Genomic DNA, 56,877 nt, shown 5'->3' on the forward strand with positions numbered 1-56,877 from the left:
TGAGGAACTCCCTATTTTGTTGGCCCTTGCGATTTTTCTGTCGCGAGTTGTACCAACTCCTCAACTTTAACGCATTCGTTGCCAATTTTCGAGTATTTTCAGCGATTTGGCGTAGCTGTGACGAATTTGCGCTTCACTGTAGCGGTGGGTGCTACCGGCCGGGCAAGCTTGGCGCGCCAGGCAGCCCAGTGCGCATGCCGAGCCGGGGCGCAAGCGTTCATTGCTGCAGGCTTCAAGCTGAAAGTGTTCGCCGGTGGCGCCGGCCGGGCAGGCGCTGATGCAGGGGCGGGCGATACAGTCCAGGCATGGGCTGGTGTTTTCCGGTTTGTTGCGGTCGACCGGTGTGGTCGGGGAAAAAGCGGTGTCGCTCAGCACGACGGCACGGTAGGCAAACCAACTGCCCCACTGACGGTCAACGCCGATCATGAAGGGGGATGGGTGATGCCAGCCGGCCAGCTTGCCCAGTGCTTGCAGGCCGATCATGGCCGGGCCGGGGTAGAGGATGCGGTAGTGGTTTTCCGGTAAAAACTCGGCAAAACAGCGGTCGACCGCAGCACTGGTGTAATCGTCGATCGGATCTTCCCCGCCTTGCCCGGCGGTCTGCACACATTCCCATAGCCGGCGGCCGGCGTGGCCGAGCAGGATTAATTGCTGTTCGCCGGCTTGTCGGTTCAGCGGTGCCAGCGTTTCTGCCGGCAGTGCATCAAGCGTGAAAACATGTTGCCGGTTGAGCCCGGCCGACGAGAAAAAATCACCGGGAAACGCCTGCCTCTGGTTCATTGGCGTTGGGCAATCCAGGTCAGCAGTGCATCAATCGCCACACCGCCTTGCTGGGCGCGCGGGTCATTGATCAGAAAGCTCAGGGCGTAGCGTCGGCCACGGGCATCCAGTGCATAACCGGCGGCACTGCGTACACCGTTCAGCGTGCCGGTCTTGATGTGAGCGCGGCCGGTGACCGGCGAGCCGTTAAGCCGCTTTTTCATCGTCCCGTCGATGCCGACCAGCGGCATGCTGGCGATGAATTCCGGCATGAGCGGGTTTTGCCAGGCGTCGAGCAGCAGACGGTTCAGGCTGCCGGCACTGATTCTTTCGCTGCGCGACAGGCCTGAACCATTGTCGATGACCAGCTCGGGGAAACGCAGGCCGCGTCCGCTCAGCCAATCGTTAATGCGTTGTCCGGCGCGTTCGGTATTGGCGGGAAAATTGCCACCTGTCCGGAGGGCTTCCGGCGGGTTTTCCTTGGCTGGGGCCGTGACTTCCTGCGGCGGCTGGCTGAGCGTCAGGAAGACTTGGCGGGCCATCACGTTGTTGCTGAATTTGTTGATGTCGCGCACGGCATCGGCCAGCGGGGGAGATTCGTGGCTGGCCAGCAGTTGTGCCGCCGGTGGTGTTGCTCCGTCGCGTACCCGGCCGCTCAGGCGCCCGCCCAGTTCTTGCCACAGGCTGAGGATCAAGCCTTTGTCGTGCGCTTCGGCGGACAATGGCGACAGGCTGAGCGCCCGTTCGCCGCATTGCACGGCATAAGTGCCGGTAATTTCGAGTCGTTGCCGCCCGCCATCCGGCAGCAGCGCCAGGTTGATACGATCCTTCCAGTCGCTGCCGCAGACCGTCCCTGTACTACGCAGGCGGTTGTCTATGTACAGATCGGCACTCGGCGTTTCGAGCAGGATGCGGGGCTGGCCTTCCTGCGCCTGCAGGGTGAAACGCAGTGCCTGGAAATTGATCAACAGACCGTTCGGGCCAATGTTGTAGGGGCGCAGCGGTTTGTTGTCGAAAGCGGCCGGATCGAAGGCTGTCGGGGCAAATGCACTGCGGTCGAGCACGATGTCGCCAGCAATCCGTTCGATGCCGCGCACGCGCAATTGGCGGAGCAGGGAGGACAGATGCTCAATGGCAAACTTCGGATCGCCGCTGCCCTTGAGGTACAAATTCCCCGCTAAAACACCGTTGACCGCAACATTGTCGGCCAGTGCGCTGGTTTGCCAGACGTAAGCCGGGCCGAGCAGGTCAAGTGCAGCATAGGTGGTGACCAGTTTCATCACCGACGCCGGATTCATCGCCTGCCGGCTGTTGTGTTCAATCAGCGGCGCTCCGCTATCGACTGCCTGAACGACGATGCCGACATTTTGCAGCGGGATCTGTGCCGCGTGCAGGGCCAGTACGACGGGGGGCGGCAGTTGTGCAAGCACGTCTGCTGCCCCGATGAGGGGCAGCAGACTCAGCGCCAGCCGGACGAGATGGTATGCGGCAAACCGGCGCATCGGGCGCTGTTGTTTAACGTTGATAGAGGACGAATCCAGAGATCAGCGTTTCGAGTTGCTTCGAGGTCTGCAGCAAATCGTTGGCCGCCTGGCGAGCTTCCCGTGCCGAGTTGGTGTTTTGCTCGATCAGATCGGTGATCTGCTGCATGCTGATGGCCACTTCCTCGCTGGCGATACCCTGTTGGCGTGCAGCGTCGGAAATCTGCCCGGCCATCAGCGAGACTTGTCCGGACGACTGGGTGATGCCTTCCAGTCCGGCCACGCTGTCACGCAGCTTGCCGATACCGTTCTCCACTTCCTGGGCCGCGAGATCCATGCTGGCTACGGCTTGCGCGGTGACCGACTGGATTTCATTGACTGTCTTGTTGATATCAGAGGTCGAGGTCGTGGTCCGTTCAGCCAGTTTGCGCACTTCATCCGCCACGACGGCGAAGCCACGACCCTGTTCGCCGGCGCGGGCAGCTTCGATGGCGGCATTGAGTGCCAGCAGGTTGGTCTGGCTGGCAATGTCGGCAATCACGCTAGTGATGTCGCCGATCTTGGCAATCGAGCGGTTGAGCTGGTCGATCGTGTTGTTCGAGGTGGTGACCGCCTCGACCACGCGGTTCGTTGCTTCCATGCTCTGACTGATATTGGTGTTGCTCTGGTTTACCTGGGATTGCGAGTCGCGGGCTGCGCTGGCGGTGTCGTGCGCGTTGGCCGCCACTTCCTGCACAGATTGGCTGAACTCTTCGGTTGCTGCGGCGACCCCTTCGACGCTGGCCTGCTGCTGCTCGGACTGTGCGGCGACCTGGCTCATCTGCGATTCCAGCAGCTTGCTGCGCGAATCGATGGCCTTGGAGGCGGCATTGATTTCGTCGAGCATGGCCTTCAGCGTGCCTTGCATGACACCGAGGTTGCACAGCAGGATGCCGGTTTCGTCGCGTCCTGCAATGTCGATTTCGTCGGTCAGGTTGCCTTCGGCAATCCGGTCAAACAAGGCGACCGCCTTGCGGATCGGTCCGACAATTGCCGAGACCAGCATTGCGCCGCCGGCCAGGGTGAGCAGGATGGCCAGTGCGAGCAGTCCGATGCTCAGGTTGCGGATGTCCGAAAAGTGCGTTTCGGCTTCTTCATAACGCACATTGGCACTATCGGAAAGTTCCTGGATCAATGCCATGCCATCGCGCTGCATTTCTGCGTACAGCGGGTTGATGTTTTTCAGCAGCGTTACATTGGCATCCAGGAAAAGCCCCTGTTTCAGCAACTCGCGTGCCGCATTGACGCCTTCACGGGAGAAGCGCTCACGCGTCTGGCTGAATTTGTCGAGCAGGGTTTTCTGCTTTTCGGACAATGGTGCAGTCTTCAGTTTTTCCAGCAGGTCGTTGATTTCAGAGCGGTTCTTCAGGGTCGCATCGATATGCATGTCGAGCGGATGATCGTGCAATTTGGCGAACTGACTGGCCGGGTCATGCTGCAGTGCCAGCATGATTTGCGAACGGTTGTCGGTCAGTAACGCCATCATCCGGTTGACGGTGTTGGACGGCAACAGATTGTCGCGATACATCGCATTCAACTGTGCGTTGGTGCTGCTCTGTCCGTTCAGGCCGACCACGCCGACGATAGCCATGAGCGTCAGCAGAGCGCCCATGGTGGCCCAGATACGGGTGCGCAGGGACAAGGATTTCCGTCCGGTGCCCGGCAGACTGCCCTTTTGCCCGGCGGCTGCGTAAGCGGCTTCGGCCATCGAGCGCTTGGCGCCAGCAGCGGGGGTGCGCACCGACATGTAGCCAGTGATCTGCCCATCTTTTTTGAGCGGTACGACAAAGGCCTCAACCCAGTAGTAGTCACCGTTCTTGCAACGATTTTTGACCAGACCACGCCATGGCAGTCCGGATTTTACGGTCGCCCACAAATCCTTGAATGCTGCCTCGGGCATGTCAGGATGGCGTACCAGATTGTGGTTTTTGCCGACGAGTTCGTCCCGGCTGAAGCCGCTGATCTCGACGAAGGCATCATTGGCATAGGTGATGATGCCTTTCAGGTCAGTTCGGGAAACCAGGTAGGTGTTGGAAGGGAAATGGACTTCTCGCTGGGTGACGGGCTGATTGTTTTTCATTTTTTTCCGAAGGGCTGCCGGTAAAGTCACTGCTGATTGTTGATTGAAAAGATTGCATCCATAAAACCTGTCAACACTATTCTAAAAGTCATATCAGGTAAACATATAAGGGGGGGTGTTTCGCGCGCGCTGTTTTTCCGGATGGCATGGGTTTGTGGGCTAGGTTTATGTGTGCCCATAAAAAATCCCCGCGCAGTTTTGAACTGGCGGGGATGGATCATGCTGTTTATGAAGTCTGGATGATCTGGCGGGAGTGCTGCCTTGCCTGGAGGGGCTTAGCGTTCGCGCTCGTACACGATGTCGGCCCGACGGTTTTCGGCCCATGCCGCTTCGTCGCGGCCCCTAACCTTGGGACGGCTGTTGCCCCAGCTCTTGAGTCCGATTTGTGCGGGATCGGCGCCGTTGCCAATCAGGGTGGCACGGATGCTTTGCGCCCGCTTGAGGCCCAGTTGTTTGTTGTAGTTGGCACTGCCACGTTCGTCGGCATGGCCTTCGATGCGCATCCGTGCCGCTGGGGTACGCGCCAGGTAGCGGGCATGTGCCATCAGGACCTGGTCATAGTCGGCTTTCAGGTCAGTCTGGTTCAGGCTGAAATAAAGACTGCGCTGGGTACGCAAGTCTTCCGTGTTTGCCGGGGGCTGGGGTGTCTCCGATTCGACTGGCTTGACGACCTGGCTGGTGGGGGTTTGCAGTTCGGGCGGAACGGGTTGGCCGAGAAGTCCGGGGTGAACCTTGAGGCTGCCACTTTGGCTGATCTGGCTGGCTGGTTGGACGACAGTAGTCGTGCAGGCGCTGAGCAGTGAAGCAAGCAAGAGAGGGACGGTCAGGGAGGCACGCATAGGTTCGCAGCGACAACGAAAGGAAACAATAATAGCTGCTCCGCGTGCTTCCAGCCAGTTTTGCCTTGTCGGGATCTTTGCGTCGCACCGGAAAGCCGTTTGGGCGGCAATGATATAATCGCCCCCCGCATCCTGTACCTGGCGCTTCACAGTGATCTTCACCCTCGGTATCAACCATCATTCTGCCCCGCTCGCGATTCGCGAGCGTGTCGCTTTCGGTGCCGACAAATTGCGTCATGCCCTGTCCGAATTGGCAAGCTCACAGGTGGTGCGCGAAGTGGCGATCCTGTCAACTTGCAACCGGACGGAAATTTACTGTGTCGCCGAGTCGACGCAGCGTGTGATCGATTGGCTGAGTGCCTATCATCAGGTTGAACACGCCGACCTGTTGCCTTTCCTCTATGTCCATGATCAGCCGGCGGCGATTCAGCATGCTTTCCGGGTGGCCAGCGGCCTCGATTCAATGGTTATCGGTGAGCCGCAGATTCTCGGGCAGGTCAAGGATGCCGTCAGGGCCGCTGAGGAAATCGGCACCTTGGGTACGCAACTGCACAAACTGTTTCAGCGGGCCTTTGCGGTCGCCAAGGAAGTCCGCAGCACGACGGCAATCGGCGCCAATATCGTGTCGATGGCCGCGGCTGGCGTGCATCTGGCTGAACGCATTTTCGAGTCGGTGGCTGGACAACGCATACTGTTCATCGGTGCTGGCGAGATGATTGAGCTTTGTGCCGCCCATTTTTGTGCCGACAAGCCGAAACAGGTCACCGTCGCCAATCGCACCATTGAGCGTGGCCGCCTGCTGGCCGAGCGTTATGGCGGTGCTGCCATTCGTCTTGATGATCTGGCCGATTATCTGCCACAGCACGATATCGTCGTGTCGTGTACTGCCAGTCCGCTGCCGATTATCGGTTTGGGCATGGCCGAACGGGCCATCAAGGCACGCCGGCATCGGCCCATTTTCATTGTTGACCTGGCTGTGCCGCGCGATGTGGAAGAAGAAGTGGGTGAGCTCGATGACGTCTTCCTGTACACAGTGGACGATCTGGCGCAAATCGTTGAAAGCGGCATGGAGTCGCGGCAAGCGGCCGTAGTCGAAGCCGAGGACATCATTGGCGCTCGGGTCCGGGATTTTCTCGGCTGGCTGCAGGCGCGTGACAGTGTGCCAGTCATCCGCTCGTTGCGTGACTCGGCCGAGCGCATGCGTCGGCACGAACTGGAGCATGCGCTGAAAATGTTGTCCAAGGGCGAGGCGGCAGACAAGGTTATCGAGCAGCTCTCCTTGCGGCTGACCAACAAGCTGCTGCATGCGCCGACCCAGTCACTCAATCAGGCTGAAGGTGCTGAACGTGGTGAACTGCAGCTCGCTGCTGCCCGTCTGTTTCACCTGCATTCGAACGACTGACGAGCCTCGCGGTTTTCCGCCTCAGTCCGCTTTGACTGCCTGTATTACCCGGTTACGTCCGTTGCGCTTGGCTTCAAGCAAGGCGTCGTCGGCGGCCTGAATCAACGTCGATGTCGTCTGGTAATCGGGCAGGGCTGCGATGCCGCAACTGAAGGTGGCATGCAATGCGCCGTGGGCATGCGCATGTGGCAAGGCCCCGAAGTCTTCGCGAATCTGGTTGAGCAGGCTGATGGCTCTTTCCAGGTTCAGGTTGGGCAAGGCGATGATGAACTCTTCTCCGCCGTAGCGGCCGATCAGGTCACTGCTGCGCAAGCGGCCCCGCAGTAGCCAGGCCAGGCTGCGGATGACCTGATCGCCGACCGGATGACCATAGTTGTCATTGATCAGTTTGAAACGATCGATATCGAGCATTGCCACCACCAGTTTTCCTGTGGCAGAAACGCTGTGCAGCATGGTCTTGAGTTGGCTTTTCGATGTGGCATGGTTGAGCAGGCCGGTCAGGCTGTCGTGGCGGCCGGCGTAGAGCATTTCACGATAGCGTTCGATCTTGGTCTTGACGACCGATGCCAGGATGATCGGGTTGACCGGTTTGGTCAGGAATTGGTCGCCGCCCAGACGCAGGGCTTCAACCTGCTGCACGATATCGGTTTCGCTGGACAGGTAGATGACAGGCAGTGCCTGGAACTCTGGAATCTGGCGTAGCGCACTGGTCACCTCGACTCCGGTGCAGAAGGGCATGTACATGTCCATCAGAATGGCGTCGGGACGGTAATCGGCAGCCGTTTCGAGCAGTTTGCGCGGGTCGTTGATGGCCATGCTGTCAATGCCGTGCTGGGAGAGCGAGCGGCGAATATGGGCAATCGCTGTTGCCGAGTCTTCAACGACCAGCACACGGTGTACGTCCTGTTCGCCGGTTTCGGCCAGGTCGAGTATGCGCGACAGGACATCGCCGGCGGTGTTAGTGGCCGGAATGCAGGCATCGGCACCGGCGCGCTGGCGCAGCACAATGCTTTCCAGATTCAAGGGTACTGCCAGGCAATAGATGTAGCTGGTCGGGAAGCAATTGCGCAGCTTGCCGATTTGTTCGACGGTGTTGTCCGCGTGGGGTTCGGCGCTTGCTTCGTCCGGAATGAAAACGATAGCAAGTGGCGGCTCGCCATTGCCGGGTGGGCTGGCTTCATGCCGAGTATCTGCGGTGAAACCGAAGAAACGCAATTGTTCGGCCAGTGAGATGGACCACGGATGTCCGTGCTGCGAGATGATCAATACCCGACGTGGGCGCTGCCAGTTTTCCTGCGGGTTCTCCGGTGTGTCGCAGATGCGGCGGGCCGGTGTGGCGGGCGCTTCCTGACGGTGCAGTTCAGTCAGGATGACGCCCAGTTGCTGCGCGATGGCTTTGCTGTGTTCGGGAGCGACCGGATGGGTCGATTCGTCGCCGAACAGGCTTAGCGCCAGATTTTCCAGCTCCTGGCAGGCGCGAACCAGACCGGCCAGATGCAGGCGCTTCAGTTGTTCGCTCAGCCCGTTAAGCGACAGGGCGAACTCGACAAAAACCTCGAAGTCGCCGCACTTGAGATAGTTTTCCCAGCGCTGCGCCAGAGTTTGGGCCAGTTGCGGGATGGTGTGGGAAAAGGAAGGCATCGTGACTCGAAAAAATTTGCCCGATTATGCGTTTGGAAACATTTTGTGGCAATCACCTTCGGTCGCCGATGAATGGTGATCTCGGGTACCATAACGCCCCTTCGAACCATTTGGCCGCTTGGCTATCTTCCATGAAATCGAGCATTCGCCAAAAACTGGATCTGCTGGTCGATCGTCTCGACGAAATTGACCGCATGTTGTCGGCACCAAGTACGGCTGGCGACATGGAGCAGTTTCGCAAGCTGTCGCGCGAACGGGCCGAAGTCGAGCCGGTGGTGGCGCAGTTCAATGCCTTTCGGCAGGCCGAAAACGACATTGCTGAAGCCGAGGCGATGCTGGCCGATCCGGACATGCGTGAGTTTGCCGAAGAAGAAATGGCCGCGGCCAAGAGCCGGCTGCCGGCCCTCGAGGTCGAATTGCAGCGCCTCTTGCTGCCGAAAGATCCGAACGACGAACGCAGCGTGATCCTGGAAATCCGTGCCGGCACCGGTGGCGATGAGTCGGCCTTGTTCGCCGGCGACCTGTTCCGCATGTATTCGCGCTTTGCCGAGCGCCAGCGCTGGCAGGTCGAAGTCATGTCGGCCAGTGAATCCGAGCTTGGCGGTTATCGTGAAATCATTTGCCGCATCGCCGGTTACGGCGCCTATTCGCGGCTCAAGTTCGAATCCGGCGGACATCGCGTGCAGCGCGTACCGGAAACCGAAACGCAGGGGCGCATTCATACTTCGGCGTGCACCGTGGCGATCATGCCGGAAGTCGATGAAGTCGAAGACGTCAATCTGAATCCGGCCGACCTGCGCATCGACACCTTCCGCGCTTCCGGCGCCGGCGGTCAACACATCAACAAGACCGATTCTGCGGTGCGCATCACTCACTTGCCGACCGGCATTGTTGCCGAATGCCAGGATGGTCGCTCGCAGCATGCCAACAAGGCTTCCGCCATGAAAGTGCTGGCGGCGCGCATCAAGGACGTCCAGGTGCGCGCGCAGCAGGCGCATATTTCGAGTACGCGCAAAAGTCTGATCGGCTCCGGCGACCGCTCCGAGCGCATCCGCACCTACAATTTTCCGCAGGGCCGGATTACCGATCACCGCATCAACCTGACGCTGTACAAAATTGCCGCGATCCTGGATGGCGACATGGAAGAATTGCTCGGCGCGCTGGCGGCCGAACATCAGGCCGATCTGCTGGCGGAACTGGCCGAGCAGAACTGAGCCAGCGGGGGGTGTTTCCTGCCGATCAGTCGGCCGGGTGACAAGATTTGGTGGCCTGGCTGACGTGCAGGATATTCAGCCGGCGCACGCTACCGTCAGGGAAATCCCAGTTCGTACCATTTCCCGCGCTCAGACCGAACAGGGCGGTGCCTACCGGGGTGAAAACGGATACCCGGTCGCTTGCCATGTCGGCTTCTTCCGGGCTGACAATCTCGATCTCGCGGATTTGGCCGGTGTTTTCATCCTGATAACGGACGCGCGATCCCAGTGTAACGACGGCGGGATCGACTGATTCTGCTGGGACAACAATAGAGAGTTCCAGTTCAGCCTGCAGTTCGGCGGGCGGGCGCAGGGCCATCAGGCGGACAAAATCCTGTTTGCTGACGATAAGTTCCAAAGTTTCTGTTTCCTTGCTTTTGAATGGGGATTGAAGATTGCGATGCTAGGGCTTGTGGCGGGGCTTGATAAGTCCCGTGCTTTGAACAAGACTGTTTCTTTTTGGGTAACAGTCGGAGGCCGGCATGCATGACATCAGGGATATGCTGTTTTTCGCGCAGGTCGTCAAAGCGAAGAGTTTTTCCGAGGCGGCCCGCCGGCTGGAGATTTCCAAGTCGCGGATCAGCAAGTCGGTGGCCCGGCTGGAAGCGGCGCTAGGCGTGCGCCTGCTGCACCGGAGCACGCGGCGGCTCAGCCTGACGGAAATCGGCGAGGCGTATTTCGAGCATTGCGACCGCATCCTCGACGAGCTGGCGCTGGCCGATCAGACGATCAACCGGCTGCACCTGGAGCCACGCGGCACGCTGAAAATCAGTGCTTCGGTGGCCTTCGGCACCTTGCACGTCGCGCCGGCGTTGCCGGATTTCATGGCCCAACACAGCGATTTGGCGGTCGACATGAGCATCAGCGACCGGCTGATCGATCTGGTCGAAGACGGTTTCGACGTCGCCCTGCGGATTGCGCCCGAGGCCGCGCCCAATCTGGTGGCCCGGCAGTTGGCGCCGATCCGGCGAAAAATCTGCGCCAGTCCGGCCTATCTGGCCCGTTGCGGCATCCCGCGGACACCGGAAGAACTGGCCGCGCACAATTGCCTGGATTACAGCCACATGAATGCCCAGGGTTTCTGGCACCTGACCGGGCCGCATGGCGCCGTCTCTGTCGCCGTTTCCGGCAGCCTGCGCATCAATGACGACGAAGCCTTGTCGCAGGCGGTGCTGGGCGGGCTGGGGCTGGCTTTGCTGCCCACCTTCATTGTCGGGCGCGAGTTGCAGGCCGGACGCTTGATCGAGGTGTTGCCCGGCTATGTGCCGGTCGACCGTTTTCTCTACGCTGTGCATCTGCCCAATCGCCACTTGCCGCTCAAAGTCAGGGTCTTCATCGATTTCCTGCTGGCGCGATTTGGCGCCAATCCGTATTGGGACCGCCTGGCCGCTTAGTCCTGGCGCTCTGCCTTATACTGCCGGGCGTTTTGTTCCGAAAGTTGAAAATGACGCTGTTTGAAGCGTTGACCGCAGCACGCGAGAAAATTGACCGGCTCGATGCCCGTCTGCTGCTGCAATACGCCACCGGCTGCACGCACGCAGATTTGCTGGCGCGGCCGGAAACCCCGGTGCCGGCCCCGGCTGATGCGCAGTTTGCCGAATGGGTGGCGCGCCGGGCGGCAGGTGAGCCGCTGGCTTATCTGGTCGGTGAAAGCGAATTTCGCGGCCAGGTCTTCCAGGTATCGCCCGATGTATTGATTCCGCGCCCGGAAACCGAAGTGCTGATCGATCTTGCGGTCGACCGGCTGAAAACCTTGAAAACCGCCCGCGTGCTCGATCTCGGCACCGGCTCCGGCATCGTTGCCATTTCGCTGGCGCTCGAATGCCCGCAGGCGCAGCTGGTTGCGGTCGACCTGTCGCCCGGCGCAATTTCCGTGGCGCGCAACAACGCCGGTCGGTTGGGCGCCAAGGTCGAGTTTCGCACCGGCGACTGGTTCGCCCCGGTGGCCGGCGAACGCTTCGACTTGATCGTTTCCAATCCGCCCTATGTGGCTGACGGCGACCCGCATCTGGCGCTCGACGGCCTGCCTTTCGAGCCGCAAATGGCGCTCAGCGATCTGGAAAAAGGCGGCGACGGTCTGGCCTGCATCCGGCGCATTGTGGCCGCTGCGCCGGCCCATCTGAATCCCGGCGGCTGGTTGCTGTTCGAGCATGGCTACGATCAAGGCCCTGCCAGCCGGAACTTATTAAGCGCCGCCGCGTTCCAAGCGGCATTCACTCACCCCGACCTGGCCGGCATCGATCGCGTGTCCGGCGCTCATCTGTAAATCTGGAGAAAGTATGTCCGACGTTCAGCAACGCATCCACGCCACCGTGACCGGCAACCCGGTTGTTCTTTACATGAAGGGTGATGCCCGTTTCCCGCAGTGCGGCTTCTCCGCTGCCGTTGTCCAGGTACTCAAAGCCTGTGGCGTTGACGACTTTGTCACGGTCAACGTGCTGGCCGACGAAGCAATCCGCAACGGCGTCAAGGAATACGCCAACTGGCCGACCATTCCGCAGCTCTACATCAAGGGCGAATTCATCGGCGGCTGCGATATCGTCAAGGAGATGTACCAGACCGGCGAACTGCAGCAACTGCTGGAAGGTATCGTGCCGGCCTGATCGTCAGGTAGCGCTAACGACAAGCCCGCCGATTGGCGGGCTTTGTTTTGGGCAAACTGGCCCAGCCTCAGTTCTTTGCCAGTGGGCGGTAATCGATGCCGCTGATCTTGAAAAAGTCATCCAGGCTACGTACCGAACCGAGGCCATACACGCCCGGCGTCTTGCCCCTGATCAGGGCGAGCAGACGCTCGTCGGCGCGTTTCTTCAGGGCGACCCATTTGGTCTGGCGTTGCGCTTCGTAATCGGGGTGCCAGTGATGCGAGACGTAGGAATTGTCGCGTTGCTTGTACAGGTGATAAAGCGGAATGGCGTTTTGCTTCGGATGAAAAATCGTCCAGCCACGGGTGTAAGCGCGCAGCGCCAGATTCTGCTCTTCACCGTGAAAATACATGAACGGATCGTAGGGGATTTCTTCGACAAAGCGCCCCAAGGTAAAGAGAAATCCCGCGCCGATATGGAAACCTTCGGCGTAGTCGGCACCGAACAGATGTTCGACCCGGAAACGCAAGGTCGCGCAGGTCTCGCTGATTTCGGTTTCCGGATTTTTTTTCAGCAGATAGATCGTTTCTGACGGCGGTAGCGTGGGGTAAGGCTGGTTTTCCGCATTGAATTCAAAGGGCGGGGGATAAGTGGTCAGGATCGGTTTTTCCACCTGTTTATTCAGAAAGCTCAGGCTGTCCAGCAAGCGCGTGTCCCAACCCGGCGTAAAAAACGTGTGCGAGTCGATCTGCAGCAGATGGGTTTCATCCTGATAAAGGGAAAAAGCAATGTTTCTGGCCCAACTGACACCGCGCGAGTCGATCGGGTTGATCTGCAGGTAACGCACATTCGGCCAATAGGATTTTTTGACCAGCCACTGTCGATTGTCGTCAAGCGACTGATCGACGATGCCGACCGTGATTTCGCCGGCGTGATCAGCCTGGCCAAACAAGCTATCCAAGGTGAATTCGAGGAGCGGTTCGCAAAAAGCGGCGACGCTGACAAAGATACTCATTGGGCTTCTCTGGGATGGCGGAATTTGAGAAGCGCTAGTTTAAACAAAACCGTTCTGGTTGGGCCTGTCGAAGCCCTCGGGTGCTCAAGGATGGTGCTTCGACAAGTATTGGCCGAACGGTATGAACAAGGCGTTTTTGCCCGGCCTGGTTCAGATTTCGCTGACCGAGAATTCGATGTTCGGGCCGTCGGCAACCACTTCCTTGACGGCGCAGTGCGCAATGCTGTCGATGACGGCAGCCTTTTGTTCCGCCGTGAATTCGGCCGGGAAACGGATCTCCGTTTTGAATTTGGCCAGGGTCAGCGGACCGCCGGGGCCGGCGAAGGGCTTGCAGTTGATTTCAATGCCGGCGGCCGAAATGCCCAAGGGTTTGCAGGCTTTTTTCGCGTAGACCGCAGCACAGGCGGCGAGTGAGGCATAAAAGGCTTCCAGCGGATTCATCAGCGAGCCATCGAGCGCGTAGTTGGCTTCGTATTTGCTGCTGCTGACTTTGATAAGCGGAGTGCTGTCGACGACGGTTGAGTACATGCTGATTTTCCTTGGTATCGATGTTCTGGTGACAAAGCGGCAAGTCCGCCTTGGGTTTTGCTATGTCTAAATATAATAAACTGCTAATGTTTGTGCTGCAAAAAAACCGCCGAAATTTCCGGCGGTTTTTTTGCGATGGCTTTTTCAGGCCAGCCGTTGGCGGGCGCGAACGATGGCCGCCTTGACCTGTTCCGGTGCGGTGCCACCGATGTGATTGCGTGAAGCGAGCGAGCCTTCTACGGTCAACACGGCAAAAACGTCGTTTTCGATCAGTGGCGAAAATGCTTTCAGTTCTTCCAGTGTCAGTTGCGGCAGGTCGACACCCTTGAGTTCGGCGGCCTTGACGGCAAGCCCGACGGCTTCGTGCGCATCGCGGAAGGGCAGGCCCTTCTTGGTCAGGTAGTCGGCGAGGTCGGTGGCGGTGGCGAAGCCCTGGGTCAGCGCGGCCTGCATGTTCTCGGCGCGCACGGTGATGCCACCGGCCATGTCGGCGAAGATGCGCAGCGTGTCGGTGACGGTGTCGACGGCATCGAACAGCGGTTCCTTGTCTTCCTGGTTGTCCTTGTTGTAGGCCAGCGGCTGCGACTTCATCAGGGTCAGCAGCGACATCAGCTGGCCATAGACGCGGCCGGTCTTGCCGCGAGCCAGTTCCGGCACGTCCGGGTTCTTCTTCTGCGGCATGATCGACGAGCCGGTGCAGAAGCGGTCGGCAATCTGGATGAAGCCGACGCGCGGGCTCATCCACATCACCAGTTCTTCGGACAAACGGCTGATGTGCATCATCAGCAGCGCGCAGGCCGAGGTGAATTCGATGGCGAAATCGCGATCCGACACGGCATCGAGCGAGTTCTCGCAGACGCCTTCGAAGCCGAGTTGTTCGGCAACGAACTGGCGATCAATCGGGTAGGTGGTGCCGGCCAGCGCAGCGGAACCCAGCGGCAGGCGGGCGACACGTTTGCGGCAGTCGGCGAAGCGCTCGCTGTCGCGGCCGAACATTTCGAAATAGGCCAGCATGTGGTGGCCGAAAGTCACCGGCTGGGCCACCTGCAGGTGGGTGAAGCCGGGCATTGCGGTCGACGCCTCTTTTTCGGCCAAATCGACCAGTGCGCTGCGGAAAGCTTTGAGCAACATCTGGATGTCGTCGATGGCATCACGCAGGTAGAGGCGGATGTCGGTCGCGACCTGGTCGTTGCGCGAGCGGCCGGTGTGCAGGCGTTTGCCGGCATCGCCGACCAGCGCGGTGAGGCGCTTCTCGATGTTCAGGTGCACGTCTTCCAGATCGAGCGACCATTCAAACTTGCCGGACTCGATTTCCTCGGTGACGATGGCCATGCCGCGTTCGATGTCGGCCAGGTCGGCGGCGGCGATGATGCCCTGCTTGGCCAGCATGCGGGCGTGCGCCAGCGAGCCGCGAATGTCCTGGCGCCACATGCGCTGGTCGAAGTCGACCGAAGCGGTGTAGCGTTTGACGAGATCGGAAACCGGCTCGGAGAAACGGCCGGCCCAGGTGTATTGATTGGCGTTGGAAGTCATGACTTGGGTCTAAAATGAGGCGGTTAAGCGACGAATTTCGAAGAAACCCGCACAAAGATGGCAAGTATACGGCACTTTCCGGCGACGCACCCGCTACCTGACTGGCGCAATTTTGGCGTCATGCTGCGCGTGCTGCTTGGCGTCAATGCGCTGGCCGCGCTGGCGGCTTTGCTGCTGGCCAACGATCTGCCTGGCTGGAAGGCGCATTACATCGATCTGGCTTCGCTGGTCGAACCCCTGTTGCTGTTCGGTCTTGGTGTCCTGGCCTTGTTGCGCAATCTGTTATGGCGCTTGCCTTTGCGGCTTGGTCAAATGTGCGTGCTGGTTATTTTTGGCGCACTGGCGCAGCTGTTGCTGCAGGGCGCCTGGTCGCTGAATCTCTTTGAAGCGGCCAGTCCGTGGCGCTTCCTCTTGCTGACTTGGGCCACAACCGGTTTGCTGCTTGGCTATTTCGAATTGCGCTCACGGGCTTTTTCGCCGGCGCAAGCCGAAGCCCGCCTGGCCGCCTTGAATGCCCGTATCCGGCCGCATTTCCTGTTCAATTCGCTGAATGCCGTGTTGTCGTTGATCCGTGCCCGGCCATCCCAGGCCGAGGCAGCACTGGAGTCCTTGTCCGACTTGTTTCGTGCGGCCATGCGCGATCCGGCCGAACTGGTCAGTCTGGCCGATGAAATCGATCTGGGCCGGCAGTATCTTGAGTTGGAATACCTGCGTCTGGGCGAGCGTCTTGCGGTCGACTGGCAAATCGACAATATTCCGCTCGATCTGCCGATTCCGCCGCTGATGCTGCAACCGCTGCTGGAAAATGCGGTTTATCACGGTATCGAACCGGCGCCGGTCGGCGGGACGATCGTCATTGCCATCGACCAGCGCGCTGATGAGTTGCATATCCGGATTGCCAATCCCGTCCTCAGCAACTCTACGGGGGCCGGCATGCACGCCGCTGGCAACCACATGGCACTGGCCAATATCCGGGAGCGTCTGGCACTCTATTACGATCTGGAGGCCCGCCTTGAAACCGAGGTGGCGGAAAACCGTTACGAAGTTCGCATTGTGCTGCCATGTCGACGCAAATCCCCTTGAACATCCTGTTGGTTGATGACGAGCCGTTGGCCCGTGAGCGATTGCGTTCGCTGCTCGGCGATATTGCCGGGCAGTGCCCCAGTAGCGTGGTCGGAGAAGCCGCTAACGGCGTGCAGGCACTCGACATCCTGCGTGAGCAAACAGTTGATGTAGTGTTGTGCGATATCCGGATGCCGGTGATGGATGGCATTGAACTGGCCGCGCATATCGGGCGCCTGAGCCCTCCACCGGCTGTCATTTTTACCACGGCCTATGACAACTATGCAGTCCAGGCCTTTGATCTCAATGCGCTGGATTACCTGCTGAAACCGGTACGCGCCCAGCGCCTGCTTGTGGCCTTGCAGAAAATGCCGGGGCACCATCCTGATCCTGCGTTGCTCAATGACATTGGCCAGGCAGTACGTGGCAGCGGAAGGCGTCATGTGTCCTGCCATGAGCGCGGTCGCTTGCTGCTGGTGCCGGTGGATGACGTGCTCTATTTCAAGGCCGATCTCAAATATGTCACCGCCCGTACGGTCGACCGTGAGTATTTGCTTGATGAATCCTTGTTGCATCTGGAAAGCGAGTTTTCTGCTGCTTTCCTGCGCCTGCATCGTGCCGTGCTGGTGGCGCGTTCGGCGCTGATCGGTCTGGAGCGGGTCGTTGGCGACGATGCCGAGGCCTATGGTTGGGCTTTGCTGCGTGGCGTGCCGGAAAGGTTGCCGGTTAGCCGGCGGCAATGGGGCGTCGTCAAAGCCCTGCTCCAGGGCAGTTGATCAGGCCAGGCGGCCGAGCGCCCGGGTTTCCGTCAGCCAGTCTGGAATGGCCTCCAGCGGCATGGGGCGGCCAAAGAAATAGCCTTGGGCAATATTGCAGCCCAGTTCGCTGAGCAATTCAGCGGTAGCCTCGTCCTCGATACCTTCGCCGATGGTCGTCATGCCCAGCGAGCGGGCAAGATTGATCGCCATTTGCACGATCTCGCGGCGCCGACTGTCGTGCGTTGCATCGCGGATAAAGGCCTGGTCAATCTTCAGGCAGGAAATGGGCAGCGTGCTGAGGTATTCGAAGCTGGCATAACCCGTGCCGAAATCGTCCAGTGCAATCCCGATACCCCGCGTCGTCAGTTTTTCCAGGCAGGCGCTGGCAGTTGGGACATCATCGATCAGCGTCGTTTCGATCAGTTCGAGCTGCAGCTGCCCGGGCGGGATATCGGCGGTTTTCAGTAATTGATCTATCGTTTCGGCCAGTTCGCCATTGGCCAGTTCCGGGGCCGACAGGTTGATGCTGATGAACGGTATTGCCGTTTGGCGCTGGTCGCAGTGCTGGCGCAGCGTCGGCCAGTCGCCGATGGCGCGGCTTAGTACCCAAAGTCCGAGGGCACGGATCATGCCGGTTTTTTCGGCCAGCGCAATCAGCTTGGTCGGCATGATGCTGCCCAATATCGGGTGATACCAGCGAATCAGCGCTTCGAAGCCGAGCAGTCGACGGTCCGGCAGGCTGAGCAACGGTTGGTAGGCCAGCGTCAGTTGGCCGTTTTTCATTGCCTGGCCGAGGTCTTGGGCCAGCATCAGCGTCAGGTTGGTGGCCGCGCCATCGCCTTCCTGGCAGCAGATCTGTGTGCTGATTTGCGGCGGCGTATCGTCGTTGCGCGACCAGAAGCGCTCCAGTAGCGGTGTCAGCAGGTGGCCGGCCGGGGGGGCGGTATCGCTGCGATGCCGGAAGCGCTCGAGCAGTAATGTCAGCAGGTGCCGAATGACCGGGTCGGTCCGCTTCAGTAATTCATGGACGTGACTGCGATCAATGCGCAGAAGGACGGTCTGTTCTCGCGTGCGAACGGTGGCCGTGCGCGGTAATTGGTCGAGCAGCGCGATTTCGCCAAAAATCTCGCCCGCTTTGATGATGGCGATGGCGCGTCCGTTTCGGGCGAGCACTTCGATAGAGCCACTTTCAACCAGATAGGCGCAGTCACCTGGTTCGCCGATATGAAAAATCACATGGCCGGCCGGATGATTTTCGCGTGACAGATCGCGTGGCAGATTGTCCTGCATCAGTCCGTACTCTAGGGGAAGGGGAACAGGCCGCCACAATAGCATGGCCTGCTCCCTTCGTGCTTAGCCGAGTGCGCGGGTCACCACTTCCAGCACATCGCGCGACAGGCCGGCGTGATCGCGGATGCATTCAAGCGCGGCGCGGGCGTGCGCCTGCCGGCCAGCATCGAATTTCGTCCAGCGGTCGAAGCAGCGCGCCAGCCGCGAAGCGACCTGCGGGTTGCGGTCGTGCAGGACGATCACCTGGTCGGCGATGAAGGCGTAACCGCTGCCATCGGCCGCGTTGAAGCGCACGAGATTGGCCCCGAAGGCACGGATCAGCGCATAGATCTTGTTCGGATTGCCGATGTCGAAAGCCGGGTGGGCGGTCAGCGCCTTGACCGTGGCCAGCGTGTCCGGACGGCGGCTGGTCGATTGCGCTTGCAGCCATTTGTCGACCACCAGCGCTTCGTCCTTCCATTGCGCGTAGAAGTCGGCGAGCGCCGTTTCGCGCTGCGGGCAGTCGGCGGCATTGACGTTGGCCAGCGCGGCGAGGGCGGCGAACTGGTCGGTCATGTTGTCGGCCGTCCTGAACTGTTGCAGAGCCAATTGGCGCACCGCCAGGGTGTCGAGTTCGAGCAGGTAGGACAGGCACAGGTTGCGCAGCGCGCGGCGGCCGGCTTGCTCGCTGTTCGGCGCGTAGGTTTCTTTTACGGTCAACCCGGCATACAGGCCGGAAAACTCGCCTTCGAGTTGTTCGGCCAGATGCCGGCGCAGAGCGTTGCGCGCGGTGTGCAGCGCATCGGGATCGACCACCGGCATTAGTTCGGCCAGCGTCGCTTCGCCGGGCAGGGTCAGCGCTTCGGCGACGAAGGCGGCGCCGCGCTGGCTTTGCGTTTGCAGCAGCCGGCGTGCGGCATCGACGAAGCTGCTTGGCCAGACCGGTTCCTGAGCGGCGGCGATGGCCGCGGCAGCGCCGAGGATCAGTTGCGTTGCCAGCCGTTGGCCGGCTTCCCAGGCGTTGAACGGGTCGGATTCGTGCGCCAGCAGCACGGTGAGCTGTTCCGGCGTGTAATCGAAATCGAGGTAAACCGGCGCCGAGAAGTCGCGTAGCAGCGACGGGACGGGTTCGGCGCCGACGTTCTCGAAGACGAAAGATTGCGTTGTCGCGCTCAGTTGCAGCAGGCGTTCGCTGTTTGGCAGCAAGCTGCCATCGTCGGCGAACAGTGCGACGCGGAGCGGGATCAGGTACGGCCCAGTTTCGCCAAATTCGTCGCTGGCACGCGGGTTGGACTGCGTGCAGGTCAGCGTGTAGGTTTTCGTTTCTGCGTCAAAAAAGCCGTCGACCGCAACACGCGGCGTGCCCGGCTGCTGGTACCAGCGCATGAACTGCGTGAAGTCGAAACCCGAGGCGGCAGCCATCGCCGCGACGAAATCCTCGCAGGTCACCGCCTGGCCGTCGTGGCGACGGAAGTATTCGTCCATGCCGGCACGGAAACCGTCGCGGCCGATCAGCGTCTGGATCATACGGATGACTTCGGCGCCCTTTTCGTACACGGTCGAGGTGTAGAAATTGTTGATTTCGACGAAGCTCTCCGGCCGGATCGGGTGCGCCATCGGGCCGGCATCTTCCGGGAACTGGGCGGCGCGCAGGCCGCGCACTTCACGGATGCGGGCGGTCTGCCGGTTGTGCAGGTCGGCGCCGAACTCCTGGTCGCGGAACACGGTCAGGCCTTCCTTCAGCGATAGCTGGAACCAGTCGCGGCAGGTCACGCGGTTGCCGGTCCAGTTGTGGAAATATTCGTGCGCGACGACGCGGTCGATGTTCTCGAAATCGACGTCAGTGGCGACATCGCTGCGCGCCAGCACGTATTTCGTATTGAAGATGTTGAGGCCCTTGTTCTCCATCGCACCCATGTTGAAATCGCCAACGGCGACGATCATGTAATGGTCGAGGTCGCATTCCAGGCCGAAGCGTTCTTCGTCCCATTTCATGGATTTTTGCAGCGCCGCCATCGCGTGCGGGCATTGGTCGAGCTTGCCCGGTTCGACGTAAATGGCGAGCTGGACGGTGCGCCCGGAAGCGGTCTGGAAAGTGTCGAACAGGCCGTCGAGCTTGCCGGCGACCAGCGCGAACAGGTAGGCCGGTTTGCGGAACGGATCGGCCCATTTCGCCCAGTGGCGACCGTTGGCTTCATCCCCGTTTGCCACGGGATTTCCATTTGCCAGCAGGATCGGGTAAGTCGCCTTGTCGGCGTGCAGCGTCACCGTGTAGGTGGACATCACGTCCGGGCGGTCGAGGAACCAGGTGATGCGCCGGAAGCCCTGCGCCTCGCATTGCGTGAAATAGCCATCCTTCGAGCGATACATGCCGGACAGACGCGTGTTGCCGTCCGGCTTGATGCGCACCTTTGTTTGCAGCGTGAAGGCGGTTGGCAGGTTTTCTACGGTCAACGTGCTTGCTGTGGCCAAAAACGGCACTTTTTCGCCGTCGACCGCAACATTGAGGGTTTCCAGTTCTTCACCGTCGAGAACCAGCGCGCTTGTGGCATCGGTAGCGGCCGGGTTGCGGCGCATGGCCAGCGTTGCCGTGACGACAGTGCCGTTGGTTTCGATGCTGAAATCGAGGTCGACCGTGTCGATCAGGAAGGCCGGGACGGTGTAGTCCTTGAGGTAAATGGTCTGCGGGGTTTCGGTTTTCATTGTGCTTGCGGGGCCAGGGGAGACAAGCACGGAATCATACGGGAAAAGTGGCTTTGCCTTGTCCGGGGCGGTGCTGGCCTGATGGTTCGGCGATTTATGGCTGATGCAGCCCGCGCTGGGCGCATCAGCTTGAAGCAAGCCAGTTACATGGCTTCAGTAGCTTGTGCCGTAATAGGCATGGACGTTCTTTTCCCAGGTCGCATCGGCCATGTTGGGCCAATTGTCGGGATCGAACCCCGGTGCATTTTTCAGGCGTTCTTCGTTGGTATCCATGACAAAGCGCTTGTTTACCGTATCGACCTTCAGCGCGCTCCACGGCACGGCAAAAAGCTTTTCGCCGAGGCTGAGGAAACCGCCGAAGGACAGTACGGCGTAGCAAACCTTGCCGTTTTCGATGTTCAGCATGAGTTCCTTGATGTTGCCCAGTTTTTCGCCTTTCGGGTTATAGACGTCGTCGCTGCTCAACGAGCTGGCACTGAGGACGCGTGAGTTAAGACGGCCGGCGTTGATGGCAGCTGTGTTGATCGTATCGTTCATTTGATGCTCCTGATAAATTGAATGAATGGGGCGGCTGCCTGAGTGCTGATCTGGTATCCGTGATGAGGAGAATAGACAAGGCAACGCTGGCAATCGGTGCGCTGGCGCCCTTAGCGTATTGGCCTGCTGACTGTGTTCGAACAGACAAATGCGGCGATGTGCCCTGTCTGATAATTGGCGCCATCAACTGAAATGCTATAAGGAACAGCAAATGGCAAGGCGAACACGAAAACCAGCCTGGAGCCGATCATTGCAGCGCGTTTTGAAGACGATGACGCGGACGGCAATGAACGTCGGCAGCAAGGCGATCAAGGCAGGTTTGCGGGCCGCACCGCCGGCCGGAAAGCGCGTCGTGAGCAAAAAGGCGCTGGCGCCGTCGGCCAACTGGACGGCGGGGATTGCCATTGGCGCGGCGGGGCCGCGCCGCTATCGGCTCTACAAGCCGTCCGGCATTCAACGCGACGAACGCTTGCCGTTGCTGGTCATGCTGCATGGCTGCGGACAGGATGCCGAGGCTCTGGCCGCCAGCAGCCGGATGAACGCAGTTGCTGCCCGTGAACGTTTTTTCGTGCTCTATCCGGAGCAGGATCGCCTGGCGAATGTGCAGGGATGCTGGAGCTGGTACGACACGCGGACGGGCCGGGCGCAAGCCGAAGCCAGTTCGATCGGTGCCGCCATCGAGCAGATTTGCCTGACCCAGGCCGTCGACCGCAATCGGGTGGCGCTGGCGGGGATTTCCGCCGGCGCCGGCATGGCCGTCTTGCTGGCGACGCTGCATCCGGAGCGCTTTCGGGCAATCGCCATGCATTCGGGGATCGCGCCGGGCGTCGCCCATTCGTCGGTGACCGCCATCAAGGCCATGTTCGGACAAACCGCGACCACTTCGCCGCTGCCGGCCATTGCGCCCGATGTGCGACTGCCGGCCTTGCTGGTCATTCACGGTGCGGCAGACCACGTGGTGGCGCCGGGGAATGGCCGGGAAGCCGCCCTGCGCTGGGCGGAGCGGGTCGGTGCCAAGGCCGGCAAAGCGCGCCGGGTGCAGCGCGGCGCGCGTTACGCCGCGACCATCACCGATTATCGAAAAAGCAGGCAGTTGACCGCAACATTCTGTGAAGTCGAGCGGCTCGGCCACGCCTGGAGCGGCGGGGCCGCGGGCCAGCCCTACAGCGATCCGCAAGGGCCGGATGCGTCGCGGATGATCTGGTCCTTCATCGCCCGGCAATTTGCCGGGGCGGCCGGCTAGCGCCGCCGCAGCCAGCTATTCAGTCGTCTTGCCGCTGAAATGCTCACCGTCGCCCTCGGCGTCGGCGCGGGTCTTGTGAATGACGCCATCGCGATGATGCGGCGGCGCATAAAGCGTATATAGCTTCAGCGGCACGCTGCCGGTGTTGATGATGTTGTGATTGACGCCGGCCGGGACGAGTACCGCAAAGCCGGCTTGAATCGCGGTCCGGGCGCCATTCAGCACGGCCTCGCCGGAACCTTCTTCGACACGGAAAAACTGGTCGACCTGATGAATCTCGGCGCCGATGTCTTCCTGCGGTTTCAGCGACATCAGGACCAGTTGGGAATTTTTGGCCGTATAGAGCACTTGGCGAAACTTGTTGTTCTTGACCGCGAGACTTTCGATATCCTGGACAAAACCCTTCATTACGACTCCTTCGGTGCGCCATGTGGCGCTTTGCTGATTTTTGTGTTGACCGTGCAAGGCTTGGGATTCCTGCGCATCAGAATTTGTTGTCCTTGATCCAGTCGAGCAAACGCTCACTGACCAGTTTGGGTTGATCAAGCGTCGCCAGGTGGCCGCACTCGGCGATGAGTTCAAGCTTGGCATGCTTGATCCCGCTGGCAATCTCTTGCGCCATTTGTGGTGGCGTGATCAGGTCGTCCTGGCCACAGATCACCAGCGTCGGGCAGGTGATGCTTTTCAATGTCGGCCGGCTGTCCGGGCGGCCGATGATCGCTCGTTGCTGGCGTTCGAAAACCGCCTTCCCCAGACCATTCGCCATCGACTGGATGTTGCCCCGCACCGCAGGTAGATTCATGCGTGCCGGATGCGAGAGCAGCGGCAGCAATTGCTCGATCACGGCGTCGAGATCGGTCGCGGCCAGCTTGATCAGTGCTTCGCGTTGTGCACTGGCTTCCGATGTATCAGGCCGCGCCGTCGTGTCCATCAGCACCAATCCAGCCACCCGTTCGGGGGCCTGGCGCATGATTTCGAAAGCGACGTAGCCGCCAAGTGACAGGCCGAGCAGCACAAAACGTTTGGCCGACGCCTGCTTGAGTACGCTGGCGGCCAGATCGGCAATCGACTCGGCAAGGCTCAGGTTGCCCACTTCAACGGTAGCCACCGCCGTCAAGGCAGCCACCTGTTCCGTAAAAACGCTTGCATCATTGAGCAAGCCGGGTAACAGCAAAATATTCGGTTTCATGCTTCGTTCCTGAAGTGACATTGAAGGCCCTGCCTGACAAAAAAAACAGGTGAAATTATTGAAAAACACTCAATGTCTGGAACCACCGCGGCGAATTGCTGCGAAGAGCGTCGTGGTTTGATATTGCGCGCTATGAACGCGACTGCTCGGTGCGCAAACCCACAGAAAAGCGCAATTTGTTGCGCTACCGTCAATTCCCCAAGCGAGCTCAGGTGTCTGCAGGAGATTGTGATGTCGCATGAATTCAGGGCGAATGGTTTTTTCAAGGCGGCTGAGCCAGTCAAGTCAGTGCAACATCACATTCCTGAGAATGTGCGAGACAGGATTGCGCTCCTGTGCGTCAAATTCCTGCGCTATTTCGCCGATCTTTTTTTTGCCAGACGCTATGGCCATCGCGCCGTTGTTCTGGAAACCATTGCCGCTGTACCGGGCATGGTCGGTGGTTCGCTGCAGCACCTGAAATCGCTGCACCGCATGGCGTCCGATGATGGCTGGATTCGTACGCTGCTGGACGAAGCAGAAAACGAGCGCATGCATTTGCTCACCTTCATTCTCATTGCCCAGCCATCGCGGTTTGAGCGCCTGCTGATCCTGCTTGTTCAAGGGGCGTTCTACAACGTCTACTTCCTGCTCTACCTGTTTTCTCCGGCAACGGCACATCGCGTCGTGGGTTACCTGGAAGAAGAAGCGGTTCATAGCTACACGACCTATCTGGCTGGTGTGGACGATGGTACTTACGCCAACGTCCCGGCACCGGCAATTGCCATCGATTACTGGCAACTGGCGGCCGATGCCCGCTTGCGCGAGGTCATCATCGCCGTTCGCGCCGACGAGGCAACGCATCGCGATGTCAATCATCAGTTTGCCAACCATCTGAGTTGAGTGTTATTCGTTTGACATTTCCGCTGGCGCCGGCAACGCGACTGGAGCCGGTCGGTTCCCTGACGCACAGACGTCCCGCTCAATGGGAAATAGTGTCAAATTTCATCCGTTTCATGCGGATTTATCCCAAGGAGAAAACCATGGACGAATACCGTCACCACATTTCCGGATTTTTTGCCCATCGCGAGGAAGCTGAGGGCGCTGCCAACCGGCTGGCAGCGCGCGGCATACCGCGCGATCAGCTGCAACTTTTCGATGCCGATTCAGGGCCGTTGGTGGCCCAGCCGAAAGGCGAAAGCAACGAGGTGCTGAACAAGGTGCTGGTGGATGGTGCCATCGGCACGGCGGTCGGTGCCGGCATCGGCGCCCTGACGCAACTGGCGCTGGTGGCCGGCAGCGTCACGCTGTTTGTTGCCAGTCCGCTGGTTGCGCCGCTGGTCATGCTGGGCTGGGGCGCCAGTCTCGGTGCCTTTGTCGGCGCTGCCGCCGGTGCCAATACGGGCGTCGAGCGCAAGGAGGGCTGGCTGGCGGATCTGATTCATGATGCCGTCGCCAATGGTCAGGTGGTTCTGGTTGCCCAGACCCGGAGCGAGGAGCAGACGGCCATCGCCCGTGAAATCGTCAGCAATGCGGTGGGCGAGTTCCAGGATGTCGCCAGCAAGGTTCCTGCGTAACCGGGGTTTGCCAGTTCCCTGAATTGTCGCGAAAGGCATTGCAAATCAGTCGGTGCGACGATATGTCACATTCTCCCCGGCCTCCCGGCTCGCTACCATCCGCCTCCTTCTGACAGCGATCGGTACGGTGCCGGTCGCCTGGTCGGCGATGTTTTTCCGGGGGAACGGATGCTGCTTCACGAATCGACCGGGCGAAATGCCCTGAAACCCTTGTCGCTGGCGCTATGGCTGGCTTTTTCGACAGGTCTGGCGGCAGCCGACAGCGTGCTCGACGAGATGACCGTGACCGACAGTGTCCTCGGCGAACCGCTCGACCTGACGCGCCAGCACCAGACCGGCAGCCGGCTGGGGCTGACGGTGCGTGAGACACCGGCCTCGGTCACCGTGGTCGATCGCGAAACCCTCGAGCGGCGTGGTGTCGAGTCGACGCAGGAAGCGCTGAAAAATGTGCCCGGGATGACTTCCTCCTCCGCGCCGGGGTCGCCGGGTTCGGTGTTCTATCGTGGCTTTTCCGGGGCCAGCGTGACCCAGTTGTTCAACGGCATCACCGTGCAATACGACGCAATTGCCGGACGTGCGGTCGATAGCTGGATCTATGACCGGGTCGAAGCCATTGGCGGTGCTTCCGGTTTCCTTCATGGTGCGGGGGCGGTCGGTGGTACGGTCAATTACGTCACCAAGCTGGCCAGCCGCGATGGCGATCTGACTGAAATGAAGGCGGCTTACGGGCGCTTTGATGCGAGCCAGCTGGCGCTTGGCGCCAACCGCCGGATTGGCGACAGCAACGTGCTGCGGCTCGACCTCAACCGCAGTTCCGTCAACGGCTGGAGCGATGGCACCAAGCGCAATGCCCACGAAGTGGCGGCGTCCTGGCTGGCCGAATTGACACCCACGCTGAGTCATACGCTGGCACTGGAGTACCAGAACGAAAAAGTGGATCGTCCCTACTGGGGCACCCCGATCCTCAAGCCGGTCGGCAGTCGTGTGGCGATCGACGAGGGCACGCGCTTCAAGAATTACAACTCGGCCGATGGCGTCTATGAACAGACCGTGCGCTGGGGGCGTTCGATTCTCGAATACAAGGCCGGCGACCGGCTGAATCTGCGCAACACGTTCTACCACTACGATGCATTGCGCGATTATCGCAACGTCGAAACCTATGCCTTCAATGCCACCAATACCGGCGTCATCCGCTCGAATGCACTATTGCAGCGCCACGATCAGTCGCTGAACGGCAATCGTCTCGAATTCACCTGGCAGGACAGCCTGGGCGGACGCCCCAGTACCTGGGCCGGTGGTTTTGACTACAGCGTCAACAAGCAGACGCGATTCCCGCTGTCGGTTGCCGGGCCGTTCGGTACGGTCAATCCCTATGATTTCAGCACCGAAGATTTCTTCAGCCTGCCGGGCGTGACGCCGGGCTACAATCCGGATCGGAGCAACCGGGTCAAGACGCTGGCCGCCTTCCTCGAGAACCGGACCTTCCTGACGCCGGCCCTGTCTTTGCTGACGGGGCTGCGGCATGATCGCATCGATCTTGAGGTGACCAACCACCGGGCAGTGACGGCAAGCAATCCGGCTTATTTCGAGCGCCGCTATACACCGACCACCGGACGCATCGCGCTGGCCTGGGAGCTGACGCCGCATGCCAATGTCTATGTCCAGTACAGCACGGCTGCCGATCCGCCGTCCGGCATCCTGACCACCGCCACCTTCACCCAGGTCCGCGATTTCGATCTGAGCACCGGCAAACAGTGGGAAATCGGCAGCAAATTCTCCTTTGCCGACGGTCGAGGCAGCGGCACGCTGGCCTACTACGACATCACCCGGCGCAATATTGCCGTCAGCGACCCGAACAACCCGGGCACGACGATCCCGGTCGGTCAGCAATCGTCGCGCGGGGTCGAGCTGGCACTTGGTTACCGGATCACTTCCGGGCTGCAGCTTGCCGGCAACCTGTCGCTGGTCGATGCGCAGTACGACGATTTCAACGAAACGGTCGGCGGTGTTGCCGTATCGCGGGCCGGTAACCGGCCAACGAATATTCCCAAGCGGGTCGCCAACCTGTGGCTGACTTACAGTCCGCTGGCGAACGTCGAACTGGGGAGCGACCTGCGCCACGTTTCATCGCGCTACGCCAATTCGGCGAACACGCTGAGTGACGAGGGCTACACCTTGCTGGGCGCCTACGCCAGCTACCAGGTGGATCGACGGACGCGCATCGTGCTGCGCGGCAAGAATCTGACCGACGAGATCTACGCCGAAAGCTTCTCCGGCACGAACATGATCTATCTGGGGCGCCCGCGGACGGTGGACCTGTCGATCCAGACCAGTTTCTGAATCCGCCATGAAGCGTTATCTCTACCTGGCACATCGCTGGCTGGGCATCCTGTTGTGCCTGGTCATGGCGCTCTGGTTCCTGTCCGGTGTCGTCATGATGTACGTCGGTTATCCGAAACTGACAGCGCAGGAACATCTGCAGAACCTGCCGGTACTTGATGACGCCGCGTGCTGCCTGCCTGTTGCCGACGCGCTGGCGGCATTGCCGCCAGCCAGCGTGGTGCGGGGGCTGCGTCTGACCTCGATTGCCGGTGCGCCGGTCTATGTGGTGACGCTGGACAAGAACCGTTTCGCTGCCATCGACGGGCGCAGCGGCGCGCGGCTTGATGCGGTCGACGCGGCGCTGGCGGTGAAATCGGCACAGGCTTTCCTGCCTGTGGCAGCAAGCCATGCCGGCCAGGTCGACGAGGATGCCTGGACACACTCGCGGGCGCTGGATGGGCATCGCCCCTTGCACAAGGTCGACATGCACGACGATGCGCGGACCCGGCTGTATGTTTCAGGTGTCACCGGTGAAGTGGTGCGCGATGCGACGCAGACGGAGCGTATCTGGAACTGGATCGGCGCCTGGCTGCACTGGCTGTATCCGCTACGCGGCGGTTGGGTCGATGCCTGGTGGAGCGGCATCGTCATTTACGGTTCGCTGGCGGCGACCCTGCTCGGGCTGACCGGCATCTGGGCCGGTTGCCTGCGCTGGCGCCGGCGCCCCTACGCCAACGGCAGCCACAGTCCTTACCGGGCACCGTGGGCGCGTTGGCATCACTGGCTCGGGCTGGTATTCGGCGGGCTGATCGTCACCTGGATCGCCAGCGGCCTGTTTTCGATGAACCCGTGGAAGATCTTCGATGCCGGTGCAGTGCGTCCGCAGCGTCCGGCGTTCCTGGTGCCTGCTGACGGGATGACGCCGGGTGCGCTGCTCGCTTGTCTTCGCCAGGCGGGGTTTGCCGCCAGCGAACTGGAGTGGACGCGCCTGGCCGACGCGCCCTTCATTCTTGCCCGCGATGCCGGGGGCGGCAGCCGCCTGCTGCCGCCCGCCGAATGTGCGCCGTTCGCCGCTCATGACCTGGCCGGCCTGCAGGCGGCCGGTGCGGCCATGCTGCCGACGGCGCGGGTGAGCGACGCCTTCGTTCAGCAGGCCTACGACTGGCATTACTACGCCCGGGCGGCGCATACGATGGGCGGCAACCAGAACCGGCCGTTGCCGGTGCTGCGTCTGCAATTCGACGATGCCGCACAGACCTGGCTCTACCTCGATCCGCGCAGTGGTGCCGTGGTCCTTCGCCTGGACAGCCATACCCGGGTCAAGCGCTGGTTGTTCGCCCTGCTGCACAGCTGGGACTGGCTGCCCTTGCTGGAACGTCGACCGCTATGGGATGTGCTGCTGGTCCTTGGCAGTCTCGGTGGTTTTGCCGTCAGTGTCAGTGGTGTGGTGCTTGGCTGGCGCCGCCTGCGCCGCCAACGGTGACAGCGCTGTACCTGCGACGATTTGCCGCAGCCCGGTGGGCGCCGGGCGGGTGCCAGCAGGGCGCTTCTTGCGTATCATCCGGTGGCTTCGAACATCGTTCCCGGTCCATCGTGTCGCCTCGGTCATTTTCCTCCGTTCCGCCCCAGGCATCAGCCACCCGCTGGCTGGGCATTGCCTTCGTGCTGGCGGTGCACGGGCTGGCCGTCTGGGCGCTGATGGCGCATCGCCTGTTGCCGACGCCGAACGAGGCGGTGACGCTGATGGTCAATTTCATCGCCCCGCCGGCACCGCAGCAGGCGGCTCCCAAGCCCGTCCCGAAACCGCCGGAACCGAAGCCGCTGCCGAAGCAGCCGCCCCGGCAACTGGTTGCCGAGGCGCCGGTGCTCAGTCCGGCCGAACCGGTGGCGCCGCCAGCTCCGCCGGTACCGCCGGTCGAAGTTGCGCCGCCGGCACCGGCGATGCCTCTGCCGGTCGGCCCGGTGGCGCTCGGTGGCGAGTTGTCGGTCGTCTGCCCGGCCCGGCAGCCGCCGGCCTATCCGGCGCTGTCGCGGCGTCTCGGCGAAACCGGCAAGGTTGTCCTGCGGGTGACGCTGGATGAATCCGGAAAAGTCGCCAAAGCGACGGTCGACCGCAGCAGCGGCTTTGCCCGGCTCGACGAGGCGGCACTGACGGCAGTGCGCAACTGGCGGTGCACGCCGTCTTCGCGCAATGGCCGGCCGGTCGAGGCGACCGCGGTGCAACCCTTTAATTTCGTTCTGGAAGGAAACTGATTCATGGAGCAGTCGGTCGTTGTCGAAGGTCTGGGTTTTGCCCACTTTCTTGCGCATTCGGACATCGTCGGGCGCATCGTGCTCGGCATGTTGCTGGCGCTGTCGCTGGCCAGCTGGTACCTGATCGTGACCAAGTGGCTGGCGAACTACCTGGCGCAGCGTCAGGCCGAGGGTTTTCTCAAACGTTTCTGGCAGGGCGGCTCGCGCAGTGGTTTGGGGCAACGCATCCGGGCCGAGAAGATCGACAACGCTTTCGCCCGGCTGGCGCTGAGCGCCGTCGATGCGGCCGAGGAAGCGGCGCAGGGCGATGACAACCTGGCAACGGCCGGCGGCCTTGCCGAATACCTGACGCGGACGTTGAACAATTCGATCGACCAGGAGGCGGCGGCCTCCGAACACGGGCTGACGGTGCTTGCGTCGGCCGGGTCGGCGGCGCCGTACATCGGCCTGTTCGGCACGGTCTGGGGCATCTACCACGCGCTGGTGCAGATCGGTCTGTCCGGTCAGGGCACGCTCGACAAGGTTGCCGGGCCGGTCGGCGAGGCTTTGATCATGACTGCGCTCGGCCTCGCCGTGGCGATTCCGGCGGTGCTCGCCTACAACGCCTTCAGCCGGCGCAACCGGCTGTGGCTGGCGCGCCTGGAAGGCTTTGCCCACGATCTCTACGTACTGCTGACGGTGAAAAACGAGTCCGCCGGCACGTCGACCGCAAACAGCCAGCGGGGCGCGTGATGGCTGGCGGGGGTGATTTCCGCCGCTACCGCGGCAAGGCCGGCGACGGCCCGAAAGCCGAGATGAACGTGGTGCCGCTGGTCGACGTGATGCTGGTGCTGCTGGTCATCTTCATCGTCACCGCGCCGCTGCTGACGCACGCGGTCAAGATCGACCTGCCGAAGGCATCGAGCGCGGTCAACCTGACCAAGCCCGAACACATCGAGTTCGGCCTGCGCGAGAACGGCGAGATGTTCTGGAACGGCGAGCCGGTAACGCTGGAGGCGCTGGCCCTGCGCTGTGTCGCTGCCGCTCGCCAGGACGTGCCGCCGGAACTGCATATCCGGGCCGACCGCCGGGTGCATTACGAGAAGGTCGCACAGGTCATGGCGATTGCCGCCAAGGCCGGACTGAGCAAGATCGGTTTCATCAGCGATCCATCCGGGCCCTAGGGGTTTTCCGACATTGCATCATCGACCGGTCAGTGCATAATCCCCTTAGCCGGATAGAACGGGAGGGGCGGGGATGAGGGGGGAGCGGCGACATATCGTTGCATTGGTGCTGCTGCCGACGCTGTTGTCGCTGGCGCTGCTACTCTTTTTCCTGCGCGGTTCTTTGCACGAATGGGCTGTCCAGCGCTGGGCCGAGGACAACAAGGCCTTTGTCGATTCGCTGGCGGCACGCCTCGACGCGGAAATCGAACAGCCGTTGCAGTTGCTGCGCCTGGCGGCGAGAAGCCGGGCCTTTCAGTCCTTGCCCGAACGTTCGTCGATCGACCTGGCGCTGAATGGCATCCCCGGCGAACTCGATCCGGAAAAGCACGAAATTCTCGAAGCGCTGCGCCAGGCCGGCGGTTTTTCAGTGCTGTTCGTGCTGACGCCGGAAGGCGATCACTATATTTCCCATCCCTTCAGCGTTCAGCGTGCGCTGCGCAAGTACAACCTGGCCGATCGTGCCTATTTCCAGCAAGCCGCCAGCACTGGTCTGCCGGTGGTTTCCGATGGCTTTACCGGCGCCGACGGGGTTCCTGCGGTGGTTATCGATATCCCGGTGCTGGATGCGTCGGGCAAGGTCATTCTGCACCTTGGCGGGGTTCTCCACCTGACCCGCCTGGCCGACTTGCTGCGTGCCGGGAAAATCGAGCCTTTTGAGCGTGCCGCGCTGTTCGACGGGGCTGGCCAGCGGGTTGCCGATTCGCGTCTCGGCGCCATTGCGGGGGATGAAAAAGAGGAAGCTTGGTCCTTGGGGTCGACGGCAATGACGCGCGTGGTGGATAGCGATGGCGAACCCTGGCTGCGCTTCGTTGCCCCGCTGCGCCACGACTGGCATCTCAGCCTGATGCGCAGTGAGGCGGCATTGGATGCTGCAATCACCCCGCAGGTGCATCGGGTCATGCAACTGGTTTCGCTGATGGTTCTGGTGCCTTGCCTGATCGGGCTGTTGCTGGCTTTCCATTTCAGTCGTCGCTGGCGGCGCGCCGATCAGGCGCTGCTGGCAGCCAAGAACGAACTCGAATTGCGGGTGCAGGAGCGAACCGAAGCGCTGCAACTGTCCGAGGTGCGTTACCGGACGCTGTTCGAATCGACGGCCGAAGCGGTGCTCATTATCGATGGGGTGACCATCGTCGATTGCAATCCGACGGCAATGCAGATGTTTGGTGCCGAGTCGCGGGAGCGATTGCTCGGCAACACGCCGGCGGAACTCTCGCCGACCGTGCAGCCGGATGGCGAGGCATCGCTGTCGGCCGCCGAAAGGCAGATCGCTGCCGCACTACGCGGTGAATTGCCGCGTTTCGAATGGACGCATCGGCGGATCGACAACCGCCAGTTGTTTATCGCTGAAGTGATCATCAGCCGGATCAGGCTGGGTGAGCGGGCATTGATCCAGTGCAGCCTGCGCGACGTCACCCAGCACCGGCAGGCCGAGCGCGAACTGGCCGCGTATCGGGAGCACCTTGAGGAACTGGTCGAACTGCGCACCGGCGAGCTGGCACAGGCCAAGCAGTTTGCCGAAACTGCCAGCGTGGCGAAAAGCGTTTTCCTGGCCAACATGAGCCACGAAATCCGGACACCGATGAATGCCATTCTCGGTATGGCCCGGCTGGTCCGCAAGGGTGGCTTGAGCGACGAGCAGATCGCGCAGATGGGCAAGCTGGAAACGGCCAGCGCGCATTTGCTGGAAATCATCAATGCGGTGCTCGACCTGTCCAAGATCGAAGCCGGCCGCTTCTCGCTGGAGTCGGTGCCGGTGCAGATCGAAGCGCTGGTGGTCAATGTCCTGTCGATGGTACATGAACGGGTACAGGCGAAAGGCCTGGCGCTGGTCAGCGAGGTGCCGCATCTGGCGGGTGCTTTGCTGGGTGATCCGACGCGACTGCAGCAGGCCTTGCTCAACTACGTGACCAACGCGGTGAAGTTCACCGAGCGCGGCGGCATTGTCATCCGTCTCGTCGTCGAGGCGGAGGATGCGCAATCGATGACGCTGCGTTTTGAAGTCGAGGATAGCGGTATCGGCATTCCCGAAGAGGCATTGCCGCGGCTGTTTTCCGCATTCGAGCAGGCGGATGCGTCGACCACCCGGCATTACGGCGGCACTGGCCTTGGTCTGGCAATTACCCGCAAACTGGCGCGCTTGATGGGCGGCGACGTTGGCGTGCGCAGTCAACCGGGCGTTGGCAGCACGTTCTGGTTCACGGTCTGCCTGGCCAAGGATGATCAGGCCGCTGTCACCTTACCGGCTGCCGGCGACAATCCCGGGGAGCGCCTGCGCAGTGATTTTGCCGGGCGCCGGGTGCTGCTGGTCGAAGACGAGCCGATCAACCGGGAAATCGCGCTGATCCAATTGGAGGAGTTGGGATTGCAGGTTGATCAGGCAGAGGACGGCGAGCAGGCGGTGGCCATGGCGAGCAGTACCGATTACGACCTGATCCTGATGGACATGCAGATGCCGCGCATGGACGGCCTGCAGGCGACACAGCACATCCGCCGCTTGCCGGCGCATGCACGCACGCCGATCCTGGCGATGACGGCCAACGCATTTGTCGAGGACAAGGCGCGTTGTCTGGAAGCCGGCATGGACGATTTCATGGCCAAGCCGGTGGTGCCGGAACGCCTGGAGGCAATGCTGCTGCGCCACCTGGCGGGCATCGCCAAAGCCTAGCGCCGTTGCCAGACCTGCCAGCGTTCGCGGCCGGAAAAGACCGGAATCGAGTCGTTGACCGCAACATCCTCAATGCGGACGAAATTTTCGCCCAGCAAGGCATCGAGCTGTTCAGGCAGAATGCCGAAGGGCGGGCCTTTCGGTTGTTCGCACAGGAAAAAATAACCGGCTAGCAGGCCACCGGGCGGCAGCAGTTGGGCGACGCGTTTTCCCCAGTCGTCCCACAATTTGCGTGGCAGCGCGCACAAGAAGGCGCGTTCGTAGATCAAATCTAGCGGTCGACGCGGTGTGTAGGTGAAAAAGTCGGCGCAAACGAGGTCGACCGCAGGATTCGGGTTTGCCGCATCGGCCACGGCCTGGCCGAGCACTTCGCGCGCCCTGGCGACGGCGGCCGGCGAAAAATCCAGTGCGGTAACCGGCCACCTGGCAGCTGCCAGGTGCAGTGCCTCCCAGGCGCTACCGCAGCCGGGAATCAGTGTGTGAAGCGTATTCGGCGTGGCTGACTGGCGGGCGATGAAATCGGCAAAGTCGTCCGGTACCTTGCCGGCGTCCCAAGGCGTGATGCCTTCGCCGAAGCGTTTGCACCAGAAATCCGGATGTTCCGGGCGTTGTTCGGGCGGTTTGGCGTGCTCGTTCATGGTGTCGCTCATGGTGTCTCGTTCAGCGTTTTTTCAGGGCCAGGCTGGCTTGGTCAACGGCGTCTTCCAGATAGCTCTGGTAGAAGTCAGGCAGGCGGGCGCCGACGATCGGTTCATGCAGCGCCTGGCCGTCGGGGCCGTAAAAAGCCACGACGGGTACCAGACGGATTTTTTCCCGTTTGGCAAAAATGGCATGCGTGGTCGGTCGACCGGAGAAATCCTGCAACGGGGCATTGCTGTCCTGCGCGACTTCGCGGATCACCACGCGGCCGGCATAACGCGGGTCGGCAGCCAGCACGCGCAGGTAGTCGCGTTTGACGGTTTTACAGAACGAGCAGTCGGCGCGACTGAAAATGATCACCAGCGGCGCGCCGGCGCTGGCCGCCTGACGGGCTTCTACCGCCAGATGGCTGGCTCGCTGCAACTCGGCTGCCTGCAAGGTGCCTGTCGGCAGGCATGCTAGAATCAGCGCCCCGATCAGCCCGTTCCATCCCTTCCAGGATTGCCTCATGTCCGTGCCTTCCAAAATCGTCATTGCCTCCCGCGAATCCCGTCTGGCCATGTGGCAGGCGGTGCATGTCAGAGATCGACTGGCGAGTCTAAATCCTGCTGCGGAAGTTGTCATTCTCGGCATGACCACCAAGGGCGACCAGATTCTCGACCGACCGCTCGCCGAAATCGGCGGCAAGGGCCTGTTCATCAAGGAACTGGAAGTCGCGATGCAGGAAGGCAAGGCGCACCTTGCCGTACATTCGATGAAGGATGTGCCGATGGTGATGCCGGACGGCTTCGTGCTGGCCGCCATCTCGGCGCGCGAAAATCCGCGCGATGCCTTTGTTTCGAACAAGTACAACAGCCTCGACGATCTGCCGGCCGGTGCCGTGGTCGGCACTTCCAGCCTGCGCCGCGAAGCCATCCTGCGTGCCAAATATCCGACGCTGGTCATCAAGAGCCTGCGCGGCAATCTCGATACCCGGCTGAAGAAACTCGACGCCGGTGAATACGACGCCATCATCCTGGCGGCCGCCGGCCTGATTCGTCTGGGGCTGGAAAACCGCATCAAGACCGTGTTGACCGCAGAACAGTCGCTGCCGGCGCCGGGGCAGGGCGCACTGGGTATTGAATTGATCGACGGTGCCGCCCACATGTTCGACGTCGTGGCGCCGCTCAACGATCCGGAAACGGCACACTGCGTCAAGGCCGAACGCGCTTTCTCGCGCGCGCTGGGCGGTAGCTGCCAGGTGCCTTTGGGCGGTTACGCAATCATGGAAAACGGTTTGTTGTGGCTGCGCGGCTTTGTCGCCAGCGTCGATGGCCGCGAAATGGTTGCCGCAGAATTGCGTGGTGAAGTCGGCAAGGTCGACGGCGACGACGAAGCGCTCGGCCGTCAACTGGCCGACATGCTGCGCGCCCAGGGGGCTGAAGCCATTCTGGCCAAGCTGGCTGGCTGTCAGTAAACAGCATGGCGCAGACCGGCCCGCTCGCTGGTCGCTGCATCGTCGTGACCCGGCCGCGCGCCCAGGCGGCGCCGTTGGCTGCAGCGATTGCCGCCGCCGGGGGCGAGGCCTTGTTGTTTCCGCTGCTGGAAATTGCGCCGGCCGATGATCCGGCGCCACTGAACGCCGCCGCAGATCAACTGGCCGCTTACTCGCTGGCCATTTTCGTCAGCCCGAATGCCGTGGCGCATGCCTTGCCGGTGCTGCTGGCCGGGCCGGGCTGGCCGGCCGGCCTGCATCCGGCGGCGGTCGGGCCGGGTACCGCCAAAGCCCTTGGCGAACGAGGTATTCCCGGCTGTCTGCTGCCGCCGCAGCGTTTCGATTCAGAAGGTCTGCTGGCCTTGCCGGAATTGGCGGCAGAGCGGGTTGGCGGGCGGCGAGTCGCCATCTTTCGCGGCGACGGCGGGCGCGAACTGCTGGCCGATACGCTGCGGGCGCGTGGTGCCAGCGTCGATTGCATCACCTGTTATCGGCGCAGCGGCCCGGCGCAAGGTTTCGCGCCGCTGCTCGATGCCTGGCGCTTGGGCCGACTGGATGGCATCGTGGTGTCGAGTAGTGAGGGCCTGCGCTATCTGGTCGATGGCTTGCCCGATGCCGGGCGGCAATTCCTCGCCCAGACCCCCTTGTTTGTCCCGCATGCCCGCATTGCCGAGGTCGCCGGTACGCTGGGTCTGGCGCGTGTCGAATTGACAGAAGCCACTGACAGTGGCCTGATCGAAGGATTACTTGCTTATAATTGGTGAGCATGAAAGCTGAATATTCCTCTCCTTCCTCTCCGGCCTCTGATCAGGAGGCTGTGCCGCCAGTGGCAACACGGCGCGGCGGAGGCAAGTTCGCCTGGCTGTTGCTTGTTGCACTTATCGGCGGTTTGGCGACCTGGCAATGGTTTGATACCCGGCAGCAGTTGTCTGAAATCCGTCAGTTGATGAGTCAGCGTCAGGGTGATGCCGGTGCATCGCATGAGGATGTGGCAAAGTTCAGTGAACGACTGGCCGCCATCGAATTGCAACTGGCGGAAAGCAAGGATAGCGAAGCTGCACTGAGCACGCTTCATGAGAGCCTCGCCAACGGGCGCGAGACGCTTGATCTGCTTGACGTGGAGCAGGCAATCACGCTGGCGGTACAACAAATCCAGCTCGCCGGTAATGTGCCGGTCGCCTTGCAGGCTCTGCGTTCGGCCGATGCTCAGTTGGCCCGCCTCGACAAGGCCCGGCACTTGCCTTTGCGCAAGGCGCTGGCGGCGGATATTCACTCACTGAATGAACTGCCGCTGGTCGATGTTCCCGGTATCAGCTTGCAACTCGGACAGATTGTCGAAAGTGTCGACAAATTTGCCTTTGCGGTTTATGGCCGCCCGGTCGATGCGGCTTCATCGCTGCCGCCGGTCGATGCGGCTTCATCGCTGCCGCCGGCCGATGCGACCGATCCGCTCGAAGTAAAGCCGTGGTGGCAGCAGGCATTGCTTGATGTTTGGCAGGAAGCCCGCAGCTTGATCCGCATCCAGCGTTTTGATCGCGAAGAACCCGTCTTGCTGGCGCCCGGCCAAGGGTTTTTCTTGCGCGAAAATCTCAAGTTGCGTTTGCTCAGTGCCCGCCTGGCACTGTTTGCGCGTGATCAGAAAACTTATCGTAGCGAGTTGTCGCTTGCCGAGCATTGGCTGACTCGGCATTTTTCCCCGGAAGACAAGGCTGTTCAGGCGGCGCAGGCAGATATCAAGGCGCTTGCGACGGCCAGCGTCGTGATTGATCTGCCGGATTTGCGGGCCAGCCAGCAGGCGCTGGCCGTGCTGCGTGACGGCAAGGAAAAGCGGTGAGCGGCTTATTCTGGGTCATCACCCTGTTTGGTCTGGCGGTTGCCGTAGCCATGGGGGCCCATCTGAATGATGGCTATGTCCTGATTGTCGTGGCGCCCTGGCGCCTGGAGGTTTCACTCAACTTGCTGCTACTGGCGCTGTTGGCGGCTTTTCTTGTTTTGCATTTCATCTTGCGGGCATTTTTCTTTGCCGTGAGTATGCCTCGACAGGCTCAGGAGTACCGGAAGCGTCGGCAGCGGGAAAGGTCCGGCGTGGTATTTCAGGATGCCGTACGTTTGTTGTTCGAAGGGCGCTTTGGTCAAGCCTTGAAGCGTGCCGGGGAGGCTTATGACGCGGGGCGGGCGCCAGGTTTGGCTGCACTGATTGCTGCTCGGGCGGCGCAGCGCCTGGGTGACCCGATGCGTCAACAGGCGTGGCTGGATAAGGCCAAGCAACAGGATGCGCGTAATGAAGCAGCCAGCTTGATGCTGGAGGCCGAAATGCACAACGAGGAGCGTCGGTTTGATGAGGCGCTGGCGGCATTGGCGCGTTTGCAGGGCAAGCTTGGCCGACACATTGCCGCGTTGCGTCTGGAGTTGCGGGCGCGCCAGGGATTGGGCGACTGGGATGGCGTACTCAAGCTGCTGCGGCAATTGGCCAAACGCGATGCCCTGCCAGAAGAAACTGTGCGCACGCTAAGCACCAAGGCGCACCGCGCCAATATTGAACGCTGTGCCAGCGAGCGTGACACGTTGGTGACCTACCTGCGAGCCTTGCCGGCTGATGAACGCGTACCGGAGTTGGCACTTGCTGCAAGTCGTGCCCTGACTGCAGTCGGCGCAGATGCGGAAGCACAGAAATTGATTGAGGGTGTGCTGGACAGCGGCGATGACGAAGCCTGGCAGTGTTCGTTGATCGGCATTTATGGTCGCTTGACCGGTGCAGATCCGATGTCGCGTATTGCCCGGGCCGAAGCGTGGTTACGTCAGCGGCCCACGCATGCCGAATTATTGCTGGCGCTGGGCCGCATGTGCGTGCGGCAACGCCTGTGGGGCAAGGCGCAGAGTTATCTGGAGGCATCGTTGTCGCTCGATGAAACTCAGGAAGGGCATCTTGAACTGGCCCGCCTGTGCGATCAACTTGAGCGGACCGAAGAGGCCAATCGGCATTATCGGGCTGCCGTCAGCCAGGAATTTGTTGGGAAATAATTACCAAGGAGACGTTCGTGCTTAATATTGATATGCGCAAGATTTACAACTTTTATCCCATCGAGCCGACGCCCGATCCATCCGATTTGCCGACCGGGGGGGATATCTATTACGAGTGTCTGGATTGCGCCGTGATCGTCAATTCCGTGCCGCACATCAAAGCCGCTTGCGCTTGCGGCAATCTGTTGGGCGGTGGTGGAAAACTGGAATTGAAAGACCCGGTGCGCGTCCGGGTCGTCAAGGGCAAGCTGAAGTAAGCTTGGCTGGATTTCAGGCCCAGTTCTGCGGCTTGAGAAAAACTTCGTAGAGTTCTGCTTCTGGCGTGCCGGTTTCCGGCTGCCAGTCGTAGCGCCATTTGACGATAGGCGGCAGCGACATCAGGATGGATTCGGTCCGGCCGCCGGATTGCAGTCCGAACAGGGTGCCGCGATCCCAGACCAGATTGAATTCGACATAGCGGCCACGGCGATAGGCCTGGAAGTCGCGTTCGCGTTCGCCATACGGTGTGTCGCGGCGCTTGGCGAGCACCGGCAGGTAGGCCTGCGTGAAGGCGTTGCCGACGGCCTGGGTCAGTGCGAAGCAGCGCTCGAATGCATTTTCTCCACCGGTTCCAGCTTCGTTCAGATCATCGAAGAAAACGCCGCCGACGCCGCGTGGTTCATTGCGGTGCTTGAGAAAGAAATACTCGTCGCACCAGTTTTTGTATTTCGGATAGACCGCGTCGCCGAAAGGCGCCAAAGCCGTTTTGCAGGTCTGGTGAAAATGCACCACATCTTCCCGTTGACCGTAATAAGGCGTCATGTCCATGCCGCCACCGAACCAGAAGACATCCGCTTCACCCGGTTTGCTGGCAACAAAGCAGCGCACGTTCATGTGTGCTGTCGGACAATAGGGATTGCGTGGGTGCAAAACCAGCGAGACGCCCATGGCCTCCCAGGCGCGGCCGGCCAGATGCGGCCGGACGGCAGTGGCCGAAGCGGGCAGGGCGCTACCGGTGACATGCGAGAAATTGACGCCGCCGCGTTCGAAAAAATTGCCTTCTTCGATCAGACGCGACACACCGCCGCCACCTTCCGGGCGTTGCCAGGCATCGCTACGGAAAGCTTGGCCATCGAAAGCCTCCAGTTCGCCGACAATGCGCTTTTGCAGGTCGGTGAAGTAATCCTTCAGGTGGGTCAAGGGAATTTGCTGCAGGGTATTTTCAGACATCGTCGGGGCTGCTGGGTTCGGGGGAGTAAATGGCGTAACGGTTGCGGCCATTGGCTTTGGCACGGTACATGGCAATGTCGGCAAAACGCAGGAGATCGGCACTGCCGATTTGCCACCCGTCTTCCCCTTCGGCAATCGCCAATCCGATGGAGACGCCAATCGAAACCATGTGACCGGCTACATGGAATGGAGTTCCCAGCGCCGCGATGCATTTTTCAGCAACGCGCTCCCCGGCGCTCAGCGGTACATCGGTATCGGCCAGGCAAATCAGGAATTCGTCGCCGCCTAGCCGGGCGACGGTGTCCACATCGCGCACATTGTTCCGGAGGCGGTGGGCGACCTCAATCAGCAATTTGTCGCCAATATCGTGCCCGTAGGTGTCGTTGATTGGTTTGAAGCCATCCAGGTCGAGAAAGAGCAGGGCCAGGCCTGCGCCGTGTCGCTTGATGCATGCCAGTTCGTGTTCCAGGTAATCGTTGATTGCCAGGCGGTTGGGTAACTGGGTCAACGCATCGCGATGGGCCATTTCGGCCAGTGAGCGCTCTTGTTCCTGCAGTTTTTGTTGCAGATGATTGAAGCTGTCCGCCACGCGGGTAACTTCATCGTTGCGCCTGAGTTTCACTGGTTGCATCGGGCGCGTGCCCTCGGCCATACCACGCAACTCATCGGCCAGTTTTTCCAACGGGCGCAGCAGGCGGTTCAAGGCGAGCAGCAGCAAGGCGATGATCGGGAAGGCGAGCAGTGCAGTGACCAGCCAGGTATTGGTCAGTGTGTTACGTACCGGTTCAAAAGCATCGCGTGCTGGTTGACGGGCCAGCAGGCGCCAGTTGGCTGGCGGCACTTCAACAATTGCGGCGAGTTCTTCTTCGCCATGGGCGTTGCGGATTGTGCGAATGCCGGGTTCGTCGCCCAGTGCGGCATCGATCAGCGGGTCGCTGCCCGCTGCCGGAAGCTCCTTGGCGGCTTCATGCAGATTGCTGCCCAACACGAAAAGCCGGGATTGAGGGGCGATCAGTTGGTAGCTGCCATTGCTGCCAGGTTGCGCATCGATGATCTGGTCGAGAAAGCCCGGCGTGGTCAACGGTGTGACGCCAGCCAGAATACCCAGGAGGCGCTGCCGCTGGTCAAAAATTGGTACGGCAATGACCAGTGCGGCTTGCCCTGTGGCCCGGGCAATGAGAGGTTTGCTGATGAATGGCTTGCCAGAGCTTTTCACACCGATGAACCAGTCCCTGTCGGTGAAGGACTTGGGGCGTGTGGCCAGACGCGGCGTGTCAGCCAGCGTCGGGCCGCCATCCGGCGGGATGATCATCAAGCCGGTCGGGAATAGCGTGTGGATGGCGCGGCGGTCATCGAGCCAGATTTGTAATGCGGCGCTGTCGCTCAATAATTCGATCGGGATGTTGCCAGCGACCCGTTTCAGGCTGTCCAGACGCAAGGTCAGCTTGCCACTGATTTCCCGACTGATGTAAGTGGCAGCAGCGAGTTGCTGGCCAGACAGCATGGCCTGCATCTCCTTGTGCAGGATGCTGCTGACGACCAGCGATACGCCAACGATGCCGGCCAGGAACAACAGGCCGGCAACCAGGGCGATGCGGGTTTTCAGACTGCTGCCCAGCGATGGCTTCATCGTTCGCTCACCAGTCGGGTTGACTACTGGTCAGCGGGTGATTGCGCGGTGACCGATATCCTTGCGGTATTGCATGCCGTCCCAGCCGATCTGGACGGCGGCTTCGTAAGCGGCTTTCTGGGCCAGTTTGACGTTCTCACCGAGGGCGGTTACGCACAGGACGCGACCGCCGGCGGTGATGACATGCTCACCTTGCAGCGCAGTGCCGGCATGGAAGACATGGGCGTCTTCACCGAAGCTGTTGGCTGGCGGCAGACCGTAGATCACGTCGCCCTTTTTCGGAGTATCCGGATAATTGGCCGCTGCCAGCACGACGCCCAGTGCGACACGGCGGTCCCATTCGGCTTCGATCTGATCGAGCTTGCCGTCAATGCCGTGTTCCAGCAGATTGACGAAGTCGGACTTCAGGCGCATCAGGATCGGCTGGGTTTCCGGGTCGCCCATGCGACAGTTGAATTCCAGCGTCTTGACCGAGCCATCCTTGCCGATCATCAGGCCGGCGTAGAGAAAGCCGGAGAACGGGATGCCGTCGGCAGCCATGCCGCGTACCGTCGGCAGGATGATTTCACGCATGGCCTTGGCATGGATTTCCGGCGTTACGCACGGGGCCGGGGAGTAGGCGCCCATGCCGCCGGTGTTCGGTCCGGTATCGCCGTCGCCGATGCGCTTGTGGTCCTGGCTGGAGGCCAGGGCAAGCACGTTCTTGCCATCGACCATGACGATGAAGCTGGCTTCTTCGCCATCGAGGAATTCTTCGATGACGACGCGGGCGCCGGCATCGCCCAGCTTGTTGCCGGACAGCATGTCGTCAATCGCGCCGTGCGCTTCTTCGAGGCTCATCGCCACGACAACGCCCTTGCCAGCGGCCAGACCATCAGCCTTGATGACGATGGGGGCACCCTTTTCGTCAATGTAGGCGTGTGCTGCGGTCGACTCGGTAAAAGTCGCAAATTCCGCCGTCGGAATGTTGTGCCGGGCCATGAAGCGCTTGGCGAAATCCTTCGATGATTCGAGCTGGGCGGCTTCCTTGGTCGGGCCAAAGATCTTCAGGCCACGGGCCCGGAAAATATTGACGATACCGGCTGCTAATGGCGCTTCCGGGCCGACGACGGTCAGATAAACATTGTTTTGTTCGGCGAAATCCGCCAGTGCTGCCGGATCGGTGATGTTGACGTTTTCCAACTCGTGTTCACGCGCCGTGCCGGCATTGCCGGGGGCGACGAAAACTTTCTGCATGCCGGGGGTTTTGGCCAGACGCCAGGCCATGGCGTGCTCACGGCCGCCGGAACCGATTACCAGTAGTTTCATGGGGAGTTTCCTTATTGTTTCCGAGGCTTGATTTCGCGCACGGCAAAGCCGTGACGCGAAGAATAGCCGCAGACAGTGCTTTTAGCACGGCCAGGCGAAGTCGACAAAGTCACGGCGCAGCCGGGCGCGAAATCAGTGGCGGAAGTGGCGGGCGCCGGTGAACACCATCGCGATGCCGTGTTCATCAGCCGCCGCAATGACTTCCTCGTCGCGCATCGAGCCGCCCGGCTGGATGACGGCAACGGCGCCGGCTTCGGCCAGCACGTCGAGGCCGTCACGGAACGGGAAGAAGGCGTCGGAAGCGACGACCGAGCCCTTCAGTGGCAGGCCGGCGTTCTGCGCCTTGATGCTGGCGATCTTGGTCGAATCGACGCGGCTCATTTGGCCGGCGCCGACGCCCAAGGTCATGCCGCCACCGCAGAAGACGATGGCGTTGGACTTGACGAACTTGGCGACGCGCTCGGCGAAGAGCAGGTCTTCGATCTGCTGGGCAGTCGGCTGCACCTTGGTGACCACCTTCAGGCCGGAAGCCTGGGCGGTGAAATCGTCGGCCGTCTGGACCAGCAGGCCGCCGCCGACACGCTTCAGTTCGAGCTTGTTCAAGTCCTTGCCGAGCGGTACGACCAGCACGCGCAGGTTGGCCTTGGCGGCCAGCGCAGCCTTGGCTTCGGCGGTGAAGGACGGGGCGATCAGCACTTCGACGAAGTGCTTGCGCTCGTTCATCGCGTTGACCACGTCGATGCCGACTTCACCGTTGAAGGCGATGATGCCGCCGAAGGCCGAGGTCGAATCGGTCTTGAAGGCCTTTTCGTAGGCGCCGAGCAGGCTGCCGTCGATGGCAACACCGCACGGATTGGCGTGTTTGATGATGACGCAGGCTGGGACATCGAAAGCCTTGACGCATTCCCAGGCCGCATCGGAGTCGGCGATGTTGTTGTACGACAGTTCCTTGCCCTGCAACTGCGTGTAGGCGGCGATGCTGCCCGGCAGCGGCGTGGTGTCGCGGTAGAAAGCGGCTTGCTGATGCGAGTTTTCACCGTAGCGCAGGATTTCGGTACGGTCGAAGGCCAGTTGCAACTTGGCCGGGAAGACGGACGGCTGCGGCGCGGCTTCTGCCGGCTTGCTTTCCGCACCTTCGTCGAGGCCGGTCAGCCAGTTGGCGATCATGCTGTCGTAGCGGGCGGTATGCGTGAACGCCTTCTTGGCCAGGCCGAAGCGGGTTGCCAGGTGCAGCGCGCCAGCGTTGGCCTTCATCTCGGCGAGGATGCCAGCGTAGTCTTCCGGATCGGTGACGATGGCAACGCCGTTGTAGTTCTTGGCCGACGAACGGACCATGGCCGGGCCGCCGATGTCGATGTTCTCGATGGCGTCTTCCAGCGTCACGCCGGCCTTGGCGATGGTTGCGGCAAACGGATAGAGGTTCACGCAGACCAGATCGATGGTCGGGATGCCGTGCGCTTCGATGGTCGCCAGATGTTCCGGCAGGTCGCGGCGGGCCAGGATGCCGCCGTGCACCTTCGGGTGCAGCGTCTTGACGCGACCGTCGAGCATTTCCGGGAAGCCGGTGTAATCGCCGATCTCGGTGACGGTCAACCCGGCGTCACGCAGCATTTTCGCGGTACCGCCGGTGGACAGCAGCTTGACGCCCTGGGCTGCCAGGCCTTGGGCGAATTCGAGTACACCCGTCTTGTCGGAGACGGAAATCAGGGCTTGTTTGATGGTCATGGCGATTTACAGAAGTTGATGTTCGGTGAGTTTCTTGCGCAGCGTATTGCGGTTGATGCCCAGCATCTCCGCGGCCAGCGTCTGGTTGGTGCCGGCCTTGGCCAGGACCACTTCAAGCATCGGTTTCTCGACGCTTTTTAGGACCATATCGTAGATGGCGGCTGGTTTTTCGCCGTCCAGGTCCCGGAAATACTGCTCCAGTGCGTTGACCACGCACCGCCCCAAATCATGTTGGCTCATGCTGCCAACGCCTCCTCTGTGTATTTTAAGTGTCGATGCTCTTCCGCCAGTCGGAGGAAGAAATCGTTCACTGCCTGCATCTGTTGTTCGATGCTGGGCAGGACGTTCATTTCCTTGCGGAAGGCCGCCGAGCCAACCAATCCCTTGGTGTACCAAGAGATGTGTTTGCGGGCGACCTTGAACCCCGTTTCCGGGCCGTAGAAATCGTAGAGGTCAGCCAGGTGCGCCTTGAGGATCGCGTGGATCTCGCTGACTTCGGCCGGCGGCAGGTGCTCGCCGGTCTTGAGAAAATATTCGATCTCGCGGAACAGCCAGGGACGGCCCTGAGCGGCGCGACCGATCATGATGCCGTCGGCACCGGTGACGTCGAGCACGTGCTTGGCTTTTTCCGGCGTCGTGATGTCGCCGTTGGCGATCACCGGGATTTTGATCAGTGTTTTCACCATCGCAATGGTGTCGTACTCGGCCTCGCCGGTGTATTGCTGGCAGCGCGTCCGGCCGTGGATGGCGACGGCGCGCACGCCGGCGGATTCGGCAATGCGGGCGATGGTCGGTGCGTTCTTGTTGGCCAGGTTCCAGCCGGTACGGAATTTTAGCGTGACCGGGGTATCCGGCACGGCGGCAACCACCGCGTCGAGAATGCGGCCGACCAGGGTTTCGTCCTGCATCAGCGCCGAGCCGGCCATCACGTTGCAGATTTTCTTGGCCGGGCAGCCCATGTTGATGTCGATGATCTGCGCACCGTTGGCGACATTATGCTGCGCCGCCTGCGCCATCATCGCCGGGTCGGAGCCGGCGATCTGCACCGAGATCGGCTCGACTTCGCCGTCGTGATTGGCCCGCCGGATGGTCTTGGCGCTGCCATAGAGCAGCGAGTTCGACGTGACCATTTCGGACACGGCCAGCCCGGCCCCCATTTTCTTGCACAACTGGCGAAATGGGCGATCAGTCACCCCGGCCATGGGCGCGACGAACAGATTGTTGCGAAGCTGAAAACCGACGAATTCCATGGGCAAAAAGGGGGCTTGGTAAGGCGGGGAAGCCGCGCATTTTACCCGAGTCGGCGCCTAAAAAATAGTCAAATGTTTCGTCGCTGGAAGTAAAAAGCACCGGCAAAAGCCGGCGCTTCGTGATACGAAATAAGTTAAATAACGCCTTGGGCCAGCATCGCATCCGCGACCTTGACGAAGCCGGCGATGTTTGCCCCATTGACGTAACTGACCTTGCCGTCGGCTTGCTGGCCATACTGCACGCAGGCATCGTGGATACCCTTCATGATGCCAAACAGGCGGGCGTCGACCTCTTCGCGAGGCCAGGAAAGGCGCATCGCGTTTTGACTCATTTCCAGCCCGGAAGTGGCGACGCCGCCGGCATTGCTCGCTTTGCCTGGCGCGTAGAGCACGCCGGCCTTTTCAAAGACGCTGACAGCACCGGCGGTCGACGGCATGTTGGCGCCTTCGGCGACGCAGGTGACGCCGTTTTTGACCAGGGTGGCGGCGTCGTTTTCGTCCAGTTCATTCTGCGTGGCGCAGGGCAGAGCGATGTCGACCGGGATGTGCCAGGGACGAACGCCTGGTATGAATTGCGTGCCGGCGACTCGTCTGGCGTATTCGTCGACGCGGCCGTAGAGATGGTTTTTGACTTCCATCAGCTCAGCCAGTTTTTCCGGCGAGAAGCCGGCTTCATCGACCACCGTGCCGCTCGAGTCGGAAACGGTAACCACTTTGGCGCCAAGTTGCATGGCCTTCTCGATCGCGTATTGAGCAACATTGCCCGAGCCGGAGACGGAAACCCGCAGGCCATCGAAGGACTTGCCGGCGCGCTTCAGCATTTCGTCAGCAAAATATACGGTGCCGTAACCGGTGGCTTCCGGGCGAATCAGCGAGCCGCCGAACGCCAGGCCCTTGCCGGTAAACACGCAGTCGGCGCGGTTGGATAGTTTTTTCATCATGCCGGCCATGAAGCCGACCTCACGACCGCCGACGCCGATATCCCCTGCCGGCACGTCGGTATCCGAACCGATGTGGCGGAACAATTCGCTGACGAAGGCTTGGCAGAAACGCATCACTTCACCCGGGCTGCGCCCCTTCGGATCGAAATCGGAACCACCTTTGCCGCCGCCCATCGGGAGTGTGGTCAGCGCGTTTTTGAACGTCTGCTCGAAGGCCAGGAACTTCAGAATGGAGAGATTGACCGACGGGTGGAAGCGGATGCCGCCCTTGTACGGACCGATGGCCGAACTGTGCTGGATACGGTAGCCGCGATTGACCCTCACTTCGCCGTGGTCATCGACCCAGGCAATACGGAACATGATCACCCGCTCGGGTTCGATCAGGCGATCAAGCAGGCCGTGTTCGGCGTATTTTGGGTGGGCTGAAATGAACGGCCACAGGCTTTCAATGACCTCGGTGACGGCTTGCAGAAACTCCGCTTGACCCGGATTGCGTTCGGCGACGTAAGCGAGGAATTCTTCCAGATTTTTGTATTTCACGGACTTTCTCCAAGGTGCGCACTAAAAGTGGGCATTTTGCCGCGAAAATGAAATTCGTGCACCGCAATGGTGCGTCTGTGGTGTTTTTTGGTGTTGGATCAAGCGGCCATCAAAAAATGAAAGCCAGTGAAAGTGCTCCGGCAAACAGCAATTGATGACCGGCTGTGCGCGCAAGAATGCTGTTGAAAAGCACGCCGGGGAGGGTTTTCCGGAAGCTGTTTATCAGTTGCCAGGCCAGTGGCAAGATCAGCAAGGGCAGCAAGATGAAACCGCCAAGAGGGGTTAGCAAGTGAAGTAGCGGTAGCAGGGCGTAGGGGAGCAGCATCTCGCTGCGGAATATCCGCTGCATGGCCGGACGGCCGAGGCGAACGGCCAGCGTGTTCTTGCCATTTTTGGCGTCGCCGTCGAGGTCGCGATAGTTATTGACACTGATCACAGCGGCAGCGTGCAAGCCGACCAGGGCGCCGGCCAGCAAGGCGGTTGGTGTCAGAGCTAAGGTTTGCAGGTAATAGCTGCCGCCGACGGCGACCAGGCCGAAGAACAGAAAAACAAAGCATTCGCCCAGTGGACCGTAAGCAATCGGCCGGCTGCCCCCGGTGTAGGCCCAGCCGGCGCCGAGTGAGGCGAGACCGATGACGACAATCGGCCAGCCGCCGTGCCAGACCAGGTAGATGCCACAGATGAATGCTAATGCAAAGGCTAGCCAGGCCCCGGCTTGAACCCGCACCGGGGTTAGCCAGCCCTCGGCCGTAGCGCGTTTCGGGCCGAGTCGTTCCGGGGTGTCCGTACCACGCAGGAAGTCACCGACATCGTTGAACAAATTGGTGCCGATCTGGATGAAAATCGCCCCGAATGCGGCAGCGAGCAGCGGCAACCACAACACCAGTCCGCTATCGTGCCAGGCGATGGCGGTGCCGACGAGCACCGGCGACAAGGAGACCGGCAGGGTTTTTGGCCGGATGGCGAGGAACCAGGCAGTGCTTGTCTTCATGCAGCCTCGCTCGGCGGGAAATGAGGCGAGCTTATCAGCAAGGTTTGACTAAATCCGTGAGTCGGATCAAGGCCAGGCACGAGCGCCCCAGATCATGCGTTTGGCGACGAAGTGGCGGGCTGGCGGAAAAACGTCGAGCGCCAGCAGGCCGAAGCCGCGCGCCAGTTTGAGCGGGCCGCAGTCGTTGGAGAAAGCACGGACGATCTTGTCGGTGAAGAAGGCGCCTGCGCGTCGGTCGAGTTGGCGGGCGCGGACGTACTTTTCCAGGCTGTCGCGGTCGACGCCGTTTTTGAGCAAAATTTCCGCCAGTTGCCAGGCATCGCGCAGGCCGAGGTTGAAACCCTGGCCGGATACCGGGTGCAGTGTTTGCGCAGTGTTGCCGATCCAGACTTCGTTGCCCTTGTGCAGCGTGTCGCGCATGCGTAGTGCCAGCGGGAAGCGGCTGCGGCGGCCCGGTTTGGCGAAGCTCATACGGTTGCCAAACTGGATTTGCAGCGCGGTAATGAAGGCGTCGTCGTCGAGTGCCATGACCGCGTCGGCTTTTGCTGGTGGCAGCGTGAATACGATGGAGAACTCATCGCCAAGCGGCAGCAGCGCCAGCGGGCCGTCCGGCGTGAACCGTTCCCAGGCGCGCCGGCCGTGTCCCGGTGTTGGCGTGATTTCGCAGATCACCGCGTGCTGGGCGTAATCGCTGACCTTGACTTCAGGGTCGTCGGCCGGCGTGCCTTCGGCGTGTACCAAGAGCTTGCAGCGGATGCGGCGCAGCGTGCCGGCATGGCGCAGGGCGACGGTGACGCCGCTGGCATCCGCCGTGGTGTCGAGGATTTCGGTTTCGGCGAGCAGTGCACCGTCAGTCAGTCGGGCAGCCAGCGCAGCTGCGAGATCGCGGTAGCGGACGACGTAGCCGAGCGCCGGCAGTTTGTAGTCGGTGCGGTCGATCAGCGTGCGGCCGAAGCCGTCCTTCTGCGACACGTGGATGGTTTCGATCGGCGTTGCTGCCCGTGTCGGCCAGCCTTCAATCTGTTCGAGCAGTTCACGGGCGCCGTGCGACAGCGCCAGTGCGCGCGGGTCGGCCTGCAGCGCCTGTTGCGGTCGACGGTCGATCAGCAGCGATTTCTGGCCGCCGGCGGCGAGCGCCAAGTGCAGCGTCATGCCGACCGGGCCGGCGCCGATGATCAGGATGTCGGTCTGTTCGATGCTCGCTTGTGCACATTCAGTCATGGCGCATCACTTCCTCGATCTCGGCCACCGTCTTCGGCGCCGTCGTGTAGACATTACAGCCGTCGGCAGTGACGCGCACGTCGTCCTCAATGCGGATGCCGATACCGGCCAGTTCGGCGGGTATGTCGGCGCCCGGGCGGATATACAGGCCGGGTTCGACGGTCACGGTCATACCCGGCTGCAGCGTCGTCCAGTCGTTGCCGATCTTGTATTCGCCGGCGTCGTGCACGTCCAGGCCGAGCCAGTGGCCGGTGCGGTGCATGTAGAAACGGCGGAAATCGCCTTTTTCGATCAGGGTGTCGATATCGCCGGTCAGCAGCTTGAGGTCGACCAGGCCCTGTGTCAGCACGCGCACGGCGGCGTCGTGCGCTTCCATGAAGTGGCGGCCGGGAGCGGTGGCATTGATGGCGGCAGCCTGCGCGGCCAGCACGATTTCGTAGACATCCTTCTGCGCCGGCGTGAAGCGGCCGCTGACCGGGAAGGTCCGGGTGATGTCGGCGGCGTAGCCTTCGACCTCGCAGCCGGCGTCGATCAGTACCAGCGTGTGGTCGTTCAAGAGCTTGTTGTTGTCGACGTAATGCAGCACGCAGGCGTTGGCGCCACCGGCGACGATCGGCGAGTAGGCGTGGCCGTCGGCGCCGCGCTTGCGGAATTCGTAGGACAGTTCGGCTTCCAGCTCGTACTCGGCCATGCCCGGGCGGCAGGCGTGCATGGCGCGGGCGTGGCCGGCGCTGGCGATGTCGGCGGCGCGCTGCATGATCGCCAGTTCGGCCTCGTCCTTGGTCAGGCGCATGGCGTCGAGCTCGGCGCGCAGGTCGTGCACCGCGCGTGGCGCCCGTTTGCCGGCGCGGGCCTGGGCGCGGACTTCGTTGAGCGCCCTGGCGATCCGTGCGTCCCAGGCCTCGTCGTGGCCGATGGCGTGCCACAGCGTGTCGCGGTCGACCAGCAATTCGGGCAGTTTTTTGTCGAGCTGCTCGATCGAATACGCCGCATCGAAGCCAAAGGCACTTTTCGCTGCTTTCGGGCCGTAGCGGTAGCCGTCCCAGATCTCGCGCTCTTCATGCTTGTCGCGGCAGAACAGGATCGACTTCGCTTTCGTGCGACCGTTGGCGCCGACCAGCACGATCACCGCTTCCGGCTCCGGGAAACCCGAGAGGTACCAGAAGTAGCTGTCGAAACGGTAGGGGTAGTGCGCGTCACGGTTGCGCACGACTTCCGGCGCTGTCGGGATGATGGCGACGCCACTGCCGATGGTCTGCAGCAGGCGCTTGCGGCGGGCGAGAAAGGGGGCGTGGCTCATGCGGTTTTCAGTTCCTGGTCAAGTTCGGTGAGCCGTTCCGGCGTTCCCACGTCGACCCAGCGGCCGGTGTAATGTTCCCCGGCCAGTGTGCCGGCGGCAATCGCTGCGTCGAGCAGTGGGCGCAGTTTCATCGGCTGGCCGACCGGAACATGAGCGAACATGGCCGGCGAAAAGACGCCGATGCCGGCATAGGTGAATGTTTGCCCACCACTGGCCGGGATGACCCGGTCGCCGGCCAGCGCGAAGTCACCGGCCGTGTGGTGTGCCGGATTGCTGACCAGCAGCAGGCGGGCGCCAGCGTCAGGGCATTTTTGTTCGATTGCTGCGGTCGACCGTGAGAATTGGCCAAAATCCACGTCGCAGAAGACATCGCCATTGACGACCAGAAAGGGCGCATCGCCGAGCAGTGGCAAGGCCCGGGCGATGCCGCCGGCGGTTTCCAGCGCACCCGGTGGTTCCGGCGAGTAATTGATGGTGAGTCCCCACTTCGTGCCATCGCCTAGCGCAGCTTCGATCTGCGCGCCGAGGTGGGCGTGGTTGATGACCACCTCGCGGAAGCCGGCAGCCGCCAGCTTTTCCAGGTGCCAGACGATCAGCGGCTTGCCGCCAACCTGCAGCAGCGGCTTCGGCGTGTGGTCCGTCAGCGGCCGCATGCGTTCGCCGCGGCCGGCGGCGAGGATCATCGCTTTCATCGGCGTTTAGCGGCGGTAGCCGATCTGCTCGGTATTGCCCTCGAGCTTGTCGAGCAGGTTGAGCAGCGGTTTGAGCGGGATGTAGCGGCTGGCCGTCTTGCGCGCGTAGTTCATGAAGCGCGGCAGGTCTTCGCTGTATTTTTCCTTGCCGTCGCGGTACTTGAGGCGACAGAAGATGCCGAGTACCTTGAGGTGGCGTTGCAGGCCCATCAGCTCGTAGTCGCGCCAGAAGTCGCCGAAGTCGGTGCGTACCGGCAGGCCGGCGGCACGGGCTTTTTCCCAGTAGCGGACGACCCAGTCGATTTCCTGTTCTTCTTCCCAGGAGATGAAGGCGTCGCGGAACAGCGAGACGACGTCGTAGGTGATCGGGCCGTAGACCGCGTCCTGGAAGTCGATGATGCCCGGCGTCAGCGTTTCGGCGCTTTCGACGACCATCAGGTTGCGCGGCATGAAGTCGCGGTGGACGAAGACCTTGGGCTGGTTGAGCGCCGAGTTGATCAGGAACTTGAAGGTCCGGTCGAGCATCAGCAACTCGTTGGCGTCGAGCTGGACGCCGAGGTGGCGGCCGACGAACCATTCCGGGAAGAGGTCGAGTTCGCGGCGCAGCAGGGGTGCATCGTAGGGCGGCAACGTGGCCGCCGTTGACGACAACTGCCATTTGACGAGGACGTCGAGCACCGGGCGGATCAGCGTATCGGCCAGCGACAGGTCGGCGTTGAGCGCGTCGAGGTAACCGATGCGGCCGAGGTCGGTGAGTACCAGGAAACCGTTTTCCAGGTCCTGGTCGAGGATGCGCGGTGCCGCCAGGTCGGCCTTGGCGAGCAGGCCGGCTACCTTGATGAAGGGCTTGCAATCTTCCTTCTCAGGCGGTGCGTCCATCAGGATGCGCGTGCTGCCGTCCGGCCAGGTCAGACGGAAGTAACGGCGAAAGCTGGCATCGGCTGAGGCCGGTGCGAGGGTGACGGATTGGTTCGGGAAGCGACTGGCAACCCAGTCGGTAACAAGTTGATCGCGCGACATCGAGTAGGGGAAGGTTCGTTGTAGAATTGCCCGATTTTAACACTCGGGCATCGACCATTCCGGTCAAGACCCGCTGCGAATGCTCTGATGACTGGTTTCTCCCGACGTCCGATTGCCGTGCTGGTCTGTTGCCTGTTTGCCGGAGCCCCGGCCGCACATGCGGCAGTGGACGGCTTGCGCATGGACTTGCCGCCATCGTTCGACGAGCCGGTGAAGTATGTGCTGACCGATACGCCGGTGGTCACGGACAGTTCTTTGGGGTTGCGTGTTGAGCGACGTTTCAATGTGCTCGAGCGCTACAAAGCAGCGAACAAACTGGCGGCAGCCGGCAATGCGGCACCCTTGCCGCGGTCGGATAGTCGCTATCCGATGTTTCTCGTGGCCGATCAGATGGGTGGCCAGACTGACGAGTTGATGGTCGCTGAGGGCAGCGTGGAGTTGCGTCAGTCCGGGATGCTTCTGCAGTCGAACCGGCTGGTTTATCGCCCGCTTGACGATGAACTGGATGCAACCGGTGATGTCCGGCTTTTCCAGGAAGGTGCCGAGATACTGTCAACGCATCTGCGGATGAAGTTGGCCGAGCAGATCGGTTTTGCCGAGCATGCAAAATACTCCATCGTTAAGGAAGTCGACAGCAAGCTGTATCCGCAACGGCAGACCGTGGTGACGGTAGCCAGCGTCAATGGGGCGAACAGTGGTGCGCCGATGATGCTCAATGTCGCGAATATTTACGGTTTGCCGACCAAGTTGCCGCCGCAGCGCCAGTCCACCGCCAGCGGTCAGGCCGAGCGCATTGATTTCGAGGGCGAGAATCACATGCGCCTGACGGATAGTACGTTTTCGACCTGCAAGCCGGCCGATCAGGACTGGTATTTGAAAGCCGGGCAGATCAATCTGGATTACGACGAAAATTACGGGCGGGCCGAAGATGCCTCGCTGTGGTTTCAGGGGGTGCCGCTGTTTTATACCCCGAAGGCCTGGTTTCCGCTCCGCAACCAGCGGCGCTCCGGTGTGCTGAATCCTTCGCTCAAGCAATCGACGAAAACCGGTTTTGACGTGACGGTACCGTATTACTGGAACATTGCACCGAATTACGATGCCACTTTCTTTCCGCGCTTCATGAGCAAGCGCGGGGTGCAACTCGGGGTCGAAGGGCGCTATCTGGGGACGGCGCACAACGGTGAAATTCGTACCGAGTACATGCCGGACGATACGACCGAGAATCGCAGCCGTTATGCCTACTCGTTCAAGCATTGGCAGGGTCTGGCGCCGGGTCTGGCTGCTTCGGTCAACTGGAACGGGGTGTCTGATGATCGCTACTGGGAAGACATGTCTTCCCGTTTGATGCAGACCTCGCAGGTCCAGCTTGAACGGCGTGCCGCATTGGATTTCGTGCCCAGCCCGTGGTTGCATACTTCTTTGCAGGTGCTGCGTTACCAGACGCTGCAGCCGGATCCGGACAACCTGATCCAACGCCCTTACTTCATTGAGCCGCAACTGAATCTTCTGGGCTACCGGCCTAATTTGCAGGGCATGGATTTCAGCGTGGTTGGGCAGTACACGCGCTTTACCCATAACGACACCCTGAACAAGGACCGGGGCGACCGGCTGGTTGTTTATCCCCAGTTGAGTTTGCCGATCATTTCTCCGTCTTTCCAGATTACGCCCAAGCTCGGTTTGCACATGAGCAGTTTTGCCATCGACCGGTCCACGCTCTCCGGTGCCGGTTCGGAGCGGATTTCCCGCGTCTTGCCCACCTTTACGCTCGATTCGACCGTGGCGTTCGAGCGCGAAGGCGAATTGATGGGGAGCGCCTATATCCAGACCCTGGAACCCCGGCTGTATTACGTGAATATTCCGTACAAGGATCAAAGCCGGATTCCGGTATTCGATACCGGCTTGGCCGACTTCAACTTTGCCCAGGTGTTTTCCGAGAACCGTTACAGCGGCTATGACCGGGTTAACGACGCCAACCAGTTAACGGCGGCCGTGACTTCGCGAATTCTTGATGGCACGACGGGGGCTGAACGCTTCAAGGCCATGATCGGCCAGCGTTACTATTTTTCCCAGCGGCGCGTCGTGATCCCAGGTGAAACGCCGCGCGACGACGAGTTTTCCAATCTGATTGCTGCGGTCAACGGCTTGATTGCACCCAAAACCTACGCCGAAGCCACTTGGGAATATAACTACAAGGAAAAAACCAAGGACCGTCTGTCGGCTGGTGTGCGTTTCCAGCCCGATTACGGCAAGGTGTTGTCGGCCAGCTACCGATATACGCGTGATCCGCTGACCGACAAGTCGGTGGTCGATCAGGTCGATTTCGCGGGGCAGTGGCCGCTGGCACCCAAGTGGTATGCGGTTGGCCGTTATAACTATTCCTTGCGTGACAACCAGATGCTGGAGGCCATCGGTGGTTTCGAGTACAACGCCGGTTGTTGGTCGGTACGTGCTGTGGCACAACGTCTGGCGGCTGTTTCAGGTACCCCGAATACCAGCCTGTTCCTGCAGTTGGAGTTGCAGGATTTTGCCAGCATCGGTTCCAATCCGCTCGGGCTGCTCAGGCGCAGCATTCCCGGTTATGGTAAAACCAACGAATTGCCCTCTGATCGTAGCTTGATTTCCAATTACTGATACCCATGCAAAAAACTCTTCGAAGCCTGCTCATTTCCTTGGGCTGCCTGCTTGCCCCGGCCATTCATGCGGCACCTGCCGAGGTGCAGGAGGCCGATTACATCGTGGCAGTGGTCGGTGATGGGGTGATTACCCATAACGAACTTAGTGCGCGACTTTCCATTGCACTCAAGCAACTGGAAAAACAGGGCACCCCCTTGCCGCAGCGTGATGTGCTGGAGCGACAGATGCTTGAGCGCCTGATCATGGAGCGCTCGCAGTTCGCTTTTGCCAAGGAAAGCGGCCTGAAAATTGACGATGCACAACTGGATCAGGCGATTGGTCGCATCGCGGCCAACAACAAAATGTCCCTGCAGCAATTCCGCAAGACACTGGAAAAAGACGGGATCGACTACGCGGAATTTCGCGATGAAATTCGCGGCGAAATGATCATGGCGCGCCTGCGTGAGCGCGAAGTGGAAAGCCGGCTCGTGGTTTCCGACAGCGAAATCGACAATTACCTGAGCAGTCAGACGGCCAGCGGTGGCGGCGACGAATACCAGTTGGCCCACATTCTGCTGCGCGCCCCGGAATCTGCCACGCCGGAGCAGATCCTGAAACTGCGTCAGCGGGCTGAACTGGCATTGGCCAAGGCACGTGCCGGCGAAAACTTCGCCGAACTGAGCGCAACCTTCTCCGATGCACCGGATGCCTTGCAGGGCGGCGAGATCGGCTGGCGCCCGCTGGATCGCCTGCCAACACTCTATGCGGATGTTTCGGCCCGCCTGCAGCCGGGTCAAGTCAGCGATCTGCTGCGTTCTTCGGCCGGTTTTCACATTGTCAAACTGCTCTCCAAGCGGGGTGGTAACGCACCGGTTTCGATCATGCAGACCAATGCACGGCATATCCTGATCCGGGTTAACGAGGTCGTTTCCGAGGCTGAAGCAAGACACCGTCTGGCTGCCGTGCGGGAGCGCATCATCAATGGGGTGGATTTTGCCGAACAGGCCCGCCTCTGGTCGCAGGATGGCACTGCTGCCAAGGGGGGCGATCTGGGCTGGCTGAATCCCGGGGATACCGTGCCTGAGTTCGAGCGGGCCATGAACGCGCTGAAACCGGGCGAATTGAGCCAGGTGGTCCAGTCTCCCTTCGGCATGCACCTGATCCAGTTGATCGAACGTCGTGAACGCGATGTGTCGGCTGAGCGTCAGCGTTCAGTCGCCCGCCAGGCGATCCGCGAACGCAAGCTGGACGACGCTTATCAGGACTGGTTGCGTCAGTTGCGTGACCGCACCTACGTCGAGAATCGCCTGGAAGAACAATGAGCCAGCCTGTGATCGCCGTAACCAGCGGCGAGCCGGCGGGCATCGGTCCAGAACTTTGTCTGCGTCT

General features: G+C 61.1%; 53 protein-coding genes (2 of these 53 running past the window's edge). 24 read left to right on the plus strand and 29 right to left on the minus strand.

The features are described 5' to 3' along the window. The 5 genes from RCI20_RS11475 to RCI20_RS11495 all read right to left on the minus strand — a co-directional run. A protein-coding gene (locus RCI20_RS11475) for a substrate-binding domain-containing protein (RefSeq protein ID WP_306605609.1) crosses the window boundary here: on the minus strand, nt 1 shows a 1-nt sliver of it. The gene continues 932 nt to the left of window position 1, outside the view; only 1 of the gene's 933 nt is visible here; its start codon straddles the left edge of the window (only 1 of its three bases is visible, at nt 1); the stop codon falls past the left edge of the window. A gap of 65 nt (nt 2-66) precedes the next feature. After that, nucleotides 67-780 (minus strand): hypothetical protein, encoded by a 714-nt coding sequence (locus tag RCI20_RS11480; RefSeq protein WP_306605611.1) that lies wholly within the window; start codon nt 778-780, stop codon nt 67-69. Beyond that, nucleotides 777-2,261: a D-alanyl-D-alanine carboxypeptidase/D-alanyl-D-alanine-endopeptidase gene (dacB, locus tag RCI20_RS11485; RefSeq protein ID WP_306605613.1), complete on the minus strand. Its 1,485-nt coding sequence runs from the start codon at nt 2,259-2,261 to the stop codon at nt 777-779. The genes RCI20_RS11480 and dacB overlap by 4 nt, the downstream gene beginning before the upstream one ends. 13 nt (nt 2,262-2,274) lie before the next feature. Further along, nucleotides 2,275-4,359, minus strand: coding sequence for a methyl-accepting chemotaxis protein (locus RCI20_RS11490; protein ID WP_306605615.1), 2,085 nt, complete (start codon nt 4,357-4,359; stop codon nt 2,275-2,277). Between the two features lie 275 nt (nt 4,360-4,634). Beyond that, entirely contained in the window at nt 4,635-5,198 is a 564-nt protein-coding gene (locus tag RCI20_RS11495) for an OmpA family protein (RefSeq protein ID WP_306605617.1), read from the minus strand. Nucleotides 5,199-5,349: 151 nt separating this feature from the next. Between RCI20_RS11495 and hemA the strand changes: the two genes are divergently transcribed. Beyond that, nucleotides 5,350-6,600 (plus strand): glutamyl-tRNA reductase, encoded by a 1,251-nt coding sequence (gene hemA / locus RCI20_RS11500; protein ID WP_306605620.1) that lies wholly within the window; start codon nt 5,350-5,352, stop codon nt 6,598-6,600. Between the two features lie 21 nt (nt 6,601-6,621). Here the strand turns inward: hemA and RCI20_RS11505 are convergent, their stop codons facing one another. Then, nucleotides 6,622-8,241: a diguanylate cyclase domain-containing protein gene (locus tag RCI20_RS11505; RefSeq protein WP_306605622.1), complete on the minus strand. Its 1,620-nt coding sequence runs from the start codon at nt 8,239-8,241 to the stop codon at nt 6,622-6,624. A 131-nt stretch (nt 8,242-8,372) separates the two neighbouring features. Here RCI20_RS11505 and prfA point away from each other — a divergent pair, with 131 nt between their 5' ends. Continuing rightward, entirely contained in the window at nt 8,373-9,455 is a 1,083-nt protein-coding gene (prfA, locus tag RCI20_RS11510) for a peptide chain release factor 1 (RefSeq protein ID WP_306605624.1), read from the plus strand. A gap of 25 nt (nt 9,456-9,480) precedes the next feature. Here the strand turns inward: prfA and RCI20_RS11515 are convergent, their stop codons facing one another. Next, nucleotides 9,481-9,852 carry a GreA/GreB family elongation factor gene (locus RCI20_RS11515; RefSeq protein WP_306605626.1) on the minus strand — a complete coding sequence of 124 codons (372 nt, stop codon included), beginning with the start codon at nt 9,850-9,852 and terminating at the stop codon, nt 9,481-9,483. A 124-nt stretch (nt 9,853-9,976) separates the two neighbouring features. Between RCI20_RS11515 and RCI20_RS11520 the strand changes: the two genes are divergently transcribed. The 3 genes from RCI20_RS11520 to grxD are packed head-to-tail and all read left to right on the plus strand — an operon-like array spanning nt 9,977 to nt 12,097. After that, entirely contained in the window at nt 9,977-10,888 is a 912-nt protein-coding gene (locus RCI20_RS11520; RefSeq protein ID WP_306605628.1) for a LysR family transcriptional regulator, read from the plus strand. Between the two features lie 50 nt (nt 10,889-10,938). Continuing rightward, on the plus strand, nt 10,939-11,760 hold the full coding sequence (prmC, locus tag RCI20_RS11525; protein ID WP_306605631.1) for a peptide chain release factor N(5)-glutamine methyltransferase: 822 nt from the start codon (nt 10,939-10,941) through the stop codon (nt 11,758-11,760). Nucleotides 11,761-11,773: 13 nt separating this feature from the next. Beyond that, entirely contained in the window at nt 11,774-12,097 is a 324-nt protein-coding gene (gene grxD, locus RCI20_RS11530) for a Grx4 family monothiol glutaredoxin (RefSeq protein ID WP_306605633.1), read from the plus strand. A 67-nt stretch (nt 12,098-12,164) separates the two neighbouring features. On the opposite strand, the gene RCI20_RS11535 is transcribed toward grxD, so the two are convergent. The 3 genes from RCI20_RS11535 to argH all read right to left on the minus strand — a co-directional run bounded on the left by RCI20_RS11535 (nt 12,165) and on the right by argH (nt 15,152). Then, nucleotides 12,165-13,091 carry a GlcNAc-transferase family protein gene (locus tag RCI20_RS11535; protein ID WP_306605635.1) on the minus strand — a complete coding sequence of 309 codons (927 nt, stop codon included), beginning with the start codon at nt 13,089-13,091 and terminating at the stop codon, nt 12,165-12,167. 150 nt (nt 13,092-13,241) lie between these two features. After that, nucleotides 13,242-13,619 (minus strand): OsmC family protein, encoded by a 378-nt coding sequence (locus tag RCI20_RS11540; protein WP_306605637.1) that lies wholly within the window; start codon nt 13,617-13,619, stop codon nt 13,242-13,244. A 144-nt stretch (nt 13,620-13,763) separates the two neighbouring features. Further along, complete coding sequence (gene argH, locus RCI20_RS11545) at nt 13,764-15,152, minus strand: argininosuccinate lyase (protein ID WP_306605639.1); 1,389 nt, start codon at nt 15,150-15,152, stop codon at nt 13,764-13,766. A gap of 57 nt (nt 15,153-15,209) precedes the next feature. On the opposite strand from argH, the gene RCI20_RS11550 reads away from it, so the two are divergent. Together RCI20_RS11550 and RCI20_RS11555 are read left to right on the plus strand one after the other, a co-directional pair. Further along, nucleotides 15,210-16,235, plus strand: a complete 1,026-nt coding sequence (locus tag RCI20_RS11550; protein WP_306605640.1) for a sensor histidine kinase — start codon at nt 15,210-15,212, stop codon at nt 16,233-16,235. Beyond that, nucleotides 16,214-16,990 carry a LytTR family DNA-binding domain-containing protein gene (locus RCI20_RS11555; RefSeq protein WP_306605642.1) on the plus strand — a complete coding sequence of 259 codons (777 nt, stop codon included), beginning with the start codon at nt 16,214-16,216 and terminating at the stop codon, nt 16,988-16,990. Before RCI20_RS11550 ends, RCI20_RS11555 begins: the two co-directional genes overlap by 22 nt. Here the strand turns inward: RCI20_RS11555 and RCI20_RS11560 are convergent, their stop codons facing one another. The 3 genes from RCI20_RS11560 to RCI20_RS11570 all read right to left on the minus strand — a co-directional run bounded on the left by RCI20_RS11560 (nt 16,991) and on the right by RCI20_RS11570 (nt 21,481). Next, nucleotides 16,991-18,262 carry an EAL domain-containing protein gene (locus RCI20_RS11560; protein WP_306605644.1) on the minus strand — a complete coding sequence of 424 codons (1,272 nt, stop codon included), beginning with the start codon at nt 18,260-18,262 and terminating at the stop codon, nt 16,991-16,993. A 63-nt stretch (nt 18,263-18,325) separates the two neighbouring features. Next, complete coding sequence (gene pepN / locus RCI20_RS11565) at nt 18,326-20,944, minus strand: aminopeptidase N (protein ID WP_306605647.1); 2,619 nt, start codon at nt 20,942-20,944, stop codon at nt 18,326-18,328. Between the two features lie 153 nt (nt 20,945-21,097). Beyond that, a complete protein-coding gene (locus tag RCI20_RS11570) occupies nt 21,098-21,481 on the minus strand; it encodes a PRC-barrel domain-containing protein (RefSeq protein ID WP_306605649.1) in 384 nt (127 codons plus the stop codon). Nucleotides 21,482-21,731: 250 nt separating this feature from the next. Between RCI20_RS11570 and RCI20_RS11575 the strand changes: the two genes are divergently transcribed. Further along, a complete protein-coding gene (locus RCI20_RS11575) occupies nt 21,732-22,724 on the plus strand; it encodes a PHB depolymerase family esterase (RefSeq protein WP_306605651.1) in 993 nt (330 codons plus the stop codon). A 15-nt stretch (nt 22,725-22,739) separates the two neighbouring features. Here the strand turns inward: RCI20_RS11575 and RCI20_RS11580 are convergent, their stop codons facing one another. Both RCI20_RS11580 and RCI20_RS11585 read right to left on the minus strand, forming a co-directional pair. Continuing rightward, the gene (locus RCI20_RS11580) at nt 22,740-23,132 is read right to left on the minus strand and encodes a cupin domain-containing protein (protein WP_306605652.1); all 393 of its coding nucleotides are present in this window, start codon (nt 23,130-23,132) and stop codon (nt 22,740-22,742) included. A gap of 76 nt (nt 23,133-23,208) precedes the next feature. After that, a complete protein-coding gene (locus RCI20_RS11585; protein WP_306605654.1) occupies nt 23,209-23,913 on the minus strand; it encodes an alpha/beta fold hydrolase in 705 nt (234 codons plus the stop codon). Nucleotides 23,914-24,144: 231 nt separating this feature from the next. Here RCI20_RS11585 and RCI20_RS11590 point away from each other — a divergent pair, with 231 nt between their 5' ends. From RCI20_RS11590 to RCI20_RS11625, 8 genes are all read left to right on the plus strand, one after another. After that, nucleotides 24,145-24,795, plus strand: coding sequence for an alternative oxidase (locus RCI20_RS11590; protein WP_306605656.1), 651 nt, complete (start codon nt 24,145-24,147; stop codon nt 24,793-24,795). A 140-nt stretch (nt 24,796-24,935) separates the two neighbouring features. Next, nucleotides 24,936-25,469 (plus strand): hypothetical protein, encoded by a 534-nt coding sequence (locus tag RCI20_RS11595; RefSeq protein WP_306605659.1) that lies wholly within the window; start codon nt 24,936-24,938, stop codon nt 25,467-25,469. 168 nt (nt 25,470-25,637) lie between these two features. Continuing rightward, a complete protein-coding gene (locus RCI20_RS11600) occupies nt 25,638-27,809 on the plus strand; it encodes a TonB-dependent siderophore receptor (protein ID WP_306605661.1) in 2,172 nt (723 codons plus the stop codon). A gap of 7 nt (nt 27,810-27,816) precedes the next feature. Next, nucleotides 27,817-29,274 (plus strand): PepSY domain-containing protein, encoded by a 1,458-nt coding sequence (locus RCI20_RS11605; RefSeq protein ID WP_306605663.1) that lies wholly within the window; start codon nt 27,817-27,819, stop codon nt 29,272-29,274. Between the two features lie 110 nt (nt 29,275-29,384). Then, nucleotides 29,385-30,044, plus strand: coding sequence for an energy transducer TonB (locus RCI20_RS11610; RefSeq protein ID WP_205750531.1), 660 nt, complete (start codon nt 29,385-29,387; stop codon nt 30,042-30,044). A gap of 3 nt (nt 30,045-30,047) precedes the next feature. After that, nucleotides 30,048-30,776: a MotA/TolQ/ExbB proton channel family protein gene (locus tag RCI20_RS11615; protein ID WP_076091798.1), complete on the plus strand. Its 729-nt coding sequence runs from the start codon at nt 30,048-30,050 to the stop codon at nt 30,774-30,776. Further along, a complete protein-coding gene (locus RCI20_RS11620) occupies nt 30,776-31,207 on the plus strand; it encodes a biopolymer transporter ExbD (RefSeq protein ID WP_306605667.1) in 432 nt (143 codons plus the stop codon). The genes RCI20_RS11615 and RCI20_RS11620 overlap by 1 nt, the downstream gene beginning before the upstream one ends. A gap of 73 nt (nt 31,208-31,280) precedes the next feature. Beyond that, nucleotides 31,281-33,914, plus strand: coding sequence for an ATP-binding protein (locus RCI20_RS11625; RefSeq protein ID WP_306605669.1), 2,634 nt, complete (start codon nt 31,281-31,283; stop codon nt 33,912-33,914). On the opposite strand, the gene RCI20_RS11630 is transcribed toward RCI20_RS11625, so the two are convergent. Together RCI20_RS11630 and RCI20_RS11635 are read right to left on the minus strand one after the other, a co-directional pair. Continuing rightward, nucleotides 33,911-34,564, minus strand: a complete 654-nt coding sequence (locus RCI20_RS11630; RefSeq protein ID WP_306605672.1) for a methyltransferase — start codon at nt 34,562-34,564, stop codon at nt 33,911-33,913. The two genes, RCI20_RS11625 and RCI20_RS11630, sit on opposite strands and share 4 nt — an antisense overlap. Nucleotides 34,565-34,574: 10 nt before the next feature. After that, nucleotides 34,575-35,063, minus strand: coding sequence for a thioredoxin family protein (locus RCI20_RS11635; protein ID WP_306605674.1), 489 nt, complete (start codon nt 35,061-35,063; stop codon nt 34,575-34,577). Between RCI20_RS11635 and hemC the strand changes: the two genes are divergently transcribed. Genes hemC through RCI20_RS11660 form a run of 5 tightly spaced genes read left to right on the plus strand, consistent with a single transcriptional unit; the run spans nt 35,062 to nt 39,305 of the window. Then, entirely contained in the window at nt 35,062-36,009 is a 948-nt protein-coding gene (gene hemC / locus RCI20_RS11640; RefSeq protein WP_306605676.1) for a hydroxymethylbilane synthase, read from the plus strand. The genes RCI20_RS11635 and hemC overlap by 2 nt on opposite strands. Before the next feature lie 5 nt (nt 36,010-36,014). After that, nucleotides 36,015-36,791: a uroporphyrinogen-III synthase gene (locus RCI20_RS11645; RefSeq protein ID WP_306605678.1), complete on the plus strand. Its 777-nt coding sequence runs from the start codon at nt 36,015-36,017 to the stop codon at nt 36,789-36,791. Nucleotides 36,792-36,793: 2 nt separating this feature from the next. Continuing rightward, nucleotides 36,794-37,861: a uroporphyrinogen-III C-methyltransferase gene (locus RCI20_RS11650; RefSeq protein ID WP_306605680.1), complete on the plus strand. Its 1,068-nt coding sequence runs from the start codon at nt 36,794-36,796 to the stop codon at nt 37,859-37,861. Beyond that, nucleotides 37,858-39,048, plus strand: a complete 1,191-nt coding sequence (locus RCI20_RS11655) for a heme biosynthesis HemY N-terminal domain-containing protein (RefSeq protein ID WP_306605682.1) — start codon at nt 37,858-37,860, stop codon at nt 39,046-39,048. The genes RCI20_RS11650 and RCI20_RS11655 overlap by 4 nt, the downstream gene beginning before the upstream one ends. 17 nt (nt 39,049-39,065) lie before the next feature. Beyond that, nucleotides 39,066-39,305, plus strand: coding sequence for a hypothetical protein (locus RCI20_RS11660; protein WP_306605684.1), 240 nt, complete (start codon nt 39,066-39,068; stop codon nt 39,303-39,305). Nucleotides 39,306-39,318: 13 nt separating this feature from the next. Here the strand turns inward: RCI20_RS11660 and hemF are convergent, their stop codons facing one another. The 12 genes from hemF to RCI20_RS11720 form a co-directional block, all read right to left on the minus strand. Further along, nucleotides 39,319-40,257: an oxygen-dependent coproporphyrinogen oxidase gene (hemF, locus tag RCI20_RS11665; protein ID WP_306605685.1), complete on the minus strand. Its 939-nt coding sequence runs from the start codon at nt 40,255-40,257 to the stop codon at nt 39,319-39,321. After that, a complete protein-coding gene (locus RCI20_RS11670) occupies nt 40,250-41,887 on the minus strand; it encodes a diguanylate cyclase domain-containing protein (protein WP_306605687.1) in 1,638 nt (545 codons plus the stop codon). Before RCI20_RS11670 ends, hemF begins: the two co-directional genes overlap by 8 nt. 30 nt (nt 41,888-41,917) lie before the next feature. Beyond that, the gene (gene purD, locus RCI20_RS11675) at nt 41,918-43,195 is read right to left on the minus strand and encodes a phosphoribosylamine--glycine ligase (protein WP_306605689.1); all 1,278 of its coding nucleotides are present in this window, start codon (nt 43,193-43,195) and stop codon (nt 41,918-41,920) included. A 132-nt stretch (nt 43,196-43,327) separates the two neighbouring features. Beyond that, a complete protein-coding gene (gene purH / locus RCI20_RS11680) occupies nt 43,328-44,920 on the minus strand; it encodes a bifunctional phosphoribosylaminoimidazolecarboxamide formyltransferase/IMP cyclohydrolase (RefSeq protein ID WP_306605691.1) in 1,593 nt (530 codons plus the stop codon). A 6-nt stretch (nt 44,921-44,926) separates the two neighbouring features. Further along, on the minus strand, nt 44,927-45,160 hold the full coding sequence (locus RCI20_RS11685) for a Fis family transcriptional regulator (RefSeq protein WP_306605693.1): 234 nt from the start codon (nt 45,158-45,160) through the stop codon (nt 44,927-44,929). Next, entirely contained in the window at nt 45,157-46,170 is a 1,014-nt protein-coding gene (gene dusB / locus RCI20_RS11690) for a tRNA dihydrouridine synthase DusB (RefSeq protein WP_306605695.1), read from the minus strand. Before dusB ends, RCI20_RS11685 begins: the two co-directional genes overlap by 4 nt. 134 nt (nt 46,171-46,304) lie before the next feature. Beyond that, entirely contained in the window at nt 46,305-47,651 is a 1,347-nt protein-coding gene (gene gdhA / locus RCI20_RS11695; RefSeq protein ID WP_306605697.1) for an NADP-specific glutamate dehydrogenase, read from the minus strand. Nucleotides 47,652-47,760: 109 nt separating this feature from the next. Then, nucleotides 47,761-48,642, minus strand: coding sequence for a 1,4-dihydroxy-2-naphthoate polyprenyltransferase (locus RCI20_RS11700; RefSeq protein WP_306605699.1), 882 nt, complete (start codon nt 48,640-48,642; stop codon nt 47,761-47,763). 66 nt (nt 48,643-48,708) lie between these two features. Then, a complete protein-coding gene (locus RCI20_RS11705; protein ID WP_306605701.1) occupies nt 48,709-49,863 on the minus strand; it encodes an FAD-dependent monooxygenase in 1,155 nt (384 codons plus the stop codon). Then, nucleotides 49,856-51,163, minus strand: coding sequence for an aminopeptidase P N-terminal domain-containing protein (locus tag RCI20_RS11710; protein ID WP_306605703.1), 1,308 nt, complete (start codon nt 51,161-51,163; stop codon nt 49,856-49,858). Before RCI20_RS11710 ends, RCI20_RS11705 begins: the two co-directional genes overlap by 8 nt. Then, nucleotides 51,160-51,855: an N-acetylmuramate alpha-1-phosphate uridylyltransferase MurU gene (murU, locus tag RCI20_RS11715; RefSeq protein WP_306605704.1), complete on the minus strand. Its 696-nt coding sequence runs from the start codon at nt 51,853-51,855 to the stop codon at nt 51,160-51,162. Before murU ends, RCI20_RS11710 begins: the two co-directional genes overlap by 4 nt. Nucleotides 51,856-51,861: 6 nt before the next feature. Continuing rightward, nucleotides 51,862-52,875, minus strand: a complete 1,014-nt coding sequence (locus tag RCI20_RS11720; protein ID WP_306605705.1) for an aminoglycoside phosphotransferase family protein — start codon at nt 52,873-52,875, stop codon at nt 51,862-51,864. Between the two features lie 87 nt (nt 52,876-52,962). On the opposite strand from RCI20_RS11720, the gene RCI20_RS11725 reads away from it, so the two are divergent. The 3 genes in view from RCI20_RS11725 to pdxA are tightly spaced (at most 5 nt apart) and all read left to right on the plus strand, a layout consistent with a single transcriptional unit that may run on beyond the window. Continuing rightward, entirely contained in the window at nt 52,963-55,506 is a 2,544-nt protein-coding gene (locus RCI20_RS11725; protein ID WP_306605706.1) for an LPS-assembly protein LptD, read from the plus strand. A gap of 5 nt (nt 55,507-55,511) precedes the next feature. Continuing rightward, nucleotides 55,512-56,810, plus strand: a complete 1,299-nt coding sequence (locus RCI20_RS11730) for a peptidylprolyl isomerase (protein ID WP_306605708.1) — start codon at nt 55,512-55,514, stop codon at nt 56,808-56,810. After that, nucleotides 56,807-56,877 carry the 5' end (the start) of a 4-hydroxythreonine-4-phosphate dehydrogenase PdxA gene (gene pdxA / locus RCI20_RS11735; protein ID WP_306605709.1) on the plus strand. It continues 988 nt past the right edge of the window, so 71 of the gene's 1,059 nt are visible here — the first part of the coding sequence; its start codon is at nt 56,807-56,809; its stop codon lies beyond the right edge, outside the window. Before RCI20_RS11730 ends, pdxA begins: the two co-directional genes overlap by 4 nt.

This window comes from Azonexus sp., assembly GCF_030824335.1.
Taxonomy (GTDB): Bacteria; Pseudomonadota; Gammaproteobacteria; order Burkholderiales; family Rhodocyclaceae; genus Azonexus.

Coding starts and splice junctions, on each gene's coding strand:
- RCI20_RS11480 (WP_306605611.1), bottom strand. CDS start 780: ATGAACCAGAGGCAGGCGTTTCCCGGTGATTTTTTCTCGTCGGCCGGG.
- dacB (WP_306605613.1), bottom strand. CDS start 2,261: ATGCGCCGGTTTGCCGCATACCATCTCGTCCGGCTGGCGCTGAGTCTG.
- RCI20_RS11490 (WP_306605615.1), bottom strand. CDS start 4,359: ATGAAAAACAATCAGCCCGTCACCCAGCGAGAAGTCCATTTCCCTTCC.
- RCI20_RS11495 (WP_306605617.1), bottom strand. CDS start 5,198: ATGCGTGCCTCCCTGACCGTCCCTCTCTTGCTTGCTTCACTGCTCAGC.
- RCI20_RS11505 (WP_306605622.1), bottom strand. CDS start 8,241: ATGCCTTCCTTTTCCCACACCATCCCGCAACTGGCCCAAACTCTGGCG.
- prfA (WP_306605624.1), top strand. CDS start 8,373: ATGAAATCGAGCATTCGCCAAAAACTGGATCTGCTGGTCGATCGTCTC.
- RCI20_RS11520 (WP_306605628.1), top strand. CDS start 9,977: ATGCATGACATCAGGGATATGCTGTTTTTCGCGCAGGTCGTCAAAGCG.
- prmC (WP_306605631.1), top strand. CDS start 10,939: ATGACGCTGTTTGAAGCGTTGACCGCAGCACGCGAGAAAATTGACCGG.
- grxD (WP_306605633.1), top strand. CDS start 11,774: ATGTCCGACGTTCAGCAACGCATCCACGCCACCGTGACCGGCAACCCG.
- RCI20_RS11535 (WP_306605635.1), bottom strand. CDS start 13,091: ATGAGTATCTTTGTCAGCGTCGCCGCTTTTTGCGAACCGCTCCTCGAA.
- RCI20_RS11540 (WP_306605637.1), bottom strand. CDS start 13,619: ATGTACTCAACCGTCGTCGACAGCACTCCGCTTATCAAAGTCAGCAGC.
- argH (WP_306605639.1), bottom strand. CDS start 15,152: ATGACTTCCAACGCCAATCAATACACCTGGGCCGGCCGTTTCTCCGAG.
- RCI20_RS11550 (WP_306605640.1), top strand. CDS start 15,210: ATGGCAAGTATACGGCACTTTCCGGCGACGCACCCGCTACCTGACTGG.
- RCI20_RS11555 (WP_306605642.1), top strand. CDS start 16,214: ATGTCGACGCAAATCCCCTTGAACATCCTGTTGGTTGATGACGAGCCG.
- RCI20_RS11560 (WP_306605644.1), bottom strand. CDS start 18,262: ATGCAGGACAATCTGCCACGCGATCTGTCACGCGAAAATCATCCGGCC.
- pepN (WP_306605647.1), bottom strand. CDS start 20,944: ATGAAAACCGAAACCCCGCAGACCATTTACCTCAAGGACTACACCGTC.
- RCI20_RS11570 (WP_306605649.1), bottom strand. CDS start 21,481: ATGAACGATACGATCAACACAGCTGCCATCAACGCCGGCCGTCTTAAC.
- RCI20_RS11580 (WP_306605652.1), bottom strand. CDS start 23,132: ATGAAGGGTTTTGTCCAGGATATCGAAAGTCTCGCGGTCAAGAACAAC.
- RCI20_RS11585 (WP_306605654.1), bottom strand. CDS start 23,913: ATGAAACCGAATATTTTGCTGTTACCCGGCTTGCTCAATGATGCAAGC.
- RCI20_RS11590 (WP_306605656.1), top strand. CDS start 24,145: ATGTCGCATGAATTCAGGGCGAATGGTTTTTTCAAGGCGGCTGAGCCA.
- RCI20_RS11595 (WP_306605659.1), top strand. CDS start 24,936: ATGGACGAATACCGTCACCACATTTCCGGATTTTTTGCCCATCGCGAG.
- RCI20_RS11600 (WP_306605661.1), top strand. CDS start 25,638: ATGCTGCTTCACGAATCGACCGGGCGAAATGCCCTGAAACCCTTGTCG.
- RCI20_RS11605 (WP_306605663.1), top strand. CDS start 27,817: ATGAAGCGTTATCTCTACCTGGCACATCGCTGGCTGGGCATCCTGTTG.
- RCI20_RS11615 (WP_076091798.1), top strand. CDS start 30,048: ATGGAGCAGTCGGTCGTTGTCGAAGGTCTGGGTTTTGCCCACTTTCTT.
- RCI20_RS11620 (WP_306605667.1), top strand. CDS start 30,776: ATGGCTGGCGGGGGTGATTTCCGCCGCTACCGCGGCAAGGCCGGCGAC.
- RCI20_RS11625 (WP_306605669.1), top strand. CDS start 31,281: ATGAGGGGGGAGCGGCGACATATCGTTGCATTGGTGCTGCTGCCGACG.
- RCI20_RS11630 (WP_306605672.1), bottom strand. CDS start 34,564: ATGAGCGACACCATGAACGAGCACGCCAAACCGCCCGAACAACGCCCG.
- hemC (WP_306605676.1), top strand. CDS start 35,062: ATGTCCGTGCCTTCCAAAATCGTCATTGCCTCCCGCGAATCCCGTCTG.
- RCI20_RS11635 (WP_306605674.1), bottom strand. CDS start 35,063: ATGAGGCAATCCTGGAAGGGATGGAACGGGCTGATCGGGGCGCTGATT.
- RCI20_RS11645 (WP_306605678.1), top strand. CDS start 36,015: ATGGCGCAGACCGGCCCGCTCGCTGGTCGCTGCATCGTCGTGACCCGG.
- RCI20_RS11650 (WP_306605680.1), top strand. CDS start 36,794: ATGAAAGCTGAATATTCCTCTCCTTCCTCTCCGGCCTCTGATCAGGAG.
- hemF (WP_306605685.1), bottom strand. CDS start 40,257: ATGTCTGAAAATACCCTGCAGCAAATTCCCTTGACCCACCTGAAGGAT.
- RCI20_RS11670 (WP_306605687.1), bottom strand. CDS start 41,887: ATGAAGCCATCGCTGGGCAGCAGTCTGAAAACCCGCATCGCCCTGGTT.
- purD (WP_306605689.1), bottom strand. CDS start 43,195: ATGAAACTACTGGTAATCGGTTCCGGCGGCCGTGAGCACGCCATGGCC.
- purH (WP_306605691.1), bottom strand. CDS start 44,920: ATGACCATCAAACAAGCCCTGATTTCCGTCTCCGACAAGACGGGTGTA.
- RCI20_RS11685 (WP_306605693.1), bottom strand. CDS start 45,160: ATGAGCCAACATGATTTGGGGCGGTGCGTGGTCAACGCACTGGAGCAG.
- dusB (WP_306605695.1), bottom strand. CDS start 46,170: ATGGAATTCGTCGGTTTTCAGCTTCGCAACAATCTGTTCGTCGCGCCC.
- RCI20_RS11700 (WP_306605699.1), bottom strand. CDS start 48,642: ATGAAGACAAGCACTGCCTGGTTCCTCGCCATCCGGCCAAAAACCCTG.
- RCI20_RS11705 (WP_306605701.1), bottom strand. CDS start 49,863: ATGACTGAATGTGCACAAGCGAGCATCGAACAGACCGACATCCTGATC.
- RCI20_RS11710 (WP_306605703.1), bottom strand. CDS start 51,163: ATGAGCCACGCCCCCTTTCTCGCCCGCCGCAAGCGCCTGCTGCAGACC.
- murU (WP_306605704.1), bottom strand. CDS start 51,855: ATGAAAGCGATGATCCTCGCCGCCGGCCGCGGCGAACGCATGCGGCCG.
- RCI20_RS11720 (WP_306605705.1), bottom strand. CDS start 52,875: ATGTCGCGCGATCAACTTGTTACCGACTGGGTTGCCAGTCGCTTCCCG.
- RCI20_RS11725 (WP_306605706.1), top strand. CDS start 52,963: ATGACTGGTTTCTCCCGACGTCCGATTGCCGTGCTGGTCTGTTGCCTG.
- RCI20_RS11730 (WP_306605708.1), top strand. CDS start 55,512: ATGCAAAAAACTCTTCGAAGCCTGCTCATTTCCTTGGGCTGCCTGCTT.